The sequence below is a fragment of the Ihuprevotella massiliensis genome, from assembly GCA_900095835.1.
Classification (GTDB): domain Bacteria; phylum Bacteroidota; class Bacteroidia; order Bacteroidales; family Bacteroidaceae; genus Alloprevotella; species Alloprevotella massiliensis.
In genome coordinates this window covers 173,015-230,685 of sequence record LT608321.1, presented here as the reverse complement: position 1 = coordinate 230,685, position 57,671 = coordinate 173,015, and the positions used below count along the sequence as shown (strand labels likewise).

At 41.8% G+C, this 57,671-nt stretch carries 50 protein-coding genes, 1 tRNA gene and 2 pseudogenes (2 of these 53 running past the window's edge); 30 read left to right on the top strand and 23 right to left on the bottom strand.

Annotation, left to right across the window (positions count from 1 at the left end; genetic code table 11):
- A protein-coding gene (locus BQ2633_RS01065; protein ID WP_075564620.1) for a PstS family phosphate ABC transporter substrate-binding protein crosses the window boundary here: on the top strand, positions 1-98 show its 3' portion. It extends 847 nt beyond the left edge of the window; 98 of the gene's 945 nt are visible here — the last part of the coding sequence; its start codon lies off the left edge, out of view; the stop codon is at positions 96-98.
- A 272-nt stretch (positions 99-370) separates the two neighbouring features.
- On the opposite strand, the gene BQ2633_RS01060 is transcribed toward BQ2633_RS01065, so the two are convergent.
- From BQ2633_RS01060 to BQ2633_RS01045, 4 genes are all read right to left on the bottom strand, one after another.
- The gene (locus BQ2633_RS01060) at positions 371-1,462 is read right to left on the bottom strand and encodes a metallophosphoesterase (RefSeq protein WP_075564619.1); all 1,092 of its coding nucleotides are present in this window, start codon (positions 1,460-1,462) and stop codon (positions 371-373) included.
- Between the two features lie 151 nt (positions 1,463-1,613).
- Positions 1,614-2,258 (bottom strand): HAD family hydrolase, encoded by a 645-nt coding sequence (locus BQ2633_RS01055; RefSeq protein WP_075564618.1) that lies wholly within the window; start codon positions 2,256-2,258, stop codon positions 1,614-1,616.
- A 308-nt stretch (positions 2,259-2,566) separates the two neighbouring features.
- A complete protein-coding gene (locus BQ2633_RS01050; protein ID WP_083233883.1) occupies positions 2,567-4,255 on the bottom strand; it encodes an ABC transporter ATP-binding protein in 1,689 nt (562 codons plus the stop codon).
- Between the two features lie 78 nt (positions 4,256-4,333).
- Complete coding sequence (locus BQ2633_RS01045) at positions 4,334-5,248, bottom strand: NAD kinase (RefSeq protein WP_346047909.1); 915 nt, start codon at positions 5,246-5,248, stop codon at positions 4,334-4,336.
- A gap of 116 nt (positions 5,249-5,364) precedes the next feature.
- Between BQ2633_RS01045 and BQ2633_RS01040 the strand changes: the two genes are divergently transcribed.
- From BQ2633_RS01040 to BQ2633_RS01005, 7 genes are all read left to right on the top strand, one after another.
- Complete coding sequence (locus BQ2633_RS01040) at positions 5,365-6,090, top strand: pyridoxine 5'-phosphate synthase (RefSeq protein WP_075564616.1); 726 nt, start codon at positions 5,365-5,367, stop codon at positions 6,088-6,090.
- An 89-nt stretch (positions 6,091-6,179) separates the two neighbouring features.
- Positions 6,180-6,722, top strand: a complete 543-nt coding sequence (locus tag BQ2633_RS01035) for a DJ-1 family glyoxalase III (protein WP_075564615.1) — start codon at positions 6,180-6,182, stop codon at positions 6,720-6,722.
- Positions 6,723-6,769: 47 nt separating this feature from the next.
- On the top strand, positions 6,770-7,312 hold the full coding sequence (gene yfcE, locus BQ2633_RS01030) for a phosphodiesterase (protein ID WP_075564614.1): 543 nt from the start codon (positions 6,770-6,772) through the stop codon (positions 7,310-7,312).
- A 50-nt stretch (positions 7,313-7,362) separates the two neighbouring features.
- Positions 7,363-8,214 (top strand): Cof-type HAD-IIB family hydrolase, encoded by an 852-nt coding sequence (locus tag BQ2633_RS01025; RefSeq protein ID WP_075564613.1) that lies wholly within the window; start codon positions 7,363-7,365, stop codon positions 8,212-8,214.
- 625 nt (positions 8,215-8,839) lie between these two features.
- Positions 8,840-9,793: a hypothetical protein gene (locus tag BQ2633_RS01015; protein WP_075564611.1), complete on the top strand. Its 954-nt coding sequence runs from the start codon at positions 8,840-8,842 to the stop codon at positions 9,791-9,793.
- Positions 9,794-10,005: 212 nt separating this feature from the next.
- A complete protein-coding gene (locus BQ2633_RS01010) occupies positions 10,006-11,004 on the top strand; it encodes a PhoH family protein (RefSeq protein ID WP_075564610.1) in 999 nt (332 codons plus the stop codon).
- A gap of 196 nt (positions 11,005-11,200) precedes the next feature.
- Positions 11,201-12,142, top strand: a complete 942-nt coding sequence (locus tag BQ2633_RS01005; protein ID WP_075564609.1) for a phosphoribosylaminoimidazolesuccinocarboxamide synthase — start codon at positions 11,201-11,203, stop codon at positions 12,140-12,142.
- Between the two features lie 176 nt (positions 12,143-12,318).
- Here the strand turns inward: BQ2633_RS01005 and BQ2633_RS01000 are convergent, their stop codons facing one another.
- Genes BQ2633_RS01000 through BQ2633_RS00980 form a run of 5 tightly spaced genes read right to left on the bottom strand, consistent with a single transcriptional unit; the run spans position 12,319 to position 18,607 of the window.
- Positions 12,319-13,440 carry a glycosyltransferase family protein gene (locus tag BQ2633_RS01000; RefSeq protein ID WP_075564608.1) on the bottom strand — a complete coding sequence of 374 codons (1,122 nt, stop codon included), beginning with the start codon at positions 13,438-13,440 and terminating at the stop codon, positions 12,319-12,321.
- Positions 13,441-13,475: 35 nt separating this feature from the next.
- Entirely contained in the window at positions 13,476-15,158 is a 1,683-nt protein-coding gene (locus BQ2633_RS00995) for a DUF6377 domain-containing protein (RefSeq protein WP_141700098.1), read from the bottom strand.
- Positions 15,130-16,386 carry an MltF family protein gene (locus BQ2633_RS00990; RefSeq protein ID WP_075564606.1) on the bottom strand — a complete coding sequence of 419 codons (1,257 nt, stop codon included), beginning with the start codon at positions 16,384-16,386 and terminating at the stop codon, positions 15,130-15,132. Before BQ2633_RS00990 ends, BQ2633_RS00995 begins: the two co-directional genes overlap by 29 nt.
- On the bottom strand, positions 16,387-16,896 hold the full coding sequence (locus BQ2633_RS00985; protein ID WP_176720071.1) for a 5-formyltetrahydrofolate cyclo-ligase: 510 nt from the start codon (positions 16,894-16,896) through the stop codon (positions 16,387-16,389). It lies immediately after the preceding gene.
- Entirely contained in the window at positions 16,856-18,607 is a 1,752-nt protein-coding gene (locus BQ2633_RS00980) for a S41 family peptidase (RefSeq protein WP_075564604.1), read from the bottom strand. Before BQ2633_RS00980 ends, BQ2633_RS00985 begins: the two co-directional genes overlap by 41 nt.
- Positions 18,608-19,410: 803 nt before the next feature.
- On the opposite strand from BQ2633_RS00980, the gene BQ2633_RS00975 reads away from it, so the two are divergent.
- From BQ2633_RS00975 to BQ2633_RS11640, 15 genes and pseudogenes are all read left to right on the top strand, one after another.
- Positions 19,411-20,256, top strand: coding sequence for a prephenate dehydratase (locus tag BQ2633_RS00975; RefSeq protein ID WP_075564603.1), 846 nt, complete (start codon positions 19,411-19,413; stop codon positions 20,254-20,256).
- Positions 20,234-21,421 carry an aminotransferase class I/II-fold pyridoxal phosphate-dependent enzyme gene (locus BQ2633_RS00970; RefSeq protein WP_075564602.1) on the top strand — a complete coding sequence of 396 codons (1,188 nt, stop codon included), beginning with the start codon at positions 20,234-20,236 and terminating at the stop codon, positions 21,419-21,421. Before BQ2633_RS00975 ends, BQ2633_RS00970 begins: the two co-directional genes overlap by 23 nt.
- A 109-nt stretch (positions 21,422-21,530) precedes the next feature.
- Positions 21,531-22,595, top strand: coding sequence for a chorismate mutase (locus BQ2633_RS00965; RefSeq protein WP_075564601.1), 1,065 nt, complete (start codon positions 21,531-21,533; stop codon positions 22,593-22,595).
- Positions 22,596-22,722: 127 nt separating this feature from the next.
- Complete coding sequence (locus tag BQ2633_RS00960; protein WP_075564600.1) at positions 22,723-23,508, top strand: prephenate dehydrogenase; 786 nt, start codon at positions 22,723-22,725, stop codon at positions 23,506-23,508.
- Positions 23,509-24,497: 989 nt separating this feature from the next.
- Positions 24,498-24,728: a GlsB/YeaQ/YmgE family stress response membrane protein gene (locus tag BQ2633_RS00955; RefSeq protein WP_075564599.1), complete on the top strand. Its 231-nt coding sequence runs from the start codon at positions 24,498-24,500 to the stop codon at positions 24,726-24,728.
- 55 nt (positions 24,729-24,783) lie between these two features.
- A complete protein-coding gene (locus BQ2633_RS00950; protein ID WP_075564598.1) occupies positions 24,784-25,674 on the top strand; it encodes an HIRAN domain-containing protein in 891 nt (296 codons plus the stop codon).
- A 294-nt stretch (positions 25,675-25,968) separates the two neighbouring features.
- Complete coding sequence (gene thrS, locus BQ2633_RS00945; protein ID WP_075564597.1) at positions 25,969-27,915, top strand: threonine--tRNA ligase; 1,947 nt, start codon at positions 25,969-25,971, stop codon at positions 27,913-27,915.
- A 181-nt stretch (positions 27,916-28,096) separates the two neighbouring features.
- On the top strand, positions 28,097-29,278 hold the full coding sequence (gene nspC, locus BQ2633_RS00940) for a carboxynorspermidine decarboxylase (RefSeq protein WP_075564596.1): 1,182 nt from the start codon (positions 28,097-28,099) through the stop codon (positions 29,276-29,278).
- Positions 29,279-29,387: 109 nt separating this feature from the next.
- Positions 29,388-31,487: an ATP-dependent DNA helicase RecG gene (gene recG, locus BQ2633_RS00935; protein WP_075564595.1), complete on the top strand. Its 2,100-nt coding sequence runs from the start codon at positions 29,388-29,390 to the stop codon at positions 31,485-31,487.
- A gap of 204 nt (positions 31,488-31,691) precedes the next feature.
- On the top strand, positions 31,692-32,693 hold the full coding sequence (locus BQ2633_RS00930; protein WP_075564594.1) for a hypothetical protein: 1,002 nt from the start codon (positions 31,692-31,694) through the stop codon (positions 32,691-32,693).
- A gap of 209 nt (positions 32,694-32,902) precedes the next feature.
- Positions 32,903-35,497, top strand: a complete 2,595-nt coding sequence (locus BQ2633_RS00925; RefSeq protein WP_075564593.1) for a sodium:solute symporter family protein — start codon at positions 32,903-32,905, stop codon at positions 35,495-35,497.
- 110 nt (positions 35,498-35,607) lie between these two features.
- Positions 35,608-35,922, top strand: a complete 315-nt coding sequence (trxA, locus tag BQ2633_RS00920) for a thioredoxin (RefSeq protein WP_075564592.1) — start codon at positions 35,608-35,610, stop codon at positions 35,920-35,922.
- A gap of 146 nt (positions 35,923-36,068) precedes the next feature.
- Positions 36,069-36,401, top strand: a complete 333-nt coding sequence (locus BQ2633_RS00915) for a hypothetical protein (protein WP_075564591.1) — start codon at positions 36,069-36,071, stop codon at positions 36,399-36,401.
- A gap of 247 nt (positions 36,402-36,648) precedes the next feature.
- A complete protein-coding gene (locus tag BQ2633_RS00910) occupies positions 36,649-37,659 on the top strand; it encodes a class II fructose-bisphosphate aldolase (RefSeq protein WP_075564590.1) in 1,011 nt (336 codons plus the stop codon).
- A gap of 148 nt (positions 37,660-37,807) precedes the next feature.
- Positions 37,808-38,002, top strand: a pseudogene (locus BQ2633_RS11640) (IS256 family transposase, variant Zn-binding type); the annotation flags it as partial.
- A gap of 214 nt (positions 38,003-38,216) precedes the next feature.
- Here the strand turns inward: BQ2633_RS11640 and BQ2633_RS00905 are convergent.
- Positions 38,217-38,291 (bottom strand) — tRNA-Val (locus tag BQ2633_RS00905).
- Between the two features lie 232 nt (positions 38,292-38,523).
- Here BQ2633_RS00905 and BQ2633_RS00900 point away from each other — a divergent pair.
- The gene (locus BQ2633_RS00900) at positions 38,524-39,126 is read left to right on the top strand and encodes a riboflavin synthase (protein WP_075564589.1); all 603 of its coding nucleotides are present in this window, start codon (positions 38,524-38,526) and stop codon (positions 39,124-39,126) included.
- Positions 39,127-39,163: 37 nt separating this feature from the next.
- On the top strand, positions 39,164-39,817 hold the full coding sequence (nth, locus tag BQ2633_RS00895) for an endonuclease III (RefSeq protein ID WP_075564588.1): 654 nt from the start codon (positions 39,164-39,166) through the stop codon (positions 39,815-39,817).
- A 79-nt stretch (positions 39,818-39,896) separates the two neighbouring features.
- Here the strand turns inward: nth and BQ2633_RS11635 are convergent.
- The 11 genes and pseudogenes from BQ2633_RS11635 to hpt all read right to left on the bottom strand — a co-directional run.
- Positions 39,897-40,019, bottom strand: a pseudogene (locus tag BQ2633_RS11635) (PepSY domain-containing protein); the annotation flags it as partial.
- A 72-nt stretch (positions 40,020-40,091) separates the two neighbouring features.
- Complete coding sequence (locus BQ2633_RS11420) at positions 40,092-40,343, bottom strand: hypothetical protein (RefSeq protein ID WP_075564587.1); 252 nt, start codon at positions 40,341-40,343, stop codon at positions 40,092-40,094.
- 378 nt (positions 40,344-40,721) lie between these two features.
- On the bottom strand, positions 40,722-41,291 hold the full coding sequence (gene folE, locus BQ2633_RS00880) for a GTP cyclohydrolase I FolE (protein WP_075564586.1): 570 nt from the start codon (positions 41,289-41,291) through the stop codon (positions 40,722-40,724).
- 72 nt (positions 41,292-41,363) lie between these two features.
- Positions 41,364-41,789, bottom strand: coding sequence for an SPOR domain-containing protein (locus BQ2633_RS00875; RefSeq protein ID WP_075564585.1), 426 nt, complete (start codon positions 41,787-41,789; stop codon positions 41,364-41,366).
- A gap of 197 nt (positions 41,790-41,986) precedes the next feature.
- The gene (locus BQ2633_RS00870) at positions 41,987-44,026 is read right to left on the bottom strand and encodes a BT_3928 family protein (RefSeq protein WP_075564584.1); all 2,040 of its coding nucleotides are present in this window, start codon (positions 44,024-44,026) and stop codon (positions 41,987-41,989) included.
- A complete protein-coding gene (locus BQ2633_RS00865; RefSeq protein ID WP_141700210.1) occupies positions 44,013-44,582 on the bottom strand; it encodes a DUF1599 domain-containing protein in 570 nt (189 codons plus the stop codon). The genes BQ2633_RS00870 and BQ2633_RS00865 overlap by 14 nt, the downstream gene beginning before the upstream one ends.
- Positions 44,583-44,684: 102 nt before the next feature.
- The gene (proS, locus tag BQ2633_RS00860; RefSeq protein WP_075564582.1) at positions 44,685-46,166 is read right to left on the bottom strand and encodes a proline--tRNA ligase; all 1,482 of its coding nucleotides are present in this window, start codon (positions 46,164-46,166) and stop codon (positions 44,685-44,687) included.
- Positions 46,167-46,324: 158 nt separating this feature from the next.
- The gene (gene pgeF / locus BQ2633_RS00855) at positions 46,325-47,095 is read right to left on the bottom strand and encodes a peptidoglycan editing factor PgeF (RefSeq protein WP_075564581.1); all 771 of its coding nucleotides are present in this window, start codon (positions 47,093-47,095) and stop codon (positions 46,325-46,327) included.
- A 49-nt stretch (positions 47,096-47,144) separates the two neighbouring features.
- Positions 47,145-48,302 (bottom strand): GTPase ObgE, encoded by a 1,158-nt coding sequence (gene obgE, locus BQ2633_RS00850; protein ID WP_075564580.1) that lies wholly within the window; start codon positions 48,300-48,302, stop codon positions 47,145-47,147.
- 30 nt (positions 48,303-48,332) lie between these two features.
- On the bottom strand, positions 48,333-48,902 hold the full coding sequence (locus tag BQ2633_RS00845; RefSeq protein WP_075564579.1) for an adenylate kinase: 570 nt from the start codon (positions 48,900-48,902) through the stop codon (positions 48,333-48,335).
- 120 nt (positions 48,903-49,022) lie between these two features.
- Positions 49,023-49,562, bottom strand: coding sequence for a hypoxanthine phosphoribosyltransferase (gene hpt / locus BQ2633_RS00840; protein ID WP_075564578.1), 540 nt, complete (start codon positions 49,560-49,562; stop codon positions 49,023-49,025).
- 109 nt (positions 49,563-49,671) lie between these two features.
- On the opposite strand from hpt, the gene BQ2633_RS00835 reads away from it, so the two are divergent.
- The 5 genes from BQ2633_RS00835 to BQ2633_RS00815 all read left to right on the top strand — a co-directional run bounded on the left by BQ2633_RS00835 (position 49,672) and on the right by BQ2633_RS00815 (position 55,928).
- On the top strand, positions 49,672-50,412 hold the full coding sequence (locus BQ2633_RS00835) for a 16S rRNA (uracil(1498)-N(3))-methyltransferase (protein WP_075564577.1): 741 nt from the start codon (positions 49,672-49,674) through the stop codon (positions 50,410-50,412).
- A gap of 4 nt (positions 50,413-50,416) precedes the next feature.
- Positions 50,417-51,709 (top strand): phosphotransferase, encoded by a 1,293-nt coding sequence (locus BQ2633_RS11415; protein ID WP_075564576.1) that lies wholly within the window; start codon positions 50,417-50,419, stop codon positions 51,707-51,709.
- Positions 51,699-52,145, top strand: a complete 447-nt coding sequence (locus tag BQ2633_RS11410) for a RapZ C-terminal domain-containing protein (RefSeq protein ID WP_075564575.1) — start codon at positions 51,699-51,701, stop codon at positions 52,143-52,145. Before BQ2633_RS11415 ends, BQ2633_RS11410 begins: the two co-directional genes overlap by 11 nt.
- A gap of 24 nt (positions 52,146-52,169) precedes the next feature.
- Positions 52,170-54,572 (top strand): TonB-dependent receptor, encoded by a 2,403-nt coding sequence (locus BQ2633_RS00820; RefSeq protein WP_075564574.1) that lies wholly within the window; start codon positions 52,170-52,172, stop codon positions 54,570-54,572.
- Positions 54,573-55,025: 453 nt separating this feature from the next.
- Positions 55,026-55,928 (top strand): helix-turn-helix domain-containing protein, encoded by a 903-nt coding sequence (locus BQ2633_RS00815; RefSeq protein WP_075564573.1) that lies wholly within the window; start codon positions 55,026-55,028, stop codon positions 55,926-55,928.
- Between the two features lie 94 nt (positions 55,929-56,022).
- Here BQ2633_RS00815 and BQ2633_RS00810 read toward each other — a convergent pair whose 3' ends face one another.
- Both BQ2633_RS00810 and truA read right to left on the bottom strand, forming a co-directional pair.
- Positions 56,023-56,946, bottom strand: a complete 924-nt coding sequence (locus tag BQ2633_RS00810; protein ID WP_075564572.1) for an EamA family transporter — start codon at positions 56,944-56,946, stop codon at positions 56,023-56,025.
- Between the two features lie 19 nt (positions 56,947-56,965).
- Positions 56,966-57,671 carry the 3' portion of a tRNA pseudouridine(38-40) synthase TruA gene (truA, locus tag BQ2633_RS00805; protein WP_075564571.1) on the bottom strand. Its footprint extends 23 nt past the window's final position, so only the last 706 of its 729 coding nucleotides appear in the window; its start codon lies off the right edge, out of view; the stop codon is at positions 56,966-56,968.

Genomic DNA, 57,671 nt, shown 5'->3' with positions numbered 1-57,671 from the left:
TCTTGAAAGACAATGACGGTCAACGTGTCATCAATAGTAGCTCTCAACTGCTAACACGCAATCAAGTTCAGATTAAGGAAGTAATGATAAAAGATTAAACTTCGTTTCTGTAATAACTTTCACACGAAAACAAATCCCGCTTCTGATTAAACAGAAGCGGGATTTGTAATATTCTGCCCCCCTCACCCTTTTGGGAGAAGACACATGCAAATTATTCATTGACATCCCCTATAATTGCTATCCGGTAGCCTGAGGTTACGCGAGAGGGAATTCCTTACAACAACAAATAATATAAAAGAAAGGAGCATCCTATCAATACAATCGAAAGAACACTCCTACAAACTAGAAATGTTGTGCGGTAAGCAGCCATCTATTTGAAAGTGACAACAACGTATTCGCTTTGAGTGCCAATGCGAAACTTTGCCCCCCAAATGCCTAATCCAGAACTTACATAATAAGTTGTGGCATTACGTCTAGAAAGCCCATAAGCATTTTCATACATAGCTTGTGTCACCCAGTTTCCAGGCCAAACTTGTCCATAATGAGTATGTCCTGCAAATTCTAAATCGACTCCATTTACTTCAGCTTCCTCTAAATTATAAGGTTGGTGGTCTAAATCAATGATGTACTTAGATCGATCAATTCCATCCATTAGTTGTGCCAATGTCATACGATTAACATTAGTTCTGTCGTCTCTGCCAACTATAGCAAAGTTTCCGAAATAAGCCACTTCATCTTTAAGAAGCTGAATTCCTGCTCTTTCGCAAAACTTACGATCCGCTGCAACTCCTGTGTAATAATCATGATTGCCATAAATAGCATAGACGGGAAAACCTAGTTTTTTGAATTCTTCTTCAGCACCTTCTTCATTAACAGGTTTGATAGTTCTATCTATCAAATCACCTGCAATTAAAAGAGCATCGGGCTTTTCAGCTTTGATTTGTTCCAGCCAACGGTGAAGATCACGACGTCGATTATGATACCCCAAATGAAGATCACTAACTAATACTAGCTTCTTTGGTTCTTTAATCTTACCCTTACCATCAAGCACAAGTTCTACTCGTTTTTTATCCTCATAATGATAACGTGCGTAAGCAAACAAACCTAAGAGAAGACCACCAAGCAAAGCCGCTCCTATATAGCTCTGCTGAATATATTGCTTAGGTATCCATGATAACCATCCACCTACATGAATCACTGCAAAAAGTATAAACATATAAAGCAGAACAATAAGCCATGAAGTACCAACATTGTAGCTAATGGTGGCTAATTCTAATGGAAGTTTGTCAAGCCAACCACTCATTGCGACAAAAAACAACAAGAAAGCTAAAGTCATCAGCGTGATAGTTATAATCTTCAACCACAAAATGTCGGGTAGAATCTGCCAAACTCCATAGGAGATGTATAATTGTCCGACTATAGGCAAGAGCATGAAAAGGAAGGCAATGGGAGGAATATTCATACGTCTATATATTTTGTTCTTGATATATTTTTTACTTCTATCTTTCAGTCCTTGCTGTGTAAATTCGCACACAAACTTTGTCCTAGTTAATGAGCAAAGATTATGCCAATAAAACCATAATATGCCTCTTTCAAGTACTGAGAAAAAGCCTCTAATCAGCGAAAAGAGCTTCGGGCGCAATCTGCCTAAAATTATCTACCAACATATCATACAACTTGGAGTTCTCATGGTTTGTCAAAACTTCACGAGACAAAGAGGTTGCTAATGCAACAACTTGCGCTCCGCTATCACGTCCTGCCTTAAGCCCATTAATACTGTCTTCGAAGATGACACATTTTTCTGGAGCTACCTCTAAAACTTTAGCCGCATTCAGATAACAATCTGGCATTGGCTTGGAGTGTTGTACATGTTCAGCTGTAAAAATCTTAGAGAAATAGCTAGAAAATTCAGGGTGCTCAGCATAGACTTGTTTCATCTTTTCTTTATTACTACTGGTCACTACAGCACATCGCACGTGCATCTCTTGTAATCGCTTGAGAAAGGGGAGGACACTTTCAAAAATCGGATAATGCATCTCTTTCTCAAAAGCATTAAGACGACAAGTCATTTCCTTTTGCAAAGACTCTAAGCCAGGAAAATAAGTCTGGTAGATCTGCCCTAACGACATACCTTTGATGTCTTGCGCAAAACTTGGTTGTTCTGGCAAAAAGTCCTGACCTATCTTTCGCCAAAAAGATTCATATTGACCTTCGGTATCAATGAGTACACCATCTAAATCAAAGAGAGCAACTTTCATCTGTAGTACAATTGTTTATGAAAAGAATGAGGAATAAGGAACGATAGAAACGATTTCTATTCGTACGGCAAGAAATGCATAAGATGCGGTAGGTATAAAATAAAAATTGATTGTCTCCCGACAACCAATCTTCTTTTAACCTTAAATCTAATACCATGAAAACATTGCAAAGGTACAGCCTTTCTATATTTCTTCCAAACAAAATGATGAGAAATCTGTTGTTTTTCTTGTTGTTTGGTTGAAGATGATAGGTCTACTTACCAATTATATAGTGTATAGCTATTATTGATTAGAAGTTTATGCAAAGTCTACAATTGAATTATTTGTGAGCAATGCTCTAGCACAGCAGCCCGATGCGTGACAAATATCATGGTCTTGCCCTTACAGCTCGACACTAAGCGTTCAATAACCAGCTTTTCAGTAGCGATGTCTAGAGCAGAGGTACTTTCATCAAAAATTAATATCGGACAAGGACGAAGTAGAGCACGAGCTATACAAATACGCTGGGCCTGCCCTTCTGACAATCCCCCTCCAAATTCCTGACAAGCTGTATCCAAGCCTTGGGGAAAAGCAAAAGCAAAATCTGCAGCAGCCACAAACAATGCATCATTCATTTCCTCCTCTGTAGCTGTAGAATTAGCCAAAAGAAGATTTTCACGAATTGTTCCTGAGAGTAAGGTGTTGCCTTGTGGTACGTAGGCAATAGCTTCTCTACCTAAGAAGCCATAAGGACATCTTTGATCCTGCAAACACCACTCAACCGCACCCTTTTGGGGAGTAATGAGTCCCAATAGCAAACGAATGAGCGTAGTCTTCCCTGATCCTGTCTCCCCTAAAATAGCAGTTATACTACCTTGTGGAAATTTACAGCAGAAATCAGTCAAGACCATGCGAGCATCCGGAGCATACTGGTAATGAACATTAGATAGACATAAACAGAAATCTGCCTCCCCTTTCCTTATTTGTTGCTTGATAATGGTTGGCTCATCGCTTTCTTCTGTGTTTAATTCCTTACCATATACATCTAATGATAAACCTTCCAAAGTAGAGACGCGTTCGAAGGCTATATGGCCTTGTATAAGCGCATTGACATATTGAGACAAGTTCTTCAATGGTGACTGCACTCGTGCCACCAATTGCACATACGCCATAAGTGCACCATAAGTAATCCATTGATTTTGCAAGCCTACAACTCCCCAAACAAAAACGACTAAATAGGTCAAATCAAAACCTAAACGCATCAGAAGAAAGGGACGAATAGAAAATTTCAATCTACGCTTAATCTTTTCTTCCAAAATAGTTTGAGCAGAGTCTAACCTCTGTCTGATCACCTCATATGCATGATTTGTCTTAATCACAAGAAGGTGTTGTGTAGCTTCTTGATATCTAGATAAAACGTCTGTATCTTGTTCACGAACATCACGAGTTAGTTCGCGCTGTTTCTTAATATATAAACGACGGAGCAAAAAGACCAAAGGAGTTATTACGAGTAAACAAAGAGCGAGTTTATAGTCTAAGAAACAAAGATAAACGAAAGCCCCAGTGAGCTGAAACAGCATCATGAATACAGCAGGGAATGTATTTACAGTCATTCCTACCAAATAATCAACATCTTTGGAGATTCTACTTTGCACATCTCCGCTATGATATTGTTGTAGTTGCTGCCAATCACTAGACATCAAAGTATTAAAGAGAGACATACGCATATCCTTCTCTGTTTTTGTGAAAAGCAATGTACTCAACCAATTCCCCACAAAACTAAGTGTGCGTTCTAGAACAGTACCCACTACATAAAAAAACAAGATAAGCACAAGATTCCCTGTTTGAGCACCTGTTGCAATGTCAATGGCTGTTTTGAATAGATAAACAAAACACAGACTTAAGACCACTCCTATTGTACCAAGGATGAGATTTAGGATATTCCACCAACGATAAGTCAGCCAATACCGCTTCATCCAAACTATAAAATGCCAATAGGACAGGAAGTCTAGTTTCATTGTTATACTAGTAAATCTTATAAAACAAGGTAGTGGTTCTCCAGTATAAGCAGTCTGGAGGTAGTACGCAGTAACTTTTTATCCACGGATGTCTTCTCCCCACATCATCTTCTTATTCAAAGCGCGGAAAAAAGAATTAGGATGTAGATGCACCACGGACACATTATAACTAGCCTTTGCCAATGTCACTTCGGTGTCTGTCGAAAAACTTTGGCTACGCCCATCAATCGATAACAAAAAACGCTCTGTGCGACTGTGCACCTTCAGTTTTATTTGTACGTCATCGCGAAGTACAATAGGACGCATCGTTAAACTATGTGGTGCCACTGGTGAAAGACAAAAGGCTGCTGACTGAGGATCTAGCACAGGACCACCTACAGACAAAGAATAGGCTGTGGAACCAGTCGGGGTACTTATCACGAGTCCATCGGCAACATATTTAGTAAGCAATTCGCCATCTACTCGCGTTTCAACATCTATAAGAGAAGCATTATCATGCTTTAAAAGGGCAACATCATTGAGAGCGAAGGGATAGGTCTCAATCTCTTCACCCAACGTCTTTACTTCTATCAGACTACGCTCATTAATATAGTAATTTCCCTCTGTGATATGCTCTAAGGCCTCATTCAAAATTTCAGGAGTCACTTCAGCCAAAAAACCTAATCTTCCAAGATTTACACCAAGGATGGGAATCGGACTATTGCGTAGACGCTCTGCAGTATATAGAAAGGTGCCATCACCTCCTATCGAAATAGCAAGATTTGCTTGACAATCTCCCAAAGAAAAGCTGTGCACATGCGCAGTAGCATCAGGAGCATGTTCATGCAACAAAGACATAAAATCCTCTGTCACAAGAACATCTAGACCAAGATGTTGTAACTTGTGAATAATCTGAAGAGCACAGTTGAGTTTATCTGTGTTATAACTCTTGCCAAATAAGGCAATTCTTTGAGGAGAACAGTGCATAATAATTTGTAAATTGCCGCATTTCACCCCGTAGGATGCGCATTATTTGAAACATTTTCGTAATTTCGCGACATAAATGAGGAAGGGAGTTCCTTGCTTCTTTGAGCAAAATTACAGTATTCTCCTCATTATACCAAGCATTTATGACGAAACTGAGCGTAAATATCAATAAATTTGCTACATTACGTAATGCACGTGGTGGCAACAATCCCGATTTACTACAAGTGGCTCGAGATTGCGAACAATTTGGAGGACAAGGCATCACTGTACATCCGAGACCTGATGAGCGACATATTCGCCGCTCTGATGTACTTGAGCTGAAAAAATGCATCAACACAGAGTTCAATATTGAGGGATATCCAAGTGAAGACTTCATCGCTCTCGTCTGTGCTGTTAAACCTGCGCAAGTGACGCTCGTGCCTGATGCTCCAGACCAACTCACTTCCAATGCTGGCTGGAACACTAAGGAGAAAGCCGACTTTCTCACCCCTATTATTGCCCGTTTTCACGAAGCAAATGTGAGAGTCTCTATTTTTATAGATCCAGACAAGGAAATGGCTGATTATGCCCTTCGTTGCGGAGCCGACCGAATAGAACTTTACACAGAGCCATACGCTTCAAACTATAAGGTCAATCGTCAAGAAGCCATCGCGCCCTATGTTGATTGTGCCCATCACTGCCGCAACATCGGACTAGGCATCAATGCAGGTCATGATTTGAGCTTGGAAAACCTTGCCTACTTCTCTCTGCAGATACCCTTTCTCGATGAAGTGAGCATTGGTCATGCCCTCGTGTGCGATGCACTCTACCTTGGCTTAGAACAGACCATAAAGGCATATCTTAAGTGCCTTACCCCTTTGGCTCAGTAAGAAGAAACCTAACATGTGAATATTAGCCTCACAGATATAGAATTAACCTCGTGTGCTCGCGCACGATTTGCAAACAAGATTAAAGATATATGTTACACATATTTTTGGCTGATGGTTTTGAAGAAATTGAAGCACTAACAACGATAGATATTCTCAGACGATGTGGTCTGGAGGTACAAATTGTATCCGTCGCCGGCACCAGACTTATCCATGGCTCACATGATATGTCAATTATGGCGGAAACCGTATTCCGTAAAAGTGAAATCTATAAGAGCAATGGTATCATTCTTCCGGGTGGTATGCCAGGGGCACGCAACCTTCTTATTCACGAAGGTTTAAGAAAGGCACTACTCTACCACCACGATTGCAAAAATCTCATTGCAGCCATCTGTGCAGCACCTATGGTATTGGGTAAACATGGCATTTTGAAACAACGCCGTGCAACTTGCTATCCAGGTTTTGAACAAGAGCTTGAAGGAGCAGAACTGGTTAGTGATTTGGTGGTTGAAGATGGACATATCATCACTGCAAAAGGCCCAAGAGCTGCTGCAGAGTTTGCCTTTGCCATTGCCGCTCGCTTTGTAGACGCCACGACTGTTGCCCGGGTCAAAGCTGACATGCTTTTTCTCTAATCAAAACTTACTTTGCAGTTTCCCACAATCAAAAGAATTTCCTCATTATGAAGTACCTCATTTGTTCGGACATCCATGGATCACTTCCAGTGCTTGAGAAATTACTTGAGCACTATGACAATATGCAGTGCGAACAGTTCCTTTTTGTTGGGGATTTGCTTAACTATGGTCCGCGGAATCGTATTCCCGAAGGGATTGATCCCCAAGGTATCGTAAAACGTCTTAACACCATAGCTGATAGTATCATTGCCGTGCGCGGAAACTGTGATAGTGAAGTAGACCAAATGCTTTGCGACTTTGATTTAATGGGAGACTATGCTTGGGTTGTAGACAACGGCACACGCATTTTCCTTACACACGGTCATGTTTATGGGGAAAAACATTTGCCTCGAGCAAAATTTGATGTCCTATTTAATGGACACACACATCTTCCTCACATCACGCGCATGGAAAATGGTTCGGTGTTGGTCAACACAGGTAGTCCAACATTCCCCAAAGGTGGTAATCCTCCCACATTTGTCACCTACGAAGATGGTCTAATCTCGCTCTATCATTTGGATGGTACATTATTAGATTGCATGCAAATCTAGCTAATTACATCATCAGACTTCTAAGCAGGCATAAACAATCACAGACAAAAATGAAGATAGTCTCTCCTCTCTCCTATCGCATCATTGCATTAGACTTAGATGGCACCCTAACCAACAGCCAAAAAGTCATCACTCCACGCACTTTTAAAGCACTGATGCGAGCACAACACGAGGGAGTTCGCATAGTATTAGCCTCTGGACGACCCACTTACGGTATTTCTTCTTTAGCGAAACAATTACAAATAGCTAAATTCGGTGGATTTGTACTTTCTTATAATGGAGGAAGAATTATAGACTGGAGAACAGAGAAAGCTATATACAGCCAAACTGTTGATGCTGATCTAGTTCCAACCTTGTATACCTTTGCAGAAAGTGCAAAACTACCTATTGTCACCTATCAGTCAAACGCTATCTTAGCCAGTTTCAACGAAGGAGAATATTTAGCGGAAGAAGCACGCATCAACGGAATGCCAGTCGTCGTAGCTGAAAATTTCGTAGCTGAAGCAAGCGCTATTCAAGGAGGTGCCACCAAGTTTCTTATTCCAGGAGAACCTCAACTCCTTGTTGACTTAGAAGCTAAGATGAAAGAAGTGCTTTCCAACCGTATGGAGATATTCCGTTCTGCTCCTTTCTTTCTAGAACTCACCCCAAAAGGCATCGATAAAGCGCAGTCTCTTCAGCGTCTCTTAGCTCATTTAGGCATGAAGCGTGAAGATCTAATGGCTTTTGGAGATGGTTTCAATGATCTCTCCATGCTGGAATACGCTGGTATGGGCGTTGCTATGGGAAATGCTGTCGATGAAGTCAAAGCAATTGCCGATTTCATCACTATTTCTAACGACGAAGACGGCATTGCTATCGCATTGGAGCAACTCCTTTATCCCAACGATAAGCAAGAATAAGTACGAAACAAATGAATCGGCTGGGTTTTATGATGAAACTCAGCCGATTTGCATATCTTTCTCCACAAGAATAGCAAATCCCAACATCCCTTCAACAGATAGTCAAAGACTCTCTTCTTTAGAGACATAAGCATAGCCCTTAACAAGGGCTAAATCACTGACTCTAGATTCAACGTAACTTTGATCACAGTCCGCAAAACAGGCAAGCATTAAAAGAAAACTTCACAATTTGAACACCGTTATTTAACGTAGAAATTGAAGTCCAGAAGCTCCTGTACATGATTTCTCACTTCATGGAAGAGTTCATTGAGGGACAGAAGAACGGTTGCGGAGATTATCTCGGAGATAATTGCAAAAACGTCCGACGTTTTTCAAATTTTCTCCGACGAAATTGCAAAGTTCTCCGACGTTTTACAAGCAATTATAGTAGAAATAGAGAGACAAACTCTGATAAAATACGAGTTTATTAATGACGAGTTCATATTTTCGTCGAGTTTGACCTTCAAAATCACTTCATGTTGAAACTTCTTCAAGCTATTTCAATGAAAACTCATGCTTTTTTGAGCCTTCAGATTTAACACTTCCCCCTCCACTAAACACTAGTACTTATAAGCACTCAAATACAATGATTAAACTCAAGCTACTATTGCGCACTTGGATGCTTGCCATAGCCATATTATTAGGCGTATTGCTCTATTTTCTAGGAGACAATTATCTCCCCAATCCTGCCGCAAAGACGATGGCAATGCACTGGATTAAGACGCTGCAGCCTATTCTTATTTTTGTCATGCTAATGATCACATTCTGCAAAGTAGAACCCCGCAGTTTGCGCTTGACTTCTTGGCATGGCTATTTGCTAATCCTGCAAACGCTAGGGTTTTCTATTGCAGCGATGTTCATTATAGGAGCTAACCCCACCTATCGTCCTATAGCGGAAGGCGCTCTACTGTGCTTCATTTGTCCAACAGCAACTTCTGCAGCTGTTGTTACCGACAAACTGAAAGGTGATGTTGCAGGAGTGATTTCCTACACCATCTTAGCTAATATGCTGGCAGCACTACTGCTCCCCACAGTGGTAAGTTTGATGATTCCCTCACAAATTGGATTTTTAACTTCCTTGTGGAGCATCATGGCAAAAGTTTTCCCGATGCTCATCTTTCCTTTTTTTGTAGCATGGGGAATTAGGACTTACTTTCCTCAGATATTAAAACAAATTCTTGCAGTAAAAGACTTAGCCTTCCACATTTGGGCTATTTGTCTTACGCTTGCCATCACAACAAGTACTCATGCCCTAATGCATAGTGTAGCCCCCTTCTCCACTCTACTCTCCATTTGTCTCGTGAGTCTTGTGAGTTGCGCATTACAATTCGGAATTGGTCGCATAATTGGTCGTAAGCACCACAGTCTAGTTGCAGCGTCTCAAGCTATAGGTCAGAAAAATACCGTCTTTGCTATTTGGGCAGGTTTCACCTTCTTTGACCCTCTATCTTCCTTAGCTGGAGGGTTCTACAGTATCTTTCATAACCTTTGGAATAGCTATCAATTGTCTCAACAAGCCAGAAGCGAACAACGTGGCTAAAATGTCAAGTTATGATATTTGGTAGAACGCAAAAAATATAGTAACTTTGCTTTGTCTTAGCCCAATGCTTCTTGCAAAATGAATGAAATCACTTGTTGAGCGTTCACAGACTCCGTGGCGGTTATCATTCATCATCCAACATACTAGCTGAGATAGCACCCAATATATTATATTCCTCTCTATCCGCTTCCTCCATCTCACGATTTCTCCCTATGATTGAAAAGCATTTCTTCTTAGAAGATGCAGATCCCGCCATTTTCTTTGGTGCTGGCAATGCCAACCTGCGCTTGGTTCGCGCTTTGCGTCCCAAACTACGCATTATGGGGCGAGACAATGTGCTGAAAGTAATGGGAGCAGAAGAAGATATGGCTGAATTTGAAGAGAGCTTTAAGCGTCTTCAACAATACTGTGTGCTACACAATCAGCTAGATGAGGAGCAAGTGATTCAGATTCTCAAGAATACCGCTGAACAGGCTGACCATAGAGACAACGAGACTATTGTGTACTCTATGGGGGGAAAACCTATTGTTCCAAGAAGTACTAATCAGCGCAAAGTGGTTGAGGCTTACAACAAGAATGATATGCTCTTTATTTCTGGTCCCGCTGGCTCAGGAAAGACTTTTCTTGCGATAGCCTTGGCTGTTCGTGCTCTAAAGAACAAAGAAGTAAAGAAAATCATTTTGAGTCGCCCAGCTGTGGAAGCAGGAGAAAAACTTGGTTTCTTGCCAGGCGATATGAAAGATAAGATTGACCCTTACCTTCAACCACTTTATGATGCCCTTCAAGAGATGCTTCCTGCCATGAAATTGCAGGAATATATAGAGAATCGCGTCATACAAATTGCGCCATTGGCATTCATGCGTGGCCGTACGCTCAATGACGCTGTGGTGATTTTGGATGAAGCCCAGAACACGACAACAGCGCAAATCAAGATGTTCCTGACTCGTATGGGTTGGAATACTAAAATGATGGTAACTGGTGACCCTACACAAATAGACCTTGCGCCCTCTCAACGCAGTGGTCTTATTGAGGCAAGCCGCATTCTCCGTGACGTTAAAGGTATTGCCTTCATTGATATGCAACAGGAAGACATCGTGCGCCACAAGTTGGTGAGCCGAATCGTGGCTGCTTATGACAAAGATGCTGCCGCGCGTAAAATTAAATCAACAGAAAAAGAAGCACCTACACAAAGTGAAGCAAAAGAAGACTGAACTCTCAGTCTTTGAAGCACCCTTGTGTAGGTGCTATTTTATTACCACCTTCTTCCCTCCTCAACAAGATAACTGATACTTTTCCTAATAGCCTATCATGGTATTGGAATAATCTGAGAATCCTTTAGAATATCAGAACGATTATCTCCACTATCCCCAACTTCTTTGCAATTCATCCTTCAAATATCTCAATAATATGAGTGCTCTTACAAAAACTGATTTCCACTTTGCTGGACAGAAAAGTGTGTACCACGGCAAGGTGCGCGATGTGTATAACTTAGGCGAACGCCTTGTGATGGTGGCTACCGACCGTATCTCCGCGTTTGACGTAGTACTTCCAGAAGGTATTCCCTTCAAAGGTCAAATGTTGAATCAAATCGCAGCTAAATTCTTAGATGCCACTACAGACATCTGCCCAAACTGGAAACTCGCGACTCCAGACCCTATGGTCACTGTAGGCTTGCTCTGCGAAGGTTTTCCAATTGAAATGATTGTGCGCGGTTATCTCTGTGGCAGTGCTTGGCGCGCCTATAAGAGTGGTGTTCGTGAGATTTGTGGCATTCGTCTTCCTGAAGGTATGCGCGAGAACGAAAAGTTCCCAACTCCCATTGTTACTCCCACCACCAAAGCAGAAATTGGTGAGCACGATGCTGACATCTCTAAAGAAGAAATTCTTGCACAAGGTCTTGCTACACCTGAAGAATATGAAGTCCTTGAGAAGTACACTTTGGCACTTTTTGAGCGCGGAACGCAGATTGCTGCTGAACGTGGCTTGATTCTCGTAGATACAAAGTATGAGTTCGGAAAGCACAATGGACAAATCTACCTCATGGATGAAATTCATACTCCCGACTCCAGCCGTTATTTCTACGCTGAAGGCTATGAAGAACGTTTTGAAAAAGGAGAACCTCAAAAGCAACTTTCTAAAGAATTTGTGCGCGAATGGCTGATGGAGAACGGCTTCCAAGGTAAAGAAGGACAACAAGTCCCTGAAATGACTCCCGAAATTGTAGCCGGCATTTCTGAACGCTACATTGAACTCTATGAACATATCACTGGAGAAAAGTTCAATCGTGAAGAAAATACTGATCTTGCTGCCCGCATTGAGAAGAATGTAAGCGAGTATTTAGCGAAATAAAGTATATCCCCACAAGACAGCAAGCTAGCATATATGGTGGCTTTGTCTGGTCTTACTTCCCATTTGCAAGGTCTAGTTCCTTCACTTGTGAGAAATCAACAAAAAGTCGTATCTTTGGATAAACCAAGGATACGACTTTTTTGGGGTAGAAAAATAAAAAGTGAGGGCGTTACGTGCTATTTTCCAGCCCAAAAATCTAGATATTGTTGCGCTACATTGAGATATTCATGATGTTTCATGATGTATGCTCTACTCTGCTGAGACAGTAGAGGGATTTCATCTCGACGCAACACTAATGCTTTTAATTGTTCGTAAACAGATTCCTCAGAAGGCAACACATTGATGATGGGACGTAACTCTGTTTCGCCCAGAATCTCATAGTTCTCAGGTTCACCACCTGTCACAACAACCAGCCCTTGTGCCATAGCTTGCAGAGCGTTCATGGCTGGTGTGTAGGAATAGAGCTGATCTAACAATACATCACTAGAGCGCAAGAGTTGAACATATTCATCAAAAGGCACATTCTCAGCCGTAACATATTCTACCTCATTAGGAAAATCAGCTTGTAATCTTTCTAATGCAGCGAGCATCACATCAGTTCCTTTGTAAGCATGGCGCTGACGTTGGATACCAATAAAAAAGCGAACCTTAGTTCTTTCTCCATTTTCTCCCTGAAGGCTTCTTGATTTCTGAGAAAGTAATTCATTGTCTAAGCGAATGGGGAAAGGAATAAACCGAACTTTCTCGCCAAAATGGGGACGATAGGCGGCGTCGTATTCATAAAGTCCAGAAACGATGCCATCACAATCTTCGGCTATTTCTTGATTCAACTTTCCTTTTTCGCCTAAAAGCCAGTCACGAATCCATATTTCATTATCTGCACTCTCCCTGACTTGACTACCGATATTGAAATCACTATAGCGAAAAGTCTTACAATCCAAACCCGCTTTGACCCAATAGTGGTCCATTCCAAAAGCACCAAGAAAGATTTTCTTGTTATGACGACGCAAGAAGTTATAAAAACGACCAATACGCTCCGCTTTCAAAGGCAAAAAACATGGGTTGATGAGTTGAACAACATCATAGTTCCTGAATTTCCTAAACGTGAAAAGCAAACGCAAATAGTAAGCAATAGAAGAGAACTTCCCTAAACTCGGACGCTTCAAATCAACATCTCTCGGATAATTTTTCCATGAATCACCATCTGAGGCCAAAGTTACCTCGTGCCCCAAAGTTCGCAAAGCAGAAGCAAGTGTGGCATGCACATTAGAATAATCACCAAGTAGAAGAATTTTCATGAAATATAAAGAGGATAACTCGTATGCAAAGAAATTTAGCACGAAAGCACAGCCTCATCAAAGGCATTCTTATCTAACAAACTCTTGTTGCGCAATCGTGAACGATAGGAATAAATAGTAGGAACTGAATAGTTGAGGAAATGGGCAATGCGATTGCTATCCGTGACGCCCAAACGAATAAGTGCAAAGATTCTCAACTCTGTGTTTAGAATCTCATCACGTTTAGGGTGTACTTGGGCTTGTTCAGGAAGAAGAGCGTTGAAGTTATCAATAAACTTGGGAAACAATGTCACAAACGCTTCGTCAAAGTCTGCGTAAAAAGACTGCTCTTCTTGCACTAATTGCTCTGCACTCTGCAAACGCTCCATAAGATGCGCATAGTTTTTAGCTTTCGCCAACTTCAACAATTCACGTCTATACTCATCTAGGGTGTCAATATATCCACGACATCTTTGAAGATAGCGAGCAATATAGGTTTCTTTTACTTTGTCGGCTGTTGAGAGCTTCTCGTTCATCTCCAACAAAGCTGCATTAACTTCGCGCACTGCAACTAGTGCCTCTGTGAGCTCTTGTCGTGCATGAGATAATTGACGCATTTTCTTACGCAACAAAACAATAAAACCTGAGAGTAGCAAAACAATTACAACAGAAAACACAACTATTACTGAGGTTATTGTTTGACGAGTCTGGAGTTGCTCCTTATGGGCACCATTGATGATGGGAAAAACATTGGTAGCTTCAAAACTACGTAAGCGAGCCTTACAAAAATTCGCATCATCCATAGCACAAAGCAAATAAGTGTAAGCGCGAGAAACATCTCCTCGCTCAGAAAGCTCTGCAGCAAGTTGTTGCAATGCGCGGTATTCTGTTACCCCACGTTCAAGATCACTCAATGCTGCTAAGGAAAGATAGTGCAAATAATCATCGTGGTTATTACTAGCCTCTGACAAATCTGCTAATAAGGCAAATAAATAGACATGCTGCAAGGAGTCTGCATGAGAAAGTGTCCGCAAGCAGAGTTCTTTACCGGCTTGTAGAGCTCCTTCGTTAAGTAACTTATCAGCCTGTACTATGGCACGATTCGTGGCATTTGTCTCTACTAACAAAATGCTATCGCGATAGTTGGCAGTAAGCTGCTGTAGCACCTTACGATTCTCACCCACTTCACCATAATCAGCCATCCAACCATAAACGGAACGCGCAACTTGATAGTAGTAAAGTCGCAAAAACTTGTCTTCTGCTTGAATGTGTACCTGCTCTAACAGCGTTGCGGCCGATTTGTAAAGCCCCATAATACCATAGACTTCAGCACGACCAATCGTAATCCACTGGCGAAGACTAGAAGGCTTGTCTAATAAGTCTGCACTTTCTTCAATTCGATTCAAATATGCTAAGGCAGAATCACTCTGAAAATGCGCGTAAGCTCGAAATATCTGTTGGTAAGTTTGGATACGTTCTTTACCAGTCTCCTTGTTGGCTTTAGATTTTAGATTCTGCAATTTTGCTTCGTATCGAGTTCTCAACATTGTTTTTCCCTCAATAGCGCGATCTATACGTTTCAAAATCTCTTCAGTACCCCAAGAAGCCTCTTTTGCTTGAGACAACAAAGGGCAAAAAATCCCCATCAACGCAAAGCCCCCAAAAAGGATATGCGAAAGACGTGGAAAAGAAAAACCTAAGTAAATGGCTTTAATGCATTTGATTAAACTCGGGATCATCGGGAGAAAGAATGCGTTTACCTGAAGAAAATTTATTTTTGTGTGTTGGAGCTGAGGCGCCGTTGGGCATCGTGTTGCTGGTCGTGCTTGACTCTGGTAAAACGGGGGCACCTGTTAACATGACATTGCCACCATAACTACGCCAACGACTCAAAATACTTTGCACGTACCCTGCAGTCTCACTACCAATCATATAGCCACATTTCACTACTGGGTCACGATAAAATTGAGGCTTCTGAAGACCTAAAATATAAGGTGCAACTTCATCCCACTGTTGTGGGTTTTTACCATATTTTCGTGCTAAAGCCATGGCGTCACGAACGTGCCCTAGACCACCATTGTAAGAGGCAAGGACAAACTTTATACGTTCGTTTCCATCACGAATATCCGAAAGTTGACTTGTAAGTTGTCGAATAAGTTTTGCAGCACCTTCGACATTTCTGCGCGGATCATGAACTTCTTCGGGAGTGAGCCCCAATCCAGCTGCAGTTTTAGGCATCAGCTGCATGAGACCTTGTGCACCAGCCCAAGAACGAGCGTTAGGGTCAAAACCACTTTCTTGGAAACTTTGAGCAGCGATTAGCTTCCAGTCCCAACCTGTTGTCGCAGAAGCTGCTTTGAACAGATGGTCATACACTGAAATTATTCCGCGCTCTTTAGAGAGATAAACAGCTTGCACACGCTTTTTCACTTGATGCACTTCTTTCATGCGCACCTTTTCGGCTTGCACAACTTCAGCTTCCTTATTATCAGTGTACCAATCATTAAGTGCTGCTATCAGTTCTTTAGCACTCGACTTTACAGCCCAGCTTATATTCGCTTTATCGTTTCTAGCGCCTGCTGCAACAAGACCTTTTTGTGCTATAAGCTTATCAGACACGGGAAGTGCTAGTAAGTCAGCCTTTCCTTCTGAGACCATTTGCAATAACTCTGTTGTATCTTTAGCTATCTCCATACGCACCTTCAATCCCTCAGATGAGGCAAAATTTTCAGCCAAAGCATATTGCAACCCCATGGGTAAACCATGGTAGTCATAATATGTTTCTGGTCCAGAAAGTGTAGCAACTATAATTTCACCAGCCCTGCGCAGGTCTGGTAAATCATATTCTCCACTCGTAGTCTGTGGTGCCTTAGCAAACGCAGCAGACATAGCGGATTCTCCTTCCTTTTTTACTTTACAACCAATGAAAAGAAGTGGTAAAAAACAGAATATATAGAAAAATCTCATTCAGACAATGATTAGATCAGGAAGCGGCACATCATGCACTTCTGTAGGTATTTGAGGAAGAACCTGTTCTGAGAAAGCCACGCCAACGTATCGGGCTTGTAGTAAGCTAGACTGACTCAGAAAACAATCGTAGTAGGCTTTACCATGTCCCAAACGATGCCCTTGATAATCAAAAGCAACTCCAGGCACGAGGATATAGTCTAAGCTTGCCAAATCTTCAAGAGGTGATGTTATAGGTTCCCAGATATTAAACTGACCTTGCCTCATTTTTTCTTTGCCTTCAAATGGTCTCACCTGAATCTTTCCATCGACAAGAGTTGGCAAGTAGAATTTCTTCTCATGGCTCCATCGTGCTAGTACTAATTCTGTAGAAACCTCGCTTGGCATAGCATAATAAAGCATCACCCTAGCTGCAGACAAAAAATGTTTGTCTGCAGCTAGGTGATCTAATAGGAGTTTTTCTGCGATTTTATGCCTTTCTGGACTTAGTTTTCTCAGAATGTCGCGCATAGAGCATCGCAACTCGTTTTTGGAAATCATAAGTTTTTTGTATCCAAAGTAGTTGACTAGGCATTGCATTATGATAAGCAGTCTTCTTGCCACTTGGAGCCTTTGGAAAGGCTTGCCCATTGCGGAAGATGCTTAATGCACGCATAATGAATGGATCATCATTATTCAGGTAAATAACGGCCGAACCAATACCAAGGCGATCACTAATAATGTTGCCTATAATGGAATGTTCCAAAAGTTTATGCGAAGTTCTTATCATGAGATTTCTGCGCTTCATACCATGCTTATCAGCGTATGTCGCAAACTGTTCCACAATTTTCTGTCCACGAAGATACTTTGCTAAAGGCAAGGCCTCTGAATACTTGCTCAACTCTTGGCGATGATTGTCTAAATACCAAAAAGCAAACTGACTAATTGTACCAGACATATAGGCCTCTTTGTAGTAAGAAGTGAAACCAAGAGTATCTCGAGGAATAAAGTAGTCAGGAATTATACCACCTCCTCCGTAGACATTACGACCCAAATGTGTTTTATAGACTTCGCCTGAGGTTTTGATGCTATCAGAGCTGAAGTATTCCCCTGTAGCAGCTCGCTGAACTAAATCATTTTCATAGTCCTCTTCATCACCAGGCTTGAAGGGCTTTTGAACACAGCGGCCAGAAGGAGTGTAATAACGCGCAACAGTAAGACGTACCATGCTACCATCACGGAACTCTATAGGCACCTGCACTAATCCTTTACCAAAACTACGACGTCCAACGATAGATGCACGATCGTTATCCTGCATTGCACCAGCAAAAATCTCGCTTGCAGAAGCACTCGTTTCATCAATAAGCACCACAAGAGGCATATTTTGATACGAGCCTTTACCATCACTCTTGTATTCTTCTTTAGTGAAGTTTCTACCTTCGTTATATACAATCATGCGATTCTTAGGTAGGAATTCGTTAGCAACTTCTACAGCAGCTTGCAAGTATCCACCCAAATTTCCTCGCAAATCTATCACAAGATTATCCATCCCCTTCGGAGATAAAGTAGCCATTGCACGAAGAAACTCAGCATAAGTATTATCTCCCCAAGAGGTAATGCGTACATAACCAGTCTTCGCATCTAACATGTAGCTCGCGTCAACGCTTTTGACTTCCACGTCTCCACGAGTAATTGAAATTTTCACAAGACCTTTTGTGCCATTTCTGCGAATACCTAAGTGCACAACACTTCCTTTTTCTCCTTTTAGAGACTTCATCACCTTTTCATTGTCTATAGCTTTCCCAACAAAAGGCTTACCATTTATTGTGACAATTCGATCGCCAGCACGCAAACCAGCCTCTTCTGCAGGACCACCTTCAATGATGCGCACGATTCTTACAGTATCTTCATAAATCATATACTGAACGCCAATACCTGAAAAGCTACCTTTCAGCTCTTGCATGGATGATTCTACATCCTTAGCAGAAACATAAGTAGAGTGCGGATCGAGTTCCTTCAAAATCTGTGGCACAGCTTTCTCCGCCACTTCATTCATATCCACCTTGTCTACATATCGTTCATTGATAACATCGAGCAAGGTACTAATTTTATTTCCTGAAGTGTTGATAAAACTAATGCGATTTCCAGCAAATTGAGTGGCGTAAAAATTTCCGATTAACACACCAATAACAACAGCAATAGCTATGTAAAAAGGTAAAAGTCGAGAAGCGTAGTATTTCATTCGAAAATTATCATTCGAGGCATGGAAAAGAAAAAGCCAGCCTAACTTATATTCTAATTTATTTACATAAGTCATCTGCCTAGAAACAGAGATAACACTTCCGTTTCTCAGACAAACCGCAAAGCTAGGCACAAGCTATAGAGAAAACTATTCCAGTAGTCCATGTACCTAATGATTTCTTCACACACCGCTTTGCGATGTAAAACTACTGATTTCAGCAGAAACTACCAAGCATTTCACGTAAAAACAACGAGAACTCATCCCAACTTTCAACGCTTTGCCTACTTTGCCTGTCATCTCATAGTTTTTATTGGAAAGTTCTTTGTATTTTCCTCAACATTTACAGTAGATTTATCCTCTACTTTAAAATGTATTTTGCACAGAAAATAGTAGAACTCATACTACTCTACTGATCTGTAGTGAAAGGAAATACTTCCTTTTTAATATGGGAGTCAAGGAATATAATCAAGTACTTCCTAAAGGTTAAGGTTCCAACTATTATTTAGATTATAACACTTTGAGGGACTTTGCGAGTTTATCTGTAAATATCTGAGCAAACATTTGGAATATTCAAAAATAAGTGATATTTTTGCAATATTCAAACCAAACAAATAGCAAAATGCTTACAATTACTACTTCATTCTTTCGATTTTACTTTTACTTCACAAGCCATTGTGAAGGGGTAGTCGCATGTAGTTATTTCTACAATGATTGAAAGTTGTCATTTTTTCATCATATCATCCCGCTTCACTTTATGTTGAAGTGGGATTTTTCTTTTTATCTATAAATCGATATCCAGTCCTATGAAAAGAATCGCTATACAAGGTGTCGCAGGTGCTTTCCACGAAATTGCAGCCTACAAGTATTTTCACAACGAACAAGTGCAATGTCTCTATTGCAACACTTTTGAAGAGGTTTTTGATAGCATAAATAGTGACCCCACGATTATTGGGCTAGTTGCAATAGAAAACACTATTGCAGGCTCACTTCTCCATAACTATGAATTACTTCGCGCTTCGGGAGTTACCATTGTAGGAGAATATAAACTCCATATTGAACATGCAATATGTTGCCTACCAGAGGACAATTGGGACACATTGCAAGAAGTGCACTCTCATCCTGTTGCCCTGATGCAATGTCGGCAATTTCTAGCACAACATCCTAGTCTAAAAGCTGTGGAAGCAGAAGATACCGCAGGAGCAGCAGCAAACATAATAGAAAAGAAACAAAGAGGCTGGGCTGCAATCTGCAATGCTTCTGCAGCTAAACTCTATGGAATGAAAATACTCAAAAACCAAATCGAAGACAACAAACACAACTTCACACGGTTTCTGGTAGTTAGTCATCCACAGAAAGCTGGCTCACTACGATCATGGCAAATCGTTAATAAAGCAAGCTTAATTTTTTCACTCCCTCACGAGGAAGGAAGTCTCTCTAAAGTCTTGACTATTTTATCTTTTTATGGCATCAATCTCACAAAAATACAGTCCATGCCAGTCATTGGACACGAATGGGAATATCTATTCTATGTAGATTTGACTTTCAACGACTTAAAGCGCTATCATCAAAGCATAGATGCAATCATCCCACTCACTCAAAAACTTAAAATTATAGGAGAATATAACGATGGAACTTCTTCATACCTCTAAGATATCTCCAGCTTCTAGAATCAGTCAAATACAAGAATACTATTTTAGTCGCAAACTGCAAGAAGTAAATGCACGAAAAGCTGCAGGTCACGACGTGATTAGCTTAGCCATTGGTTCGCCTGACTTACCACCGTCGCAAGCAACTGTGCAACGACTTTGTCTAGTGGCACAAGAACCAACAAGTCACGGATACCAACCGACCAAAGGAACACCAGAGTTCTTGGAAGCTATAGCGAATTTCTACTCTCGTTGGTATGGTGTCACTTTAGATTCCTCAACAGAAGTATTACCTCTGATTGGAAGTAAGGAAGGAATACTACATGTCACTCTAGCATTGGTAAACCCTGGTGAACAAGTTCTTGTTCCTAACCCCGGTTATCCCACTTATACAAGCCTTAGTAGACTGTTGGGAGCAGAAGTAGTGTACTACAATCTTGATGAGGTGCACCAATGGCAACCTAATTTTGAAGAGCTCGAACAGATGGACTTGGCAAAAGTAAAGGTTATGTGGACTAATTATCCACACATGCCAACGGGAGCAGCTGCCCAAATGAGCACTTACAGACGATTGGTGGAATTCGCAAAGCGTCATAATATCGTAATAGTCAATGACAATCCATATTCTTTTATCCTCAATAATCAGCCCACCTCCTTGATGCAAGTGCCAGGCGCCAAAGATTGCTGCATAGAATTTAATTCGATGAGCAAGACTTTCAACATGCCAGGCTGGCGTGTAGGTATGTGTGTGAGTAATCCAACATATATTGCATGGATGCTTCGCGTAAAGAGCAATATCGACAGCGGTACTTTTCGTGGTATCCAACTCGCAGCTGCCACAGCTATCGACAATGCTGATGCTTGGCACGAAGAGTACAACCAAAAGGTTTACCTTTGTCGTCGTAAAGTAGCAGAACGCATCATGACCGCCTTAGGTTGTCACTACAATTCTCAACAAGTAGGGATGTTCTTGTGGGGCAAAATTCCTGAACATTACGCTCATGCCGAAGAACTCACGGAATGGGTACTTCATGAGTTAGACATTTTCATCACACCAGGCTTTATTTTTGGTAGCAATGGGGAGCGATATATCCGCATTTCTCTATGTGCTGACGAGCAGACTATGGAACGTGCTTTACAACGGATTGTTCTCCATAAGAAGAGATAGATTAGTTTTCCATACCCCTCTACTCCATTCTATATTATATTCTCCGTCTTTTGTCGTATCTTTGCATTAACGTACACATACGTCTACCACGTTTAAACACGATATCCTTATGGAACTAGACATTCTCCCTCTCAATCTTGCATCAGATGCTCATCGTCCTTTAGTGATTGCAGGACCTTGCTCTGCAGAAACAGAAGAACAAGTCCTCAATACAGCAAAATCCCTAGCACAAAAAGGTTGCCACCTATTTCGAGCTGGAGTATGGAAACCACGCACAAAGCCAGGAGGTTTTGAAGGCAATGGCGAAATGGCACTAAAATGGTTGCAACAAGTCAAAGAATCTACTAGGATGCTCGTAGGAACAGAAGTGGCAACCCCCGAACATGTAGAACTTTGCCTCAAATATGGCTTAGACATGCTCTGGATTGGTGCTCGAACCACCGCAAATCCTTTTGCGATGCAATCTCTCGCCGATAGCTTACAAGGAGTAAATGTGCCTATCTTGGTGAAAAACCCTGTGAGCCCTGATCTTGAATTGTGGATTGGTGCCATGCAGCGTCTAAATCAAGCTGGTATTCGACGATTGGCGGCAATACACCGTGGTTTTTCAAGCTATGACAATAAATTATATCGCAATAATCCAACTTGGCAGATTCCTTTGGAGCTTCGTCGTCGCATCCCTGAATTACCTATTATATGTGATCCAAGTCACATTGGAGGTAAACGCGAACTCATTGCTCCACTCTGTCAACAAGCTATGGACTTAGGGTTTGACGGTCTCATCATTGAATCTCACTGCACCCCCGACAAAGCATGGAGTGATGCGGCTCAACAAATCACACCCGATGTACTAAGCTACATATTGTCATTGCTTATCATACGTGACGAACACCAACAAATAGACGAGATAGTCGATCTTCGTCAACAGATAGACGATTTGGATCATCAAATGATGGAACTATTGGCAAAGAGAATGCGCGTGTGTCGTCAGATTGGTAGATATAAGCGTGATCACAACATGACGGTATTTCAAGCTAACCGCTACAACGAGATTTTGGCTAAACGTGGCGCGCAAGGGGCTCTATATGGTATGACTGCAGAGTTTGTTGCTACTGTATTCGAGAGTATACACGAAGAGTCTGTGAGACAGCAAATGGAAATTATCAACCAATAGTCAAACGGCTACTCACTATACCATCTTTCTTACAAACTAAAACTTGGGCTTTCACTGGCAGCATCTTCAAACAAGAAAACATCTTTCAGTGAAACTAACGCAACCTACACAAATCCCCTTCAGCTCTATGAAAATACTCGTTTTAGGCGCTGGTAAGATGGGAAGCTTCTTCCTTGATTTACTAAGCTTTGAGCATGAAATAGCGGTTTTTGAAAAAAATCCTCAGCGTATGCGGTTTACATATAACTGTGAACGTTTCACGTCCCTTGAGGAAATTGCTCAATTCCAACCCCAATTGGTCATCAATGCAGTAACAGTGAAGTACACAATTTCGGCTTTTAAAGAAGTACTTCCATATTTACCTGCTTCGTGTATTCTAAGCGACATCGCATCTGTCAAGACAGACCTTCATGCCTTCTACAACAAGTCTGGCCATCCGTTTGTAAGCACACATCCTATGTTTGGCCCAACCTTTGCTAACCTTCAGCAATTGAGCCACGAAAATGCAATTATCATCAGCGAAGGAGATTATATGGGACGCATTTTCTTCAAGGATTTGTATCAGAAACTCGGTCTCAATATCTATGAGTACACCTTTGAGGAGCATGACCAAACCGTGGCCTACTCGCTCAGTATCCCATTTGTTAGCACATTTGTCTTTGCAGCTGTAATGAAGCACCAAGATGCTCCAGGCACGACTTTTAAGCGACACATGAATATTGCGAAAGGAGTACTCGGAGAAGACGACTATCTGCTACAGGAAGTATTGTTTAATCCATACACATCTTGTCAAGTTGAACAAATTCGTAATGAACTTTCTGAACTTCTAGCAATTATCGACTCAAAGGATACTACAGGAATGAAAAGCTACTTGGAAAAGATTCGAAAGAATTTAAGAAATGGCACGATATAAGGCTTACAGTTATGACACACTTTAGTAAAGAGGAAGCATTGAAATTCAAAAGAAGACTTCGCACCTCATCTTTCTATTCTCTACGACATATAATGCCAAGCCTAACGAATAGATCAGACCAAAGTATTATCTATGATTAGACAAGGAACTTAAAGCTACGAAGGGTAAATCTCCCCAAATCAAACTTACTTACTATTTAAGGGCAATCAGCCCTACATATTAAAACCACCCCTAGGTGCAACCGAAGTTGTTCTTAGGGATGGTTTCTGGTAATAATTAAGACCTATAAGATCTTATCGTGTTTTTAGAGAGTAAAATCAGGTGTGTGGCGCAAGATAATATATACAACCTGCAAACACACAAGGCTGGGATAACCATTAGATATCATCTCATATATACAGCTTTCTGCATAATGTGTTATAAAGTCCGTACGTATTATTTATTTCTGACCTTGAATACCTATAAATTGTACTATACCCAATGACATGCATCATGTACATTTTCGCCCCATTAACATTTTAACCGGAAACACAATGTTCGATACTCACAGATAGTCAGAACGCTCTGTTTTGTTTACGGTACAAAAGTAGTATTTTTTCGTTTTATAACAACGATTTCTCTAAAAAAAAAACGTTTCTCACGTAATTTTCCTTGATATTGCTATTTAGGCCTGCCAGAAAACGCACAACTTCGCATTAGACTCGTTTCTTTTGATTTGAAAAACGTAAGAATAAAGTATTCCTTAGATAGGTGTCGACAGACTTAATTAAAGAAATTCGTCATTAATGCAGACAGGTTCCACAAGCTTACAAGTTTGTATATTATATTTCATTGTACAACAACAAGTTAAGAACATCTCCTCTAGCATACACCTTCTATTTACAAGAAGATGATTTCTTTCTGCTTTTTAGAGGAAAAACATCGCAATCTCTCGAATATTCCGTATCTTTGCACCAAACCTCATATTTATTTAAAAACATCAATTTTGCATGATTGGAAGTTTAATCATAGGAATTCTCGCGGGCTACATCGCGAGTCATATTCAAAAAGGAAAAAGTAGTGGTTGCTTAGGCAATCTTTTCTTGGGGATTATCGGAGGAGTTGTAGGGAATTTATTATTCTCATTTGCGCATTTCACAATAAACGACACGATAGGTGAACTTCTCTCATCTATAATCGGTGCTGTCGTGATTTTGTGGTTGTTTTCAACGCGTCGATAATCAACGCACTTCATAAATACAAACAGACATCTTACTCATATCCTCAAACTATACTATGGATACAACACAATTTTTCGATAAAGAAGAAGATACACCTTGTGGTCTGACGGCAATTTCTTCTCTTCCAGAACATAAAGTACTACTAGAATGCCCCATAGCTGGTCTGGCTTATCATGATATCTCTGATGTTTGGGATGAACTGTATGTAGGAGCAAAGCTAGCACTTGTGCGTGAAAAACATAACAAATATGATACTAACGCCGTGGCCGTTGCCTTAGCCGATGACTACGATGGAGACCCAGACCACTTTGATTTTGACCTTATCCTTGGATACGTCCCCAAGACCTCTAACGCTGCCATAGCAACCTTGCTTGACATGGGATGGGATGAATCTTTTAAAGCCGAAATCAGCGAACTCAAATCAAAGTCCACAGAGCATAATGCTGTTAAGATGACCATCTATGTAGTGAACAAAGAGACAATTCTTAGACAAGAAGAACTAGAAGCCCCCTTAATGGCACTACAAGTCAACAAGAAAGATTGGAAGCAACTTCATAAAGAAATCTGGAAACACGGGTTTGCCTATTTTCGTTGGAGAGTTTGTTGCGTATACCCATACGAATTAGATAAAATAAAGCGCTCGATGAATGTGCTTATCTATGAACGAGATGGCGTACATACCCAGATGCTATTAATGAAAATCATTGCTACAGATGACGATTGCTATGCTTTCATCAGAGACCCCAACAAAATAGAGTGTATAGATGATTGTAGCGCATTTGTTCTCACATCTCTCGACGAAACCCTAAACGTCAAGAATGAAGACATACCCGCTGTAGAGATGTTAGGCTCTTGTTCTTTAAGACCTAGATTAGTTGCGGAGAAAAGCCTCAAGCTGCAGGTTTTGCAATGTTTTACAACCTTTAGAAAGTACATTAACGACTAATTGAGCTCCTAAGCCTTTCACAATCTTTTTTTGAGCAACTCTCCCATATTTTCAAGAACTTATGGGAGAGTTGACACATTTCATCCCAATAGATTATAGATTGTACACTCGTAGAATCGAAGGAACCTGAAAAATGAATGCAGATATTGGGAAAGCATTAAAAAGCACGTGTTTTTTTTGGCTGTTCGGCACATAAAAAGTAACTTTGCCGTAATAAAGACAGCAGAGTCTAGGGTATGCTCTAGATTTCAGTCAATTAATTATCTATAGCAACATATATAACATCCGGTTACGATGATAAAGATTACTTTTCCCGATGGCAGCGTTCGTGAATACGAAAATGGGGTTACGGGATTGCAAATTGCAGAAAGCATTTCTAGTCGTTTGGCACAAGACGTTGTGTCATGCGGAGTCAATGGTAAAACAGTAGAACTCAACCGCCCAATCACTGAAGACGCAACTATCACTCTCTACAAATGGGATGACGAAGAAGGTAAGCGCACCTTTTGGCACACTTCTGCTCACCTTATGGCAGAAGCATTGCAAGAATTGTTTCCTGGCACACAGTTCGGCATAGGACCAGCCATTGAAAACGGCTTCTACTATGATGTTATGCCTCCAGAAGGCGTAAGCATCCGCGAAGAGGACTTCGTGAAAATTGAGAAAAAGATGCTTGAGCTCTCTGCAAAGAAAGAAGCACTCGTGCGTCGTTCCATTTCAAAAGATGACGCTCTAAAATTCTTTGGAGATCGTGGTCAATTCTACAAGAATGAACTAATTGCAGATTTTGAAGACGGCAATATCACGACCTATACCCAAGGCGCATTTACAGACCTTTGCCGTGGACCTCACCTCATGTCTACGGCTCCAATTAAGGCTGTAAAGATTATGTCTGTTAGTTCAGCATATTGGCGTGGAGATGAAAAGCGTCCAATGCTCACACGTGTCTACGGTATCACCTTCCCTAAAAAGAAAATGCTCGATGAGTATCTTGCACTTTTAGAAGAAGCTAAGCGTCGTGACCACCGCAAGATTGGTAAGGAGATGGAGCTCTTCATGTTCTCTGAATTAGTAGGTAAGGGGCTTCCAATGTGGTTGCCCAAGGGCACAGCGCTTCGTCTTCGTCTTGAGGACATCCTTAAGAGCATCCAAAAACGTTTTGGATATCAACAGGTGATGACTCCCCATATTGGTTCTAAAAATCTTTATGTTACTTCTGGGCACTACGCAAAATATGGTAAGGACTCCTTCCAACCCATCACCACTCCAGAAGAAGGCGAAGAGTACTTCCTCAAACCAATGAACTGTCCACACCACTGTGCTATCTATGCATGGAAGCCTCGTTCTTATAAGGATCTCCCTTTACGTTTAGCTGAGTTTGGTACTGTTTATCGCTACGAACAAAGTGGTGAATTGCATGGGCTTACCCGTGTTCGCGGATTTACCCAAGACGATGCCCACATTTTCTGCCGTCCCGATCAGGTGAAGCAGGAATTCCTCAACGTGATGGACATCATTCTCATCATTTTCAAAGCTCTCAAATTCGAGAACTTTGAAGCGCAAATCTCTCTTCGTCACCAAACAGACCGCGCTAAGTACATTGGTTCGGAAGAGAATTGGGAAAAGGCAGAACAAGCTATCATTGAAGCTTGCGAAGAAAAGGGACTTAACGCAAAGATTGAGTATGGTGAGGCTGCATTCTATGGTCCAAAACTCGACTTCATGGTGAAGGACGCGCTTGGACGTCGTTGGCAACTTGGTACAATTCAAGTGGACTACAACCTTCCAGAGCGTTTCCAACTCGAATATACGGGCGAAGACAACAAGAAGCACCGTCCTGTGATGATTCACCGTGCTCCTTTCGGTTCTATGGAACGTTTCGTTGCTGTGCTCATCGAACACACTGCCGGACACTTCCCACTTTGGTTGATGCCCGATCAAGCTGTGGTATTGCCTATCTCCGATAAGTTCAATGACTATGCGCGTGAAGTTCGCAATCGTTTGGAAGCCGCCGATGTGCGCACGCTCATTGACGATCGTAGTGAAAAGATTGGTCGTAAGATTCGTGACAATGAAATAAAGCACATACCTTTCTTGCTTGTAGTTGGTGAGAAGGAAGCAGCAGAAGGAACTGTTGCCGTGCGTGTACAAGGTCAAGGTGGCGGCCAAGAAGTGATGTCTATAGAGGACTTTGCTGCGCGTGTTCGTTCTGAAGTGGCAGAACAAATGGGCGAATACTAAGCCATAGCACACTTCCTCAGAAGTTTCAAATCCAATTATTGCGCCCTATCCAACAGAGTGGACAGGGCGCATTGCTTTATGGATTCTTCTCTCCCTTATCTCTCATAGATATGCTAGAGAGTCTTCTCTATCATTGATTTCATTCGCATTTAACTCTTAACTAATCAGCTCCCCCATAACTATGTCACAATACCCTGGTGCACCATCCCCTGCATATATCCTCGAAGAAAGTCGATTGCGCAACAATCTTTCTTTAATTACGAGCATTGCAGAACGCGCAGGTGTAGAATTTATTCTTGCCTTCAAAGCCTTTGCTCTTTGGCGCACTTTTCCTATCTTTCGTGAATATATCCATCACACCACCGCCTCATCTCCTTACGAAGCTCGTCTTGCATTTGAAGAATTTGGCAGTCGTGCCCACACCTATACCCCAGCCTACGAAGAGGAAACCTTTCAAGAAATGCTACGATGCTCCTCTGTGATTACCTTCAATTCTCTTAATCAATACCAACGTTTTCAACCTTTGGTTGCGAAATGGAATGCAACTCACGAGGCTTCTCAATATGTAGACTGCGGATTGCGCGTAAACCCAGAGTACTCAGAGATAGAAACTGCTCTGTATGATCCTTGTGCTCCAGGCTCACGCTTTGGAGTTCTTAATACCGCACTTCCTTCTCAACTACCTCAAGACATCCGAGGCTTCCATATCCATTGCCACTGCGAAAGCAGTAGTTATGCCTTCGAAAACACCTTAAAGCATCTTGAGGAAAAGTTTGCAGGATGGTTTGATCAATTAGAATGGATCAACTTTGGTGGCGGACATCTCGTAACGCGCGCGGATTATGATGTAGAGCATCTCATTTCAACTTTGACTGCATTTAAATCTCGCCACCCTCATCTTCGTGTAATCATGGAACCTGGAAGCGCATTTGCATGGCAAACAGGCCCATTAGTGGCCAAGATTGTGGATGTAGTAACTAATGCAGGAGTGAAGACAGCTCTCTTCAATGCCTCTTTTACATGTCACATGCCTGATTGCTTAGAGATGCCCTATCATCCTCGTGTTAGAGGTGCAGAAACCCTAGCAGTTGGAAAAGAAGAAGGCTTGGAGACCGCAGAGTGCGTCTATAGACTCGGTGGCAATAGTTGCTTAAGTGGAGACTATATGGGATATTGGCGCTTTAAACAACCACTGAATGTGGGAGATGAAATCATTTTTGAAGATATGATTCATTACACTACAGTGAAAACAAATATGTTTAATGGTATCCACCACCCTGCTATTTGCATGCAACACCTTGACGGAACCATCGAAGTATTGCGCCAGTACCAATATGAAGATTACCGTGACCGCATGGATTAGATCCTTCCTATTACTTTCTATTTAATATAGAAAAGACTGCATTATAGGACTCTGGACTTGACAATCTAAGCAAAACGCAGATTATTTCCCTTTAGCAATAAATATCACGATGCTTTCCTATTTAGATCAAGACATCACCTATCTCAAAGGAGTAGGCCCGCACCGTGCCCAATTGTTTCAATCGCAATTGGGAATTACAACTGTAAGAGATTTATTGCATACCTATCCATTTCGCCATGAGGATCGCACAAAGATCCATCGCATAGCAGATATCGTAGAAGGGATGCAGAATATACAGCTTCGAGGGCGCATCGTTATGATACAAAAAGTGGGTGAAGGGGCAAAACGAAGGCTAATCGCTAACTTTTCTGACGGTACTGGGTTTATACAATTAGTTTGGTTCCGTGTGTCTAAAGCGCTGGAATCTATGTATAAAGTGGGAATAGACTATCAAATATTTGGAGAGCCAAAAGCTTTTGGTTCCTATTTTTCTATAGCTCATCCAGAAGTTGAGGAGTTGGAAAAGGTGAAGAACCGTCCTCTTCTTCGTATGCAGCCAGTCTACCACCTTACCGAACGATTGACACGCGCCCACATTTCCTCGAAAACGATAAGCGAACTTGTGGCTAATGCGTTAGAACGAATGCCCTCTCCTATGCGAGAGGTCTTTCCGCGTGACTTTTTACAAGAGCATCAACTTACCACGCATGATCAGGCGGTGAGAGACATTCACCTGTCACAGCAAGCACAAGACGTGGCTGCTGCCAAGCATAGGCTAAAATTCGAAGAACTCTTTTACCTCCAGCTTTCAATTTTACAATACCATCAGTCACAAAAAACAAACAATGAAGGCTGGATGTTTCCTCGAGTGGGTCAATACTTCAACACCTTCTATAAAGAGCATATACCTTTTGCTCTAACTGATGCTCAAAAACGCGTCATTAAGGAGGTGCACAATGACTTACGCAGTGGTCAACAGATGAATCGCCTTTTACAAGGAGATGTAGGTTCAGGTAAGACCATGGTAGCTACTCTAATTTGTTTGTTGGCACTGGACAATGGCTTTCAAGCTGCATTAATGGCACCCACAGAGATACTAGCAGAACAGCATTACAAGGGAATATCCAAACAACTTGCCCCCTTAGGTATTCGTGTTGAATTGTTGACAGGAAACGTGAAAGGAAAGCGTCGTAAAGAGATTTTATCAGAAGTCGCAACAGGCGAAGTGCAGCTGCTAATTGGCACTCACGCACTGATAGAACCATCAGTTACTTTTCAGAATCTTGGATTATGCGTGATTGACGAACAACATCGATTTGGTGTGAAACAGCGTGCTGCACTATGGACAAAAAATAAAAGGCCACCACACATCCTTGTCATGACTGCTACCCCTATTCCTCGAACGCTAGCGATGACCGTATATGGCGACTTAGATGTAAGTATTATTGACCAACTCCCCCCTGGCCGAAAACCCATTCAAACTCGCCATTATCGTTCAGGACAACGAAAACAGCTTTTTTCGGGAATAATACAAGAACTACAAAAGGGCAGACAAGCCTATTTTGTATATCCTCTCATAGATGAAAATGAAAAACTTGATCTCATAGCCCTTGAACAAGGCTATGAAGCTGTTGCTACTGCATTTCATCCATGGAAGGTAGGACGCATGCATGGACGGATGAAACCTACTGAGAAAGAAGAGGTGATGCGCGCCTTTGCTGCCAATGAAATTCAAATACTTGTTGCTACCACTGTTATTGAAGTCGGAGTTAATGTTCCCAATGCCTCGGTGATGGTTATCGAAAACGCAGAACGCTTTGGACTAGCACAGCTTCACCAGTTGCGTGGTCGTGTTGGTCGAGGAGCAGAACAAAGCTATTGCATTCTTGTTACTAAAGATAATCTGGCAGAGTCCACTCGACAACGTATGGACATCATGGTTGAAACAAACGATGGTTTTGTAATAGCAGAAGCTGATATGAAATTTCGTGGACCTGGAGATTTGGAAGGAACAGCACAGAGCGGCTTACCTTTTGATTTACGGATCGCAAATTTATTTGGAGATGCAGAACTCATGTCTGAAGCTCGCGAAGCTGCTGCATGGATACTTCAACAAGACCCTTCCCAGCAACTAGAAAAATTCTCTCCAATCTGGAATGAGCTAAAACAAATCAAGCAACAACAGCACAATTTCTCAGGCATTTCATAGACAGATGACAGATTCCAACTCAAAAATTAAAACATTTCACACTCGCCCATTGAGATTCAAGTTGCTATTTTATCAATTTATTGCATCATTCATCCACAATAAAGAAAAATAATCGACGAATTTATAGTGTATTGGTTTGCTGTTTTGAAGATAATACCGACATTTGCTCTATAACATTATTCAAACCTCTAACAAATAAGCGATATGAAACGAATTCTTTTCTCCCTTCTTCTCGCTGCTGCTGGAATTTCTGCTTCTGCGATGAACGCACGTGACGCTCGTGAGTACGCCTATTTCTTGACGGATAAGATGGCATATGAGCTGAATCTCACGCCACTACAATATGAACGTGTATATGAAGTCAACCTTGACTACTTCCTAGCAATCAATTCACCCTATAATATAGATCGCTACCAAGAGTATCGTGACGACGATTTACGTTATATCCTTTCAGAGCGTCAGTATTGGGACTATATCAATGCTAACTACTTCTATCGCCCTCTTTCTTGGGGACGCGGTTCTTGGGTTTTTAATATCTATAATCGTTATAGCTATCGCAATAACTATTACTTTGGTCGACCATCCTGTTATGATAGTTACGAAGGTTCCAATTGGGCATTGCGACTAACGAGTGCTCGTTCACCATATTGGGGAATCTCCTTTGATTTTAGCTTTGGTGGTATGCGTGATTCCTACGTACGCTACTACAACACTCCTATCAGTGTACAACCTTATCAACGCGAGCCCTTGATCATCCTCGATAGTCGTTATGGTGGTAATTCTAGATTAGGGTACGATAATCAACGTTATGGTTATAGTAATAATGGTTATTACGTTTCCCCTTCATCTCGCCACTACGGCTATGATTATGGATCTAGAAACTATGGAGTCCAGCAAAGACGTGTAGATTTATACGAAGGACGTCGCAGTAATGCAGAATACAATCGTGGCATTTACGACGATAATCGTAGCTATGACCATGGGAGCTATAATCTTAACAGAAACAATAATGGCTATCAGCCATATAACAGACAAGATAGTCGTGTGAATTACGGCAACAACTATGATTCAGGTAGAAGAGGAACAGGTGCTTTCTCACAACCTCAACGCGACAGTAGAAGTAATATGGAAGCGCGACCAGAAAATTCCAACCAAGAAAGTTCTAGACAAGTTAATGGCACTACGATTGTAGGTGGACGCAGATAATACTAGCCTGTTTATCTTCTTGGTCAAGACCACTCTACCTCGAATCTCTACAATACATTTTTTTTATTGCTTTTTCATATTTGGGTGGCTACTCTTCTACAGAGTAGCTGCTTTTTCTTGTACTAAAAGAGACACGATATGCCCACTATGCTTGGTTTATATAGCAGAATTGCGTATTTTTGCAGCAAATCAATTCGCAATAATCCTCCATGAAACCTAGGCTTTTTATGCTGTGGGCACTTATCATGTGCTCATTATCAGTCTTTTGTAGTTCTATTAAAGGCAACGACAACCGATTCAATAAAGTAAGCTTTCAATCTCTTCCTTCTCTTGAAATATCCCCTAATCAAGGAGTTTCAGGAGCTTTTAGTGGTAATATAGATGGACAAGCTATTGTTGCTGGTGGTTGTAACTTTCCCAATACTCCAGCAGACGAAGGAGGTACTAAAGTATTCTATAATACTGTTTACGCATTACGTGGACAGCAATGGAGAAAAATAGGAGAACTACCCCAAGCATTAGCCTATGGCGTAAGTGTTACGACTAAAGAAGGTATTATTTGTATGGGTGGAAATGATGGAAAACAAAGCACCAAGAATGTTTTTTTGCTCAAAACTAAAAGTAAGTCCCTATTAGGAGTAATTACAACCCCACTTCCCTCCCTACCTCTTTCTTTGGACAATTTTGCAGGAGCTGTAGCTTCAGACGGAACAATATACATTGCTGGTGGTCAAAGCAATGGTGTTGCTTCTCAACAGGCTTTTTCGCTTAAACCAGGAGCAAAACACTGGAAAGAGCTTCCATTAATGCCTGATGCAACACGTATTCAAGCTACAGCAGTAGTACAGAATGGTGCTAATGGTCCTCTATTCATAGTACTCGGGGGATATTCTAATACCACAAATCAAGTTGCAAATGATGGTGTTGTTTATGACATAAAGGCAGGCAATTGGCGTAAAACCTCCCCCACAGTGGCAGATGGTAAATCTATTGCTTTAGTTGGAGCAGCAAGCGTTTCTAGCGGTAGTATGTTCGTAGTATGCTTTGGCGGCGTTAATAAGGAACGTTTCGAAGCAGCCATACAAGGTAAATATGGTGATGATTATTTGCAACATGATGCAGAATGGTATAAGTTTAGATCATCTTTGCTCATTTACAACACCATCACCAATACCTGGGTAACAGAAACTAGTTCACCACTTCTAGCCCGTGCTGGGATGTCAGTTATTCCAATGGGCAATCAATGGATGATTGTCAATGGAGAGAGTAAACCAGGGGTACGTGCAAAAGAAGTTACCATGGTAAAAATGGACACACACACAAACTTTGGTTGGCTTAATTGGGCAGTTCTCATAGCCTATCTCCTAATGATGATAGCATTAGGATATTACTTTATGAAGCGCGAAAATGGGGCAGAAGATTTCTTCAAAGGAGGAGGGAGAATTCCTTGGTGGGCTGCAGGTATTAGCATCTATGCAACTATGCTTTCTGCCATCACCTACATGGCATATCCTGCTAAGGCTTTTGCGACAAACTGGACATATTACCCCATGCTTGTAACGATTCTAATTGTTTCGTTCCCAGTCATTCGTTATTATCTACCTTTTTTCCGTAGACTTAATGTAACTTCAGCATACGAGTATTTAGAGCACCGTTTCAACGCTCCTCTACGCTTGATGGCATCTGCGTTGTTTATTATATTTATGGTTGCTCGCATGGCGCTAGTACTTTACTTACCCTCCTTGGCCCTCACAGCAGTAACAGGCATTGACATATATATTTGTATTGTACTAATGGCGCTCATTACAATTGTTTATTGCACCATGGGTGGTGTTGAAGCAGTGGTTTGGGGAGATGTCGTACAAGGCATAATCCTCGTAGGAGGAGCGTTTTTAGCCATTGCTTATTTGGTTTTCTCCACAGAGGGCGGTGCAAGCGGTTTTCTCCATATAGCCTCCGACAATGGGAAGTTTCAGCTCTTTGATTGGTCTTTCGACTATCGAAGTGCCACTTTCTGGGTTGTTATTATTGGTGGTATGGCAAACAACTTGATTTCTTATACCTCTGATCAGACAGTCATTCAACGCTACCTCACCACCAAAGATGAGAAAGCAGCCAAGAATTCCATCTTACTCAATGGTGTCATGAGTGTATTTGTTAGCGTTGCCTTTTTTGCAATTGGCGCAGGTTTGTACACTTTCTTCAAAACGCACCCAGCTGAAATGGACTACACCATGGCAAAGAATGATATCGTCTTCCCATTCTTTATGATGAGTCAACTTCCATCTGGTGTCGCAGGACTTTTGATAGCTGCTATCTTTGCAGCCACTATGAGTACAATCTCTAGTAACATCAACTCAGTTGCAACAGCATTCACCGTAGATTTTTATCAACGTTTCAAGAAAAATGCAACTGACCGCAATTTATTGCTGACAGCCCGCTATTCAAGTCTGATATCTGGCGTATTTGGCATGCTTATTGCTTTATTAATGGCAACATGGAACATCCTTTCTCTGTTAGACTTTTTCCAAGAAATTCTTGGTCTGCTCTCTTCTGGCTTAGGAGGTTTATTCTTGATGGGAATTTTCTTCCCTAGAATTGGAGCAAAGGCAGCCACGATTGGTTTTGTTGCAGGGATTGTTTCCGTGTTCCTCACGAAGAATTTAACTGATACCTCTTTCCTACTATATGGAGCAATAGGCATGATGGTCAGCGTATTGGTATCATGGTTAGTATCTTTCATTCTTGATGAGAAAAAATCTGATGAGCGACTAACTTGGCAAGGCATGTCAAAGCAAAACTAACTGTATGACTCTTGTTTATATCTCATCGTGGTATAACAGACTTTACCCGATGTCATTACGTTATCAGTAAGACATCGCATTTTATTCACTATAATCAAATATTTCGCATTATGGCAAACGTAGTAAACTCTCAACAGTTCAATGAACTAAAGGCTCAAGATACCCTTCTCGTAGCTGACTTTTCAGCCACTTGGTGCGGTCCCTGCAAAGCCCTTGCACCAATCCTAGACGAAGTTGGTGCAGAAATGACAGGCAAAGCCAATGTTGTAAAAATCGACGTGGACGAAAGCGAAGATCTTGCTATAGAATTTGGCATTCGCTCTGTTCCTACTGTTCTTTTCTTCAAGAATGGTCAAATTGTAGACAAGTTCGTTGGCGTTGTGCCCAAGGCTCAGATTGTTGAAAAAATCAACAACCAACTCTAAACGAATAGTTCAACCGCCATGTATGGAGGTTTTATCCCTCCTACATAGCGGTTGTCTTTTGTTGTAACAATTTGACGAAATATACTCTACATCAAAACCTCCAGAACTTAGATTTATTCTCTGTTTCTCACTATAGACTTTCCCTTATGGCTGTACTAGACAATGAATTATGGGCTGATGCAGAACATGATGCTGCTGTAATAGCTCATACCCAAAGCCTACTTTCTCAAGAAATGAAAGAAAAATTCTCAGAAGAGCTTCTTTACTACTTTCATGATGTATTAGAAGACTATCTGGCAGAAAGCGACGTATTAGAGTCAGAACCAGATGAGGAAGGCTATGTAAATATCGATTTAGAAGAAATCGCTATGCATCTTTTACAACAAGCAAAGAAAGATAAAATGGGAGACTTCACCACTGAAGAGCTACTCCTTCTTGCAGAAGCTGAGCTTTCCTATGGTGATGATTTTGAAGAATAATCTCTCCACGCTTTTTCTGCTTTGCTATTAGACTTTTTCTGTTTCATTATTCTTTGCACGCTTGCTGATAAATCAATCGTAGCAAGATTCAGAAACAAAGAGGACTTGTCTACAAAAAAGTGCGATTAAAATTTTGTTTGAACAAAGGATAATCGTAACTTTGTGGCAGAAAAATCCAACCTCTGATAGTTTCTTTCTAAAGAGTAGATTTTGAAAATTGACAATCACTATTTTAACTCATACAGTTATGATTAATTACAAAGACCTCGGCCTCGTGAACACTCGCGATATGTTCGCTCGTGCCGTAAAGGGTGGCTACGCTATCCCCGCTTTCAACTTCAACAACATGGAGCAGCTCCAAGCTATCATTAAGGCTGCTGCTACACAAAAGAGCCCCGTGATTCTCCAAGTTTCTAAGGGTGCTCGTGAATACGCTAACCAAACTCTTCTCCGCTACATGGCTGAAGGTGCTGTAGCTTACGCTAAGGAACTTGGTTGCGCACATCCTGAAATCGTACTTCACCTCGACCACGGTGATAGCTTCGAAACTTGCAAGAGCTGCATCGACATGGGCTTTAGCTCTGTGATGATCGATGCTTCTCACCTTCCTTTCGAAGAAAACATCGCTCTTTCTAAGAAGGTTGTTGACTACGCTCACCAATTCGATGTAACAGTAGAAGCAGAACTCGGTGTTCTTGCTGGTGTTGAAGACGAAGTTTCTCACGCTGTTTCTCACTACACTAAGCCTGAAGAAGTAATCGAATTCGCACAACGCACTGGTTGCGATTCACTTGCAATCTCTATCGGTACTAGCCACGGTGCTTACAAGTTCACTCCTGAACAATGCACTCGCGATCCTAAGACTGGTCGTCTTGTTCCTCCTCCCCTTGCTTTCGACATCCTCAAGCAAATCGAAGAGAAGCTTCCAGGATTCCCCATCGTACTCCACGGTTCTTCTTCAGTTCCCCAAGAGGAAGTTGACACTATCAACCAATTCGGTGGTAAGTTGCCCGACGCAGTAGGTATTCCTGAAGAACAACTCCGTCAAGCTTCTGAATCTGCAGTTTGCAAGATTAACATCGACTCTGACTCTCGTCTTGCTATGACCGCTGCTGTTCGCAAGGTATTCGCTGAAAAGCCCGCTGAATTCGACCCACGTAAGTATCTCGGTCCAGCTCGCGACAACATGCAAAAGCTTTATGAACACAAGATTGTTGAAGTTCTTGGTTCTAACAACAAGCTCGCTCAGCTCGACTAATCTACTCTTTTGTAGATACTCGAACAAGTTCACAAGAGGATATGCCTATGCATATCCTCTTTTTTGTAGAAAAGACCTACATTCACCCTACTCCCCTATTCGGTTTAAGGTCATCTCCATTTTACTTAGGTTATAGCCCACAACCCTTCTTTCTACCTATCAAAAACAGAACTGTGCAGGTATGCCAAATACGAACAATAAGATTGAGGGTACATTCACTGATTTGAAAAAGAATTTGAACAACCATAGCGGTCTGTCGACAAAGAACCGCAAGCGTTTCGTTTGTGGGTTTTTCTTGGCATTGATAAAAGCTCTTTGCATAAAAAAGCAGGATACACAATGATGTATATCCTGTTTTATGCATGTCGCTATATGCCATTTTATTCCTCACAGAGTTGCTCCCCCGCAGAGCTCTGCTATGCTTCAAACTGCGGGCACAAATATAATGCTATCTATTGACTTGCACAAGCAAAAAGACAAAATTCTCAGCCTGTAATTTGACCTATACGCCTAAAAATTTAGCCGCATCAAATATTCTTTGATGCGGCTATAAATTGTGGGCGCTGACGGATTCGAACCGCCGACCCTCTGCTTGTAAGGCAGACGCTCTGAACCAGCTGAGCTAAGCGCCCTAAGGGTTTTCCTTAATTGCGATGCAAAGTTACGTTTTTATTTGTTAGTATCCAAATTTTCAGCAGAAAAAAACAATTCTCCGTACACTTTATACGTAAAAGCAAAGAAAGCTATAGAAACGGTCTGTTATATCCACATCCAATTTGCATGTATAAGGCAAAATACAATCTTATCTCGTAAAATAGTCGTATCTTTGTACTTATATTTCAACCTCATTTATCCCATACAACTATGTTTTCAGGAATCGTAGAGTCCACCGCACGCGTGGTAAACATAAGAAAAGACCAAGAGAACATTCACTTCACGCTAGAATGCAACTTTACCGACGAACTTAAGATAGACCAAAGTGTAGCTCACAATGGAGTTTGTCTCACTGTTGTTGAATTGACAGGCAAACAATATGTGGTGACAGCAATGAATGAAACCCTTGAACGTAGCAACCTTGGGGATTGGACTGTCGGCACAGAGGTGAATGTGGAGCGCTCCATGATGATGAACGGTCGCTTGGATGGACATATCGTACAAGGGCATGTGGACCAAGTAGCAACGTGTGTAGGAAAAGAAAATGAAGAAGGCAGCTATCGTTTCACCTTCCAATACGAAACGAGCAAAGAGATGGCTCAACGTGGATATTTCTGTGTTGATAAAGGCAGCGTCACTGTCAATGGAGTAAGTCTCACTGTATGCAATCCCAGCAATTCAAGTTTTCAGGTGTGCATCATCCCTTACACCTATGATAACACCAACTTCCATAATATCGAAGTCGGCACAAAAGTGAATTTGGAATTTGATATCATAGGAAAATATATTGCTAGAATGCAACAACTAGCCTAGTATGCAACATTTATTTCTAATATAGACTCAACAATCTATGCTAAAGAAGGAACGCTTTGCGCAAATACTAGACTACTTTGAGAAAACAATGGATGCAACGGAAACAGAACTTGATTTCCGTAATAACTTTGAACTCATCGTTGCTGTGGTTCTTTCAGCGCAGTGCACAGACAAGCGCATCAACCAAGTGACTCCACGTCTATTCGAGGACTACCCTACTCCAGAAGCAATGGCACTTGCCACTCCAGAAACCATTTTTGAATACATCAAATCTGTGAGTTATCCTAACAATAAGGCAAAACATCTGGTTGGTCTTGCACAGAAGTTAGTTGCTGACTTTAACGGAGAAGTTCCATCTACTCTTGAAGAACTTACCTCGCTTCCTGGCGTAGGAAGAAAAACAGCTAATGTAGTGCAGGCTGTTGCCTTCCATAAAGCAGCCCTTGCAGTAGATACTCATGTCTTTCGCGTTTCCCATCGTCTTGGGCTTGTACCTAAACGTTGCACAACACCCTATAGTGTTGAAATTGAATTGATGAAGTACATTCCCAAAGAGAAAGTTGCTGCTGGTCACTATTGGCTGTTACTTCATGGACGCTACACTTGTTTGGCAAGAAAGCCGCTTTGTCAAAAGTGTGGACTTGCCCATCTCTGTCCCTCCATAGGAAACTATATTCAAGTAAAAGCATAAACATGATAAAGGCTTTACCGACCTTGATGGGTGGGTAAAGCCTTTATCATGTTTATGCTTATCTAAAGAAACTACAATATTACTTGCGCGATTTCTTAATACTTCGTTTCATCCAAAGATAATAGCCTGTACAAGGTAGAAAAGCGCCCAATAAAGCAGCTAGAAACTGCAATACTCTCGTAAGATAGCCTCCCCATCTTCCGGTATGTACAGAACAAACCCTTCACCTTTTGCTTGGGCTTTGCTTCAGGGTAGTCTTGAAAAATGGCATTTTTTAATCCATGCCTAAGACCTCACCTGAATACTGCTCGATCATAATTCCTGCTTTACGCGGAGCTGGAATTTTAACCTTATATGGGCGCAATGGATTATTGGAGATAGTTACGCCCGTAACAGAAACACTATCCTGCAATTCGGGGATGACCTTATTAATAAGTGCTGAAATCGGTAAGATCTTCGTCTTTACTTCCTTCACATGATACATGTCATAGCGTATCAACTCAGTAATCTCGCGCTCAGAAACCATCAACGCTCCAGTGAAACATATTAAACTGATGATACACAGCCAAGGGCACTGCAAGGCACAAATGAATTCGTTTAAAAGTCTTCTTCATTAAAAAAATCGGTATGTCTAGTTTATATTTATAAGAGGAAAAGTTCTGCTGATAATATCAACAGCCATCTCCATGTTACTGCAAAGATATTATATCTCAAACAATCGCTTAAAGAAGGTATTTGCTCATCATTCCTTTGGCTTTATATTTATTTTTGTCCTATTTGTACAATAGAGATATTAAGAAGCCAGCTTTTGCGATGTTAGTGATAAACCTAAAAACGTGGGAGATTTCTCTATGAATCTTCCACGTTTTTAGGCATTCATTGCCAAAGATGGCATATATAAAACTTAACTTCGTTTGATTAGTTGCAAAAACTCTTCTCTTGTTTTTGCTTGTTCAAAAGCCCCACAAAATGAACTAGTAGTGGTACAAGAATGCTGTTTTTCTACTCCTCGCATTTGCATGCACATATGCTCAGCCTCCATCACGACCATCACCCCTCTTGGGTTTAGCGCTTCACGAATAGCTTCCATAACTTGCAAAGTTAGTCGTTCTTGCACTTGAAGACGATGCGAGAAAATATCAATGACGCGAGGAATCTTAGATAGCCCACAAATGTATCCATCAGGAATATACGCCACATGAGCCTTTCCAAAGAAAGGCAACAAATGATGCTCACAAAGACTATAGAATTCGATATCCTTGACTATCACCATCTGGTTATATTCTTCTTTAAACTTTGCACTATTCAGTACAGCAACAGGATCCATGGCATAGCCACGAGTCAAAGTAAGCATGGCTTTTGTCACACGCTCAGGAGTTTTAAGAAGACCTTCTCTTGACGAATGTTCGCCAAGAAGTTCGAGAGTCTCTCGATAATGGTACTTCAATTTTTCGATGCGTTCTTGATCCGTCATATCTACTAGTAGAAGTAAGTAATTTACAATGGGAAAAATAGAAGATTGTATTTATGGCTCACTTACATATAACTAGTAAGCTCTTAGAATAGGGCTCTTTACAATCGCGGCCTCGGGAGAAAGGCGTTTCTTTCTGATAAGCTTCACGTAATGCTGCGCTTCTTCACGTGATAAGAAGTCGCCAACACGGCAAACCCACCGAGGAGATTGAAAATGTATGTAGACTGATAGCTCAGGAAAATGGCTTTGAATCTTTGTCTTCATCTCCTGAGCTGCACGTTTAGCGGCGCGATCATTCCCACCGGTAAATACCTGTATGCGGTAACCTTGGGTACGATAACGTGGACGGTTGCTTTCCTTTACAGGATCCGCTCCATTGCGATGCCTTGTCGTGCTAGTGCTATCTACTCTTTGCAGACGTTGAGCAGGTTTGGCATGTGATAAAAACGCATTGCCAGAAAGAAGGCTCAATAGTGGTATCAAGAAAAAAAGTTTCATCTATGAGAAAGAATGAACTACTACAGTTAGTGGATGTACACAACCACTGCAAAAATAATCATCATATCGTTTGCTTCACGAGAAAACTTGGATAGTGAGAAACTTATATCTTAGTAAAAAGAACGAGGATGGTGAGATTCTGATTGAATCTCACCTTCCTCAAATATGTGTAATCTAAGGATAATTCCCTTTTCTAATTACTTCCAAGCGTCAATGATGAGCTTGAAATCAGCAGCCTTAAGAGAAGCACCACCAATCAAACCGCCATCGATGTCTTCCTTAGCAAAAAGTTCAGGAGCATTCTTACCATTGCAAGAACCACCATAGAGGATAGAAGTGTTGTCAGCAGCTTCTTGACCATACTTTTCAGCTACGCACTTACGGATGAAGGCATGGATTTCTTGAGCTTGGTCAGAAGTAGCAGTCTTACCAGTACCAATAGCCCAGATGGGTTCGTAAGCGATAACAATGTTCTTCCACTCTTCTGCAGAAAGATGGAATACGCTACCTTCAAGCTCAGCCTTACAAACAGCTTCTTGCTCACCAGCTTCACGTTGTGCAAGGCTTTCACCAATGCAGAACACAACTTTAAGACCATTTGCAAGTGCAAGATCTACCTTCTCCTTGAGAACCTCAGGAGTTTCGCTGTAATATTCACGACGCTCGCTGTGACCAAGAATAACATACTCAGCACCTGTTGACTTCACCATTTCAGCTGAAACTTCACCAGTGTAAGCACCTGATGCATGGTTAGCGCAGTTCTCTGCTGAAACCTTCACGAGACTGTGGTCAACCAACTCGCTCACCTTTGCCAAGTGGATGAAGGGAGTACCAAGGATTACTTCGCAATTTGGCTTCTCATTCTTGAGAATTTCATTTACTTCTGCGGCAAGAGCAAGACCTTCTTGGAGGTTCTTGTTCATCTTCCAGTTGCCGGCTACGATGTGCTTTCTCATTTTCTTTTTATTATGGGATTTGTAATGTTTGTAAATGCGATAATATCGGCTGCCAATCCAAAGACGATCAGCAAGCAGAAGTAGTCCAAACGGAAGGATAAACCACAAGAACAACTTCAACAATGCGTGACTCGTGGCAAAACGTTGGATTTGCAGTTCAGGATTAGCCGTTATAGCTTTTAGTTCTTCCTCATTAGGAAGGTCGTTTCTGCTCCATTTAGCTATGATTCGTCCTTGTTTGAGCAACAGGACTCCAGGGTTGGAGCGAACCATTGCGTTGAGTGCTTCGGTGGAGCTTTCTACAAATGGATAAGCAGCCCCTGTGAGGTCTATCCATTGTGTTATCTCTGATTGTTTTCCTGCCGTGGCGCAAACTAAGCGTTGGTGGTGGTCGTTGGCGAAATCGTAGATATCATTGATTCGATCGCTACAACCTGCATCCGCTGTGGAGGGATTGGGCATTGTAACGATGTAAACCAAACTACTGTCGGCTAGCAACTCGTCAGCAATTTCCTCTCCATCTTTGTCAGTCAAAGAGAAATCCTTGATGCTTGGTGCTTGAAGGACTTCTGTTTGGGTTTCAACGTACGTCCAAGTGCTGTCCTCGGGCAAGTGGTCTATATCAAAACTTTGCTTGTGTCCGTTCTTTTCGTAGATGAAACTCATATTTTGCTTCCCTTTCATTGCTTCGGGGATGGAAATGCCCGTTTCGTAGGGAGTAAATTCCATCAAAGGCAAATAGTGGAGCGAAAAGAGTGTGACACCTAGCAGATATACCATTGCATATAACGACAGCAACCACTGAGTATGAACGGTAATGATTCTTAAGGAATGGCGACGCTGAGTGAGGATAATAAATGCGCAAGCGAGTAGTACAATGTTCTTTGCTAACGTTTCACCATTGGTTAGCGTAATTGCTGTACCAAAACAGCCACAGTCTGCAACGGGATTAAATGCATATATATATATGGTGAGTAATGTCATCACCAACATAAATGCAAAACTTCCAATGGCAGCAACGCGTTTTCGCATTCCCAACAAGAGATACACCCCAAGAGTAAACTCTGCAAGGGCAAGCAAAAGGACTGCAGCGTCAAGGTACAAAGAACCAGCGGGAAGGTTTATTCCCCAATGCGTAAAGTAAGCGGCCAACTTATGCTCCATTCCCATGGGATCTAGGGCTTTGACGAAGCCCGAAAACAGGAACGTACCTGCCAACAACCACTGAGATAGTAGGGTTATTGTGCGAAGTATGACATAAGTGACTTTACTTCTCGGCATTTTGTTCAGACTTTTCTACCTCAAGTTTGATGATAGCGAAGATGGCATAGTTGAGCATATCCAAATAATTGGCATCAATGCCTTCACTCACGAGCGTATTGCCTTCGTGTTCTTCAATCTGTTTGGTGCGAAACACCTTTGTAAGAATGAAATCTACGTAAGAAGACACTCGCATCAACCTCCACGCTTCATCATAATCGTGATTTTTACGCAACATAAGTTGTAATGCAGCTTCAACCTGTTTGTCGTAGGCCTCTGCCATTCGTTCATCGTGCAAATCATCTTTATTCGTACCATCAGCCACTCCCAATTCGAGTTGGATGAGTCCCATTATGGCATAGTTGACAATAGCTATGAATTCTGGAACAATCCCCTCCCCTACCTTGGAAACACCTTTCGTTTGCAAAGAGCGGATGCGGTTGGCCTTGATATAAATCTGATCGGTGAGCGATGGTATGCGAAGCACGCGCCACGCAGTGCCGTAGTCGTACATTTTCTTGACAAAAATGTCACGGCACAAAGCTATGGCTTGCTCAAACTGCTGTTGCGTGGTCATATTATATTGCGTATCGACACTATTCATAACGTGCTATCAACGGGAATAGCGTGATGTATTCGCTATAATAGTTGTAGGGAATTTGTGATGAGGTGCTGGTGGTTAGTAACTTCTAGCGATGTAGACACGAGCTACTGCGGGTTTGCCGCTGATCATATCGGTTCCCAAATTGTCTTGCGACAAAGCATCAGGAATACAACGAATAGTAGCTTGTGTGTCTGCTTTTAGTTGTTCTTCCGTTTCGGAAGTTCCATCCCAATCGTAGATGAAGAAGCCACCGTCTTTGATGCGTTCTTTGAAATCATCGTAAGTGGTGCAAGTATAGGTCTTTTCTTCGCGAAGTTTCAAAGCCTTTTGATAAATATTTTCTTGGATTTCTTCCAACAAAGCAACGACCTTTTCTTCAATACCTTCAAAAGAGAGAGTTTCTTTTTCCAAGGTGTCGCGGCGCATCACCTCAATGGTGCCGTTTTCTAAGTCACGTCCTCCCATTACGAGACGAACGGGAACACCCTTCAATTCGTAATCAGCAAACTTAAAGCCTGGACGCTTGTTTTCTGCATTGTCATACTTCACGCGGATGCCCTTAGCCTGAAGTTTTTTAGCCAATTCTCCAAGCACTGCATCAAACTTTTCTTGTTCGCCATTCTTGAAAATAGGAACAATGACCACTTGAATGGGTGCTACGTGTGGAGGAAGTACTAAACCGTTATCATCTGAGTGGCTCATAATCAAGGCACCCATCAAACGAGTTGAGACTCCCCAAGATGTAGCCCAAGCATATTCTTCTTGGTTATCCTTGTTGACAAATTTCACGTCAAAGGCCTTACCGAAGTTTTGTCCTAGGAAGTGAGAAGTACCACTTTGCAACGCCTTACCATCTTGCATCATTCCCTCAATGGTGTATGTTTCGAGTGCTCCTGCAAAGCGTTCATTTGCACTCTTCACGCCTTTCACCATAGGAATAGCCAAAACATCTTTGGCGAAATCAGCATAAACATCGAGCATTTGCTTGGCACGTGCTTCAGCTTCTTCTCGAGTAGCGTGAGCGGTATGCCCTTCTTGCCAGAGGAATTCAGAGGTACGCAAGAATAGACGCGTACGCATTTCCCATCGCATCACATTACACCATTGGTTGCAAAGCAAGGGAAGATCGCGCCAAGATTGAATCCATCCGCGGAAAGTATTCCAAATGGTAGTTTCTGAAGTAGGACGAATAATGAGCTCTTCCTCAAGCTTCGCTGCAGGATCTACAACAACGCCGTTACCTTCTTCGTTTGTTTTGAGTCGATAATGTGTTACGACCGCACATTCTTTAGCAAAGCCCTCTACGTGCTCAGCCTCTTTTGAGAGGTAGCTTTTGGGGATGAGAAGCGGAAAATAAGCATTTTGCACGCCAGTAGCTTTGAAGCGAGCATCAAGACTTTGTTGAATACTTTCCCAAATGGCGTAGCCGTAAGGCTTAATTACCATGCAACCACGCACAGGAGACTGTTCTGCGAGATCTGCTTTTACCACCAATTCGTTATACCAGCGAGAATAGTCAACACTACGCTTGGTAAGATCTTTGAGTTCTTTGGCCATTATATAATTGAATGTGTCTAATTACGTGATAATACTTACCGAAATCCTCTAGTCAATTCATTCGTGTTTCGATATAAAGTTGGATTTACTCGTTGTAACAACAAAGTAAATCATATATTTCTCGGCAAATTTACGAATAATTACTGATATACGCCTAGTTATTCTAGTAAAATCCCGCTAAAGATACGACCAGACAAGATGCCTAGATGTCGTGCAGAGAAGAAACTATCAGAATGCGTGTAAGTATCAACTCCTGCAATTTGGATATTTTGCAATAGAATGCCTGCATTCTCAAGCTCCCAAGCCACGGAAGCCCACAAATCTATATGAGGTTTTGTATAATTCCGAAGTACAATAGTCTCGGGGAATCCTCCTTCAATAAAAGCCTCGACAACTTCTTCTCCGACTTCAAAAGAAGCAGGTCCGATACTTGGAGCAATAATTGTCTTAATGTCTTTCGCGTCACTCCCTAAATCCTTCATCTTCTGCACAACATTTTGAACTATATGCCCCAAGACACCACGCCAACCGGCATGGGCGACACCTATAATATGTCGTTTTTCATCAAACAAAAGTACTGGAACGCAATCAGCAGTCGAGACACCAATACAAACTCCTCTACACTTAGTAACCAGCGCATCAACATCTTGGAGATAGCTTACACGCTGTTGTAAAGACATCGCCCAATAAGCATCATCCAAAACTTTGACAGTGTTGGTATGTTTCTGAGTTGGAAGGATGATTCTCTCGTCTATTATGCCTAATTCTTCAGCAAGTTCGACACGGCTTGCCGCAACATTTTCTAGACTATCGCCACAATAGGGCGTGATATTAAAAGAAGCATACGCGCCTTCCCCCACTCCCCCGCTATTACGAAGGGTTGAAAAAGCGCGTACACCTTTACCTAAATGATATTCAAGCAAGTTCATTTGCTAAAGTCTTGGAGTTGGGAATTAGCAGGAACCAATCACTATTCCATTACTCTTCCACATCCTCAATTTCGTAATCCTCAAGTTCTTCGATATCATCGTCATCAATTTCGACAACATCGTCTGCCCAATCAGAGAAGTCTCGATCAAAATGCTCTACTTCGCGATCGCGATGCACAATGCTACCACCTTCCGCCACACTCTGCAGCTTGTTGCTTTCACTATTCAGTTCTTGCCACAACAAATCTTTGAGTTCTTGAATGTGGTGTCCCGTCACAGCACTAATAAAGATTACTGGCAAGTCCTCTGGAAGCTCTTCTTTGAGCATTTCCATCAGTTCTTCATCCAACAAATCGCTTTTGGTCACAGCCAATACGCGATGCTTGTTAAGCAGCCCTTCATTAAACTCGCTAACTTCTTTGAGAAGAATTTCGTATTCTCGCTTTATGTTGTCAGTGTCTCCTGGCACCATAAAGAGCAATAAAGAGTTGCGCTCAATATGACGCAGAAATCGAAGTCCAAGTCCACGTCCTTCGGCTGCTCCTTCAATAATACCGGGTATATCTGCCATCACAAAGGAACGCCCATCGCGATAAGGCACAATCCCTAAAGAAGGTTCAAGCGTGGTGAAGGGATAGTTGGCAATTTTAGGACGAGCGTTTGACAAAGCACTTACGAGGGTTGACTTTCCCGCATTGGGAAAACCGACCAAACCTACGTCTGCAAGTAGTTTCAGTTCCAACACAACCATCATTTCCTGCATAGGTTCTCCTGGTTGTGCATAGCGAGGTGCTTGATTGGTTGCAGTGCGGAATTGGAAATTTCCTAATCCCCCACGTCCACCTTTGAGCAACATCACCACTTGTCCGTCTTCTACGACATCGCAGAGATACTTACCGGTTTCGGCATCATAAGCCACCGTGCCTGGTGGTACTTCAATGTACTTATCTTCACCATCACTGCCGTGACTACAACATTTTCCGCCATTTCCACCATGGCCTGCAAAAACGTGTCGGTCAAATCGGAGGTGCAACAAGGTCCAATAGTTATGATTGCCGCGAAGATAAACATTACCTCCACGACCACCATCACCACCATCAGGGCCGCCCAAGGGTTGATACTTACCACGGTGCATGTGCATCGAACCGCGGCCACCTTTACCTGAGCGACAATAGATTTTTACGTAGTCAATGAAATTTGATTCCATCGATATTCTTTACGGTGTTGTCATTGATGCTTAAAGCGCATCAATGACAACACACAAGTTTGCATTGATTTCTTCGAGTGAGCCATGCCCCTTCACAGCATTGCGAAGACCTTCTTTTTCATACCACTCAATAAGGGGCATCGTTTGACTGTGATAAACGCCAAGACGCTTTGCAATCGTTTCTTCGTTATCGTCAGCACGTCCGCTCGTTTTACCGCGATTGATCAAACGCTCCATCAACATCTCATCAGGAACATTCAGTTCAAGCATGGCATGTACTTGTGTTCCACGCTCTGCAAGCATAGCCTTGAGTGCCTCTGCTTGAGGGATAGTACGGGGGAATCCGTCAAAGATAACCCCTTGTGTCTTAGGAAGTGCATCATAAGTTGCAGCCAAGATATCAATCATCAAAGAGTCAGGAATAAGCTGACCATTGTCGATATATTCCTTTGCAGTACGGCCTAATTCACTGCCGGCTTTGATTTCAGCACGAAGCACATCACCAGTAGAGATGTGATCAAAACCATATTTTTCGACGAGAATATCGCTTTGTGTGCCCTTACCAGAACCAGGTGCACCAAAGATGACAAGATTTTTCATTGTTATAGGATGAAATATATTATCTAATAATTTGCAAGATTGTGGCATTTCCCTTCAAAGCCTCATGACCAACCCCTGATATAGGTACCACTATGAGGATTGCACAAGGATTCGCTTGAGTTAGTCTTCTACAACAGTATAGATGGAAGAGAGATTACGGCCAAATCCATCGTAATCAAGACCATACCCCACGATAAAATCATTGGGAATCTCAAAACAAGTGTAGTCGATATCGAGCTTAACTTGCATGTTTCCGGGCTTAACCAAGAGCGAAGCGACCTTCAACTCTGCGGGCTCAAACTTCTGTAAATACACTAACAATTCTTGCATTGTCAAACCCGAATCGATGATATCTTCAACCACCACGACAGTACGGCCTTTCAGACTTTGATTAAGTCCAAGGAGTTCTTTCACACTTCCTGTGCTGCACATTCCGTCATAACTAGAGAAACGCACAAAATTGATTTCACAAGGAGTTGAAATTCCGCGCATGAGGTCAGCAGCAAACACGAAAGATCCATTCAACACCGCCAAGAAGATAGGATTCTTCCCTTCTAAGTCTTGACTGATTTGAGCTGCCGTCTCTGCAACGCGTTGGCGAATGCGTTCTTCGGAGAGCGAGATGGCGAATTGTTTGTCTTTTACGGTAACGAGGTCCATAGAACGATAAAAATTTATCTGCAAAAGTAGGAAAAAAAACCGAAGTTCGTGCATTTCTACCCCCTTTTCTGAAGAAAAATCGTACCTTCGCAGATAAAACGACCACTTCATGAAGGAATCTCATTTGTTTTATGCCCCCGATTTGGCAAAATCTCTTCAACTCCCTGACGAAGAAGCTGCTCACGCAGTGCGTGTTTTGCGTCGAAAAGAGGGAGACTTTTTATGGGTAACCGATGGTGCTGGCACTTTCTATGACTGCACCATTACCGCTATTGGCACGGGTCGCCATCCCCAATGCTTTGTTTCTATTGAGGCTCAATATCCTTGGGAACAACATTGGAAAAGCAACATTCATCTGGCCGTAGCCCCGACCAAAAATATGGATAGAATAGAATGGTTTGCTGAAAAAGCCACAGAGATAGGACTTAATGGCTTGCATTTTCTCGAGTGTTGCAACTCAGAACGTCATGTATTAAAAACGGAACGCATCGAGAAAATCGTGGTTAGTGCCGCAAAACAAAGTCACAAAGGTGCATTCCCAGAAGTATCCGCAATGGAAAAATTCAAGGAATTCATATCTAAACCCTTTGAAGGAGATAAATTTATCGCACATTGCTACGAACAAGGTGACATCAACAACTCAGATGAAAAACCCTTTCTCTTTGATGTTGTCCAGAAAGATTGCCCAACACTTGTCTTAATTGGACCAGAAGGAGATTTCTCCATTGACGAAGTGCGACTTGCTACTTCTTTAGGCTACCAGAGCATCTCCCTAGGCAAAAGCAGACTACGCACCGAAACTGCGGCACTTGTTGCAGTGCAGTTGATAAATCTCAAAAAAACACACTAATCCTATGGATGACTTCCTCCAACAAACAAGGGCTTCTATTGAAATTCTTTTTGAACATCATTTTGGAGAGCAACCAACTTCCACGCAAGTGCTACACAGTGCTGGTTCAAATCGTATATATCTCCGATTAACTCGAAGCAATGGTAAAAGCGTAGTGGGAGCCTTTGGCAGCAACGCCAAGGAAAATGATGCTTTCATTTATCTTTCTCAGCTTTTTCAAACAAAATCACTACCGGTCCCTCAAATATATGCCATATCGGACGACCATCTTTGCTATCTACAAAGCGACCTAGGCGATTTATCTCTCCACGAAGTCCTGGCTTCTTGGAAGAAGACTGGATATTCTCTTCGCGTGGACACTGCTGGAACTCCCAATGTCGCAGCCAACCAACAAGATATCAATCAGCAATCTCTCCTAAATCCCCCAAAAAACGTCGAAGATTTCTCTAAAAATGTCGGAGATTTTTCCAAAAACGTAGTAGAAAATCCTGCAATTCTTGGAGATTATATTGAAGTTCTCAGAACTCTTCGGAATGAATGCCACGACAAACAACCATTGCTCGAAGCAATTCCTCAGATGGCTCTTGAGGGTTACCAACTTCTTCGCAACACAATCCGACTCATAGCAAATGTACAGATAAAAGGAGGTGAATCACTAGACACCAACCACTTGCTCTCTCCTCAGACATTTGACAAACGTGCCATAATGTTTGATCTGAACTACTTCAAATACTGTTTTCTGAAACCTGCTGGTTTACCTTTTGACGAAACTGCATTAGAAGATGATTTCGATGCTTTTGCTTCTCGTTTGCTGCAATGTGACCACGCCGGTTCTACCTTTCTTTATCGAGACTTTCAAGCGCGAAATGTAATGGTGTACAAAGGACAACCTTGGCTTATTGACTTCCAAAGTGGTCGCAAAGGTCCTCTGCATTATGACATAGCATCCTTCCTTTGGCAGGCTTCTGCACAATACCCCGATGCACTACGCGCTACTTTGATAGAGGAATACCTGGATGAATTGTCTACTCTCATAGCCATTGACCGTGACCAATTCAAAGAAGAACTACTCTTATTTGTACTTTTCCGAATGTTACAAGTATTAGGTGCCTACGGTTTACGTGGACTATACGAAAGAAAACCTTACTTCCTACAGTCTATCCCATTAGCGTTGCGCCAAATTGAACAACTAATAGACAAGGGAGTTACCAAGCATTATCCTACACTAAAGAGCATTCTATCTCAGCTATCACAAAATACAAATATACAATTAGATAAAGCATATCATGCAAAGTAAAGACACAACAGAAGGCAACAACAAACTTGTAGTTCGCGTCTTCAGTTTCTCATATAAAAAAGGCATTCCATCAGACGAAAGTGGAAATGGCGGAGGATACGTATTTGATTGTCGCAGCACTCACAACCCTGGACGCTACGAGCCTTACAAACAGCTTACAGGGCTAGACCAACCTGTCATAGATTTTCTAGAAAAAGATGGAGAAATTCTATCATTTTTAGAACACGTTTTTGCCTTGGCTGATGTACATGTCGCCCGATATATTGAGCGAGGTTTCACTAATTTGATGTTCTCTTTTGGATGCACAGGTGGACAACACAGAAGTGTTTACTCAGCACAACATCTTGCAGAACATATTCACAGTAAATTTGGCATCACAGTTATATTGGAACATCGTGAACAAAACATTCACCATACCTTCCTAGCACAACAATAAGAATACCTCCTCGTTACGCTTAGTATGTTCCACACCCGTATTTTCCTTTTTCTACTCAGCACCATCATTTTTAATGTATCTGTGTTTGCTCAACGTGTCAAAATTTTTGGCACCGTTCGAGACACCCATGGCTCACCAATAGAATTAGCTACGGTGCGGGTGGCAGGAACAGCCGCACTCACCGTGAGTAATCTTCGAGGAGAGTATAGTCTTTATAGCACTTCAACTGATAGCATTATAGTTGTTTGTGCTATGGTGGGCTATGAAACTCGTAAGCGGACATTACTAGCTCCCAAAGATTCTGTACGCATTGACTTCGTACTTCCTGATTACTCCATCATGGTGAGCGAAGCTGTCGTCAAAACACAAGGGAAACAGCTAGGAACTACACAGCGTATTACCCTCGATGCTAGTCGCCAAGCCCCTTCGACAACAGGTAATGCAGTGGAAGAACTTGTGACTTCTCAAGCTGGAGTATCAAGTCACAGCGAACTCTCTTCACAATATAATGTTCGTGGTGGCTCATTCGATGAAAACGTAGTCTATCTCAATGGTATAGAACTCTATCGTCCTCAGTTGGTTCGTTCTGGACAACAGGAAGGTCTCTCCATTATCAATAGTGACATGGTTGAGAGCATTCGATTCTCTGCCGGAGGATTTGAAGCCAAATATGGTGATAAGATGTCGTCGGTATTGGACATCACCTACAAACGTCCAGAACGGCTTGAAGCATCAGTCAATACGTCTCTTCTTGGTGCTGGGCTTTACGCTGGATGGGGAGATAAGAAGGGAAAGTTCTCACTCATGAGCAGCGTACGTTATAAAACCACAAGTTACTTATTAGGTTCGCTAGATACAAACGGAGAATATAATCCCAATTTCTTAGATTATCAACTCTTTGCTTCATGGCGTCCGTCCTCCCAATGGTCACTCGATATCCTTGGTAACTTTGCAGACAATAGATATTCTTTCGTCCCTCAAGATCGTGATACTCGTTTTGGTACGCTATTCGATGCTCGTTCTTTCAAAGTCTACTTTGATGGAAAGGAAGACGATAGTTTTCAATCGTTATTTACTGCAGCAACACTGACACGACACTTTTCTCCATCCACTTATCTGGCAGCGCAAGTATCAAATTTTTCCACTAACGAACGAGAAACTTATGATATTCAAGGACAGTATTGGCTCAGTGAAGCTACAACTGCCACACAACTAGGCGTTGGCACTTATATGGAGCATGCTCGCAATTTCTTGAATGCAAGAATTTTCAAGTTGGGTCTTCGTTTTGGAACACGCTTGCATGGACACCAACTACTTGCGGGCATAGATTGGCGCACTGAATATGCGGCAGAACGTGCACGAGAATGGGAGATGCGTGACTCATCTGGTTACTCCCTCCCCCACTCTGCTGAAACTTTACAACTTATCTACGCACTCCATTCTGAAAACAGCCTAACAGCGCATACTACAGAAGCCTATGTCCAAGATACTTATCGCCATAATTCGGCTATTGGATTGTTCAATCTAACTTACGGCTTGAGATTTACGCACCGCAACTGGAACAACGAGTCTTTCTTTTCGCCACGTTTATCTCTAGGCTTCACTCCTTCTAGCTACGATAATTGGACATTTCGCCTTGCCACAGGCTGGTACTATCAACCACCTTTCTACAAAGAGTTGCGCCAAACGTCCATGCATGATGGTGTAGCGGAAGTGCTTCTCAACACACAAGCTCGCAGCCAGCAATCATTCCAGTTCGTTATAGGTAGTGACTATGCTTTCCGCTTAATGAACCGACCTTTCAAGTTGACAACAGAAGCATACTACAAGCATTTCTCGCTTCTTATCCCTTATACCATAGACAATGTACGTATTGTGTATGAAGGTGATAAGACAACCAACGGATTTGCAGCCGGTGTTGATGTTAAACTCTTTGGAGAATTTGTACCAGGCACTGACTCATGGCTCACTTTCTCCTTGATGCGTACCCAAGAAAGACTAAATGGTTCATGGATACCACGACCAACTGACCAAATATATAACTTTTCTCTCTTTTTTACCGACTATTTTCCTGGCAGCACCCGTTGGGCAGTTACTTTGCGCGGTGCCTTGGCTGGCGGACTTCCCTTCACCCCTCCACACACAGATCGCAGTGTACAAACTTATCGAGCTCCTTCCTATAAACGCGTGGATATAGGTCTAGCTTATCATCTATTCAATGTTCAGCTAAAAGATGGGAAGCGACCTATCGTCGGCACAGGACGGTGGTTAAGCAACGCATGGATTGGACTTGATTGTTTCAATCTATTGGGCATTCGCAATGTCAGCTCATATTATTGGATAACCGATATTAGCAATTCTCAGCATGCTGTTCCTAACTACCTAACAGGACGACAGCTTAACTTGCGTTTTTCACTACAGTTTTGATTGACTCATTGCACTTTCAACAACGGATAACAGATTGTTGCAATTTACCTTACCTATATTGGTAGGACAAGTCCGATAAACTAAAAGTCAAATCGCAAAAAAACTATGCGTAGGTGGTCAATAAGTGCGTAAACTTACGACTAGAAAGGAATAATCATAACGATTGACTTATCTCCCAATGGGCTTGACTTTAGTCGGATAAGTTAAATCAGTGTGTTTCGTTATTCTGACATCAAGACTTACAAGATTGTTATGTTTATATGTCATTGAGTTTGCAAAATCTTCGCTTTCATAATTATATGCGACTATTTTAAGGTGATTTGGACATTTCCCTGTCAATCTGTTTGATTATCGCAAATGCTATTTCCCAACAAAGTTGTATCTTTGTTGCAAGATTATACAAGCAAACGGGAGTTTCTCGTTTTGTCTTTCCATCACAGAACAATATAGAGCATGAAGAATACAGAAAGCCTCGCAAATTTCTACGAACAACAGTTTGGCTGGTTGCCAAAAGGTTTGGAATTGGAGCACGGCCACTTCAATGTTTTTGATCTTAGCCCACTGGTAGACAAGGAGCACTCCACAATTCCCTATAAACGACGTGATTTTTACAAAATCACACTCCTTTATGGTAAAGGTGTGGTGCTCAACTATGCAGATAAAACAGTGGAAATTGATGGCTATGCTCTGGTATTTTCCAATCCACTGATTCCCTATAGTTGGGAAGGATTGGAGCATATCGAATTCGGACATTATTGCATTTTTAATCAAGCATTTTTCCATCGTTTTGGACAATTGTCGGATTATCCAGTATATCAAGCTGGAGGAATCCACGTATTTCCGCTCAATGAAGTATTGTATAACCAAGCGGAAAGCATTTTCATGCGCATGAAGGAAGAGCTTCACTCCAGCTATCTCTATAAGTATGATGTGTTGAGAGGATATATCTTCGACCTTTTGCACTTTGCAATGAAGATGCACCCAGACATTTCCAAGGAGCGTCCTGCTGGCAATGCAGCCGAGCGTATCACGCACATCATGTTTGAACTGCTCGAACGTCAATTCCCCATTGACGAACTGCATCGCAGCGTGCAATTGCACAGCCCATCAGACTTTGCTCAACAACTGAACATTCACGTAAATCACTTGAACCGTTCGGTAAAAGAAGTCACAGGAAAAACCACCGGTGAGGTAATAGCAGAAAGATTTCTGCTTGAAGCCAAAAAGCTACTCCAACAATCACCCTTGTCTATTTCTGAAATATCCTATGCACTGGGCTTTTCTGAACCCACACGTTTTAATGCTTTCTTTAAGCGCCACACAAACTTAGCTCCTACTGCGTTTCGCAAGAAGTAATTACATAAGAAGACCTCTCTTCTCTCCTACCACTTCTCATCTGAGACTGACAAGGAAAGAAGAGAGGTCTTTTATTATCCCCCAAGTACTGCTCTTAGCTTTGTAATGCTCCAATACAAAGGAAAATCAAACTAACAAAGACTAAGAGAAGATCAAAAGCCTTTGCGCGTATATTATTCTCTCGCCATAAGAAAGCACCAAAGAAGAAACTCACTAATACGCTGCTTCGACGTGTCATTGAAACAATCGCGATGAGAACATCTGGGTCTGTAAGCGCATAAAAATAGACTAAATCAGCTAAAGCGAGGAAGATGCTTATCCCTACAATTGACCATCGCCACTGAAACGCCGTAGTACTTTTACGAATAGGCCACCAAAGGAAAGCAAAAATCAAACTCATTAATCCCAATTGATAGATATTGAACCAAGACTGTACGAAGATCGGACTCAACCCTATGCCTCCTAAGCTAGGAGTACGAAGCAGGAACTTGTCGTAAAGCCCGCTGCAAGCCCCGAGCACTGCGGCTAGAATGAGGAGCAAAATCCAGCGATTGTGGAAAAAGTTTACACCTTCTTTTCGTCCACTTCGACTCATCAAAAAGAAAGAAAAAATAGCTAAAGCCACTCCTGCCCACTGCCATAAGTTGAACTGCTCATGAAATACAAGCATCGCTCCTAACAATGTCATCACAGGTCGCGTTGCATTGATGGGGCCTACCAAAGTAATAGGTAGATGCTTCATTGCAAAATAGCCACATATCCATGAAGATAGCACAATGATTGCTTTGAGAAATACCCACAAGTGTGCTTCTACAGTAGCAGAGGGCACAAACCAATGACTGACTGTTGGTAGCCAACCAGCATAAGAGGAGATAATTAGGGGAAGGAAAAGAAGACTACCTATTAAAGTATTGAGCAACAAAACAGGAAGTACCGCATTATTTCGTAATGAGATTTTCTTAAAGACATCATAAAATCCCAAGCAGACAGCCGAAATCACAGCTAGAAAAAACCACATAAAACTTAGATACTTGCAGTTAATATTGAATATCGACCAAGAATAAAGCATTACCTGCTACACTCTCGCCTGCTGAACAACGGTTTTTCACTGTGATTACTTTTCGGAAATCTTCAACCGACATACGTCCTCTGCCTACTTCTAACAAGGTTCCTACAATTGCACGTACCATATTACGAAGGAAACGATTTGCAGTGATTTCAAATCTCCAATAATCTTCGTCAAGTTGCACCCACTGTGCATGCGTCACTGAACAAAAGTTTGTTTTTTGATCGTTATTGACTTTAGAAAAACTGGTAAAGTCATCGACTTCTAGTAAAACCTTAGCAGCTTCATTCATCAAATGATAGTTAGGCATATAAGTTAGTCGGTTGGCATAATGACGTCGATAGGGATTCTTCTTTGAATAAACAAAGTAATGGTAAGTTCTTCGCTTTGCATCAAAACGCGCATGCTTATCATTCGCCACTCTTTCCACTTTCTCAACAGCAATATCTGCTGGGACTATACGATTTAATCGGAAAGCAAAGGCCTCTTCGTCCAAAATTTGGTCAGTATCAAAGTGAGCCACCATCATAGAAGCATGCACCCCTGTGTCTGTTCTCCCAGCTCCAACACATTCCGTGGGCACTGGTAACAATTTTGTTAGGGCATCATTAAGGCGGGCTTGTACACTATCTGCATTAGGTTGGACTTGCCAACCATGATAATTAGTGCCGTCGTAA

Bases quoted from the DNA above. Each gene is read 5' to 3' on its own strand.
- BQ2633_RS00875 (WP_075564585.1), bottom strand. From the start codon at position 41,789: ATGAAACTTTTTTTCTTGATACCACTATTGAGCCTTCTTTCTGGCAAT.
- BQ2633_RS01000 (WP_075564608.1), bottom strand. From the start codon at position 13,440: ATGAAAATTCTTCTACTTGGTGATTATTCTAATGTGCATGCCACACTT.
- BQ2633_RS00930 (WP_075564594.1), top strand. From the start codon at position 31,692: ATGAAACGAATTCTTTTCTCCCTTCTTCTCGCTGCTGCTGGAATTTCT.
- thrS (WP_075564597.1), top strand. From the start codon at position 25,969: ATGATAAAGATTACTTTTCCCGATGGCAGCGTTCGTGAATACGAAAAT.
- BQ2633_RS00870 (WP_075564584.1), bottom strand. From the start codon at position 44,026: ATGCCGAGAAGTAAAGTCACTTATGTCATACTTCGCACAATAACCCTA.
- BQ2633_RS01055 (WP_075564618.1), bottom strand. From the start codon at position 2,258: ATGAAAGTTGCTCTCTTTGATTTAGATGGTGTACTCATTGATACCGAA.
- BQ2633_RS00995 (WP_141700098.1), bottom strand. From the start codon at position 15,158: ATGATCCCGAGTTTAATCAAATGCATTAAAGCCATTTACTTAGGTTTT.
- proS (WP_075564582.1), bottom strand. From the start codon at position 46,166: ATGGCCAAAGAACTCAAAGATCTTACCAAGCGTAGTGTTGACTATTCT.
- obgE (WP_075564580.1), bottom strand. From the start codon at position 48,302: ATGGAATCAAATTTCATTGACTACGTAAAAATCTATTGTCGCTCAGGT.
- BQ2633_RS00835 (WP_075564577.1), top strand. From the start codon at position 49,672: ATGAAGGAATCTCATTTGTTTTATGCCCCCGATTTGGCAAAATCTCTT.
- BQ2633_RS00810 (WP_075564572.1), bottom strand. From the start codon at position 56,946: ATGTGGTTTTTTCTAGCTGTGATTTCGGCTGTCTGCTTGGGATTTTAT.
- BQ2633_RS00900 (WP_075564589.1), top strand. From the start codon at position 38,524: ATGTTTTCAGGAATCGTAGAGTCCACCGCACGCGTGGTAAACATAAGA.
- BQ2633_RS00970 (WP_075564602.1), top strand. From the start codon at position 20,234: ATGGAACTTCTTCATACCTCTAAGATATCTCCAGCTTCTAGAATCAGT.
- BQ2633_RS01015 (WP_075564611.1), top strand. From the start codon at position 8,840: ATGATTAAACTCAAGCTACTATTGCGCACTTGGATGCTTGCCATAGCC.
- BQ2633_RS00955 (WP_075564599.1), top strand. From the start codon at position 24,498: ATGATTGGAAGTTTAATCATAGGAATTCTCGCGGGCTACATCGCGAGT.
- BQ2633_RS00915 (WP_075564591.1), top strand. From the start codon at position 36,069: ATGGCTGTACTAGACAATGAATTATGGGCTGATGCAGAACATGATGCT.
- BQ2633_RS00815 (WP_075564573.1), top strand. From the start codon at position 55,026: ATGAAGAATACAGAAAGCCTCGCAAATTTCTACGAACAACAGTTTGGC.
- BQ2633_RS00820 (WP_075564574.1), top strand. From the start codon at position 52,170: ATGTTCCACACCCGTATTTTCCTTTTTCTACTCAGCACCATCATTTTT.
- BQ2633_RS01010 (WP_075564610.1), top strand. From the start codon at position 10,006: ATGATTGAAAAGCATTTCTTCTTAGAAGATGCAGATCCCGCCATTTTC.
- BQ2633_RS00980 (WP_075564604.1), bottom strand. From the start codon at position 18,607: ATGAAATACTACGCTTCTCGACTTTTACCTTTTTACATAGCTATTGCT.
- BQ2633_RS00975 (WP_075564603.1), top strand. From the start codon at position 19,411: ATGAAAAGAATCGCTATACAAGGTGTCGCAGGTGCTTTCCACGAAATT.
- yfcE (WP_075564614.1), top strand. From the start codon at position 6,770: ATGAAGTACCTCATTTGTTCGGACATCCATGGATCACTTCCAGTGCTT.
- BQ2633_RS01060 (WP_075564619.1), bottom strand. From the start codon at position 1,462: ATGAATATTCCTCCCATTGCCTTCCTTTTCATGCTCTTGCCTATAGTC.
- BQ2633_RS00910 (WP_075564590.1), top strand. From the start codon at position 36,649: ATGATTAATTACAAAGACCTCGGCCTCGTGAACACTCGCGATATGTTC.
- BQ2633_RS01035 (WP_075564615.1), top strand. From the start codon at position 6,180: ATGTTACACATATTTTTGGCTGATGGTTTTGAAGAAATTGAAGCACTA.
- BQ2633_RS01025 (WP_075564613.1), top strand. From the start codon at position 7,363: ATGAAGATAGTCTCTCCTCTCTCCTATCGCATCATTGCATTAGACTTA.
- BQ2633_RS00960 (WP_075564600.1), top strand. From the start codon at position 22,723: ATGAAAATACTCGTTTTAGGCGCTGGTAAGATGGGAAGCTTCTTCCTT.
- nspC (WP_075564596.1), top strand. From the start codon at position 28,097: ATGTCACAATACCCTGGTGCACCATCCCCTGCATATATCCTCGAAGAA.
- BQ2633_RS00965 (WP_075564601.1), top strand. From the start codon at position 21,531: ATGGAACTAGACATTCTCCCTCTCAATCTTGCATCAGATGCTCATCGT.
- trxA (WP_075564592.1), top strand. From the start codon at position 35,608: ATGGCAAACGTAGTAAACTCTCAACAGTTCAATGAACTAAAGGCTCAA.
- BQ2633_RS00925 (WP_075564593.1), top strand. From the start codon at position 32,903: ATGAAACCTAGGCTTTTTATGCTGTGGGCACTTATCATGTGCTCATTA.
- pgeF (WP_075564581.1), bottom strand. From the start codon at position 47,095: ATGAACTTGCTTGAATATCATTTAGGTAAAGGTGTACGCGCTTTTTCA.
- BQ2633_RS00990 (WP_075564606.1), bottom strand. From the start codon at position 16,386: ATGAGATTTTTCTATATATTCTGTTTTTTACCACTTCTTTTCATTGGT.
- BQ2633_RS01005 (WP_075564609.1), top strand. From the start codon at position 11,201: ATGAGTGCTCTTACAAAAACTGATTTCCACTTTGCTGGACAGAAAAGT.
- BQ2633_RS00985 (WP_176720071.1), bottom strand. From the start codon at position 16,896: ATGCGCGACATTCTGAGAAAACTAAGTCCAGAAAGGCATAAAATCGCA.
- BQ2633_RS11420 (WP_075564587.1), bottom strand. From the start codon at position 40,343: ATGGTTTCTGAGCGCGAGATTACTGAGTTGATACGCTATGACATGTAT.
- BQ2633_RS00845 (WP_075564579.1), bottom strand. From the start codon at position 48,902: ATGAAAAATCTTGTCATCTTTGGTGCACCTGGTTCTGGTAAGGGCACA.
- BQ2633_RS01040 (WP_075564616.1), top strand. From the start codon at position 5,365: ATGACGAAACTGAGCGTAAATATCAATAAATTTGCTACATTACGTAAT.
- BQ2633_RS00950 (WP_075564598.1), top strand. From the start codon at position 24,784: ATGGATACAACACAATTTTTCGATAAAGAAGAAGATACACCTTGTGGT.
- nth (WP_075564588.1), top strand. From the start codon at position 39,164: ATGCTAAAGAAGGAACGCTTTGCGCAAATACTAGACTACTTTGAGAAA.
- BQ2633_RS01050 (WP_083233883.1), bottom strand. From the start codon at position 4,255: ATGAAACTAGACTTCCTGTCCTATTGGCATTTTATAGTTTGGATGAAG.
- folE (WP_075564586.1), bottom strand. From the start codon at position 41,291: ATGACGGATCAAGAACGCATCGAAAAATTGAAGTACCATTATCGAGAG.
- hpt (WP_075564578.1), bottom strand. From the start codon at position 49,562: ATGGACCTCGTTACCGTAAAAGACAAACAATTCGCCATCTCGCTCTCC.
- BQ2633_RS00865 (WP_141700210.1), bottom strand. From the start codon at position 44,582: ATGACCACGCAACAGCAGTTTGAGCAAGCCATAGCTTTGTGCCGTGAC.
- BQ2633_RS11410 (WP_075564575.1), top strand. From the start codon at position 51,699: ATGCAAAGTAAAGACACAACAGAAGGCAACAACAAACTTGTAGTTCGC.
- recG (WP_075564595.1), top strand. From the start codon at position 29,388: ATGCTTTCCTATTTAGATCAAGACATCACCTATCTCAAAGGAGTAGGC.
- BQ2633_RS11415 (WP_075564576.1), top strand. From the start codon at position 50,417: ATGGATGACTTCCTCCAACAAACAAGGGCTTCTATTGAAATTCTTTTT.